The sequence below is a fragment of the Nocardiopsis sp. CNZ308 genome (assembly GCF_004217075.1).
The window spans coordinates 1,671,532-1,727,350 of record NZ_SHKJ01000001.1; the positions used below are offsets into that span (position 1 = coordinate 1,671,532).

The 55,819-nt window shown below is 72.7% G+C and carries 52 protein-coding genes and 1 riboswitch; of the genes, 22 read left to right on the forward strand and 30 right to left on the reverse strand.

Annotated elements, in window-relative coordinates:
- Positions 1-8: 8 nt before the first annotated feature.
- On the forward strand, positions 9-1,655 hold the full coding sequence (locus tag EV372_RS07135; protein ID WP_013155190.1) for a DNA repair helicase XPB: 1,647 nt from the start codon (positions 9-11) through the stop codon (positions 1,653-1,655).
- 60 nt (positions 1,656-1,715) lie between these two features.
- On the opposite strand, the gene EV372_RS07140 is transcribed toward EV372_RS07135, so the two are convergent.
- Complete coding sequence (locus EV372_RS07140) at positions 1,716-1,952, reverse strand: hypothetical protein (protein WP_013155191.1); 237 nt, start codon at positions 1,950-1,952, stop codon at positions 1,716-1,718.
- Positions 1,953-2,157: 205 nt separating this feature from the next.
- Between EV372_RS07140 and EV372_RS07145 the strand changes: the two genes are divergently transcribed.
- Positions 2,158-3,153, forward strand: coding sequence for a R2-like ligand-binding oxidase (locus EV372_RS07145; RefSeq protein ID WP_130395350.1), 996 nt, complete (start codon positions 2,158-2,160; stop codon positions 3,151-3,153).
- A gap of 16 nt (positions 3,154-3,169) precedes the next feature.
- Here EV372_RS07145 and EV372_RS07150 read toward each other — a convergent pair whose 3' ends face one another.
- Both EV372_RS07150 and EV372_RS07155 read right to left on the reverse strand, forming a co-directional pair.
- The gene (locus EV372_RS07150) at positions 3,170-4,222 is read right to left on the reverse strand and encodes a zeta toxin family protein (RefSeq protein ID WP_130395351.1); all 1,053 of its coding nucleotides are present in this window, start codon (positions 4,220-4,222) and stop codon (positions 3,170-3,172) included.
- A 130-nt stretch (positions 4,223-4,352) separates the two neighbouring features.
- Positions 4,353-5,666, reverse strand: a complete 1,314-nt coding sequence (locus tag EV372_RS07155; protein WP_130395352.1) for a glycoside hydrolase family 6 protein — start codon at positions 5,664-5,666, stop codon at positions 4,353-4,355.
- Between the two features lie 167 nt (positions 5,667-5,833).
- Between EV372_RS07155 and EV372_RS07160 the strand changes: the two genes are divergently transcribed.
- The 3 genes from EV372_RS07160 (at position 5,834) to EV372_RS07170 (ending at position 10,032) form a co-directional block, all read left to right on the forward strand.
- Positions 5,834-6,256, forward strand: a complete 423-nt coding sequence (locus EV372_RS07160; protein ID WP_130395353.1) for an NUDIX hydrolase — start codon at positions 5,834-5,836, stop codon at positions 6,254-6,256.
- A gap of 96 nt (positions 6,257-6,352) precedes the next feature.
- Complete coding sequence (locus EV372_RS07165) at positions 6,353-8,095, forward strand: ABC transporter ATP-binding protein (RefSeq protein WP_130395354.1); 1,743 nt, start codon at positions 6,353-6,355, stop codon at positions 8,093-8,095.
- Positions 8,092-10,032: an ABC transporter ATP-binding protein gene (locus EV372_RS07170; protein WP_130395355.1), complete on the forward strand. Its 1,941-nt coding sequence runs from the start codon at positions 8,092-8,094 to the stop codon at positions 10,030-10,032. Before EV372_RS07165 ends, EV372_RS07170 begins: the two co-directional genes overlap by 4 nt.
- 100 nt (positions 10,033-10,132) lie before the next feature.
- On the opposite strand, the gene EV372_RS07175 is transcribed toward EV372_RS07170, so the two are convergent.
- The 8 genes from EV372_RS07175 to thrC all read right to left on the reverse strand — a co-directional run bounded on the left by EV372_RS07175 (position 10,133) and on the right by thrC (position 18,025).
- Entirely contained in the window at positions 10,133-10,744 is a 612-nt protein-coding gene (locus tag EV372_RS07175) for a Uma2 family endonuclease (protein WP_486484104.1), read from the reverse strand.
- A 261-nt stretch (positions 10,745-11,005) separates the two neighbouring features.
- Positions 11,006-12,637, reverse strand: a complete 1,632-nt coding sequence (gene groL, locus EV372_RS07180; RefSeq protein ID WP_061079459.1) for a chaperonin GroEL — start codon at positions 12,635-12,637, stop codon at positions 11,006-11,008.
- 356 nt (positions 12,638-12,993) lie between these two features.
- Entirely contained in the window at positions 12,994-13,821 is an 828-nt protein-coding gene (locus tag EV372_RS07185) for an ABC transporter permease (RefSeq protein ID WP_130395356.1), read from the reverse strand.
- The gene (locus EV372_RS07190; protein ID WP_130395357.1) at positions 13,818-14,789 is read right to left on the reverse strand and encodes an ATP-binding cassette domain-containing protein; all 972 of its coding nucleotides are present in this window, start codon (positions 14,787-14,789) and stop codon (positions 13,818-13,820) included. Before EV372_RS07190 ends, EV372_RS07185 begins: the two co-directional genes overlap by 4 nt.
- 172 nt (positions 14,790-14,961) lie before the next feature.
- Positions 14,962-15,555, reverse strand: coding sequence for a PadR family transcriptional regulator (locus EV372_RS07195; RefSeq protein ID WP_130395358.1), 594 nt, complete (start codon positions 15,553-15,555; stop codon positions 14,962-14,964).
- Positions 15,556-15,651: 96 nt separating this feature from the next.
- Entirely contained in the window at positions 15,652-16,134 is a 483-nt protein-coding gene (locus EV372_RS07200) for a GNAT family N-acetyltransferase (protein WP_130395359.1), read from the reverse strand.
- A gap of 129 nt (positions 16,135-16,263) precedes the next feature.
- On the reverse strand, positions 16,264-16,542 hold the full coding sequence (locus EV372_RS07205; protein WP_130395360.1) for a ubiquitin-like small modifier protein 1: 279 nt from the start codon (positions 16,540-16,542) through the stop codon (positions 16,264-16,266).
- A gap of 223 nt (positions 16,543-16,765) precedes the next feature.
- Positions 16,766-18,025 (reverse strand): threonine synthase, encoded by a 1,260-nt coding sequence (gene thrC / locus EV372_RS07210; RefSeq protein ID WP_013155204.1) that lies wholly within the window; start codon positions 18,023-18,025, stop codon positions 16,766-16,768.
- A gap of 13 nt (positions 18,026-18,038) precedes the next feature.
- A riboswitch (SAM riboswitch) is annotated at positions 18,039-18,180 on the reverse strand.
- A gap of 283 nt (positions 18,181-18,463) precedes the next feature.
- Here thrC and EV372_RS07215 point away from each other — a divergent pair.
- Positions 18,464-19,900: an alpha,alpha-trehalose-phosphate synthase (UDP-forming) gene (locus tag EV372_RS07215; protein WP_130395361.1), complete on the forward strand. Its 1,437-nt coding sequence runs from the start codon at positions 18,464-18,466 to the stop codon at positions 19,898-19,900.
- 195 nt (positions 19,901-20,095) lie between these two features.
- On the opposite strand, the gene EV372_RS07220 is transcribed toward EV372_RS07215, so the two are convergent.
- From EV372_RS07220 to EV372_RS07230, 3 genes are all read right to left on the reverse strand, one after another.
- A complete protein-coding gene (locus EV372_RS07220; RefSeq protein ID WP_130395362.1) occupies positions 20,096-20,692 on the reverse strand; it encodes a GrpB family protein in 597 nt (198 codons plus the stop codon).
- A gap of 210 nt (positions 20,693-20,902) precedes the next feature.
- Positions 20,903-21,679, reverse strand: coding sequence for a class I SAM-dependent methyltransferase (locus EV372_RS07225; protein WP_130395363.1), 777 nt, complete (start codon positions 21,677-21,679; stop codon positions 20,903-20,905).
- Between the two features lie 358 nt (positions 21,680-22,037).
- Entirely contained in the window at positions 22,038-23,207 is a 1,170-nt protein-coding gene (locus EV372_RS07230) for a S8 family serine peptidase (protein WP_130395364.1), read from the reverse strand.
- Between the two features lie 230 nt (positions 23,208-23,437).
- Between EV372_RS07230 and EV372_RS07235 the strand changes: the two genes are divergently transcribed.
- Entirely contained in the window at positions 23,438-23,722 is a 285-nt protein-coding gene (locus tag EV372_RS07235) for a DUF3263 domain-containing protein (protein WP_013155209.1), read from the forward strand.
- 272 nt (positions 23,723-23,994) lie between these two features.
- Positions 23,995-24,825: a trehalose-phosphatase gene (gene otsB / locus EV372_RS07240; protein WP_130395365.1), complete on the forward strand. Its 831-nt coding sequence runs from the start codon at positions 23,995-23,997 to the stop codon at positions 24,823-24,825.
- Between the two features lie 182 nt (positions 24,826-25,007).
- Here the strand turns inward: otsB and EV372_RS07245 are convergent, their stop codons facing one another.
- Entirely contained in the window at positions 25,008-26,039 is a 1,032-nt protein-coding gene (locus EV372_RS07245) for a serine hydrolase domain-containing protein (RefSeq protein WP_130395366.1), read from the reverse strand.
- 169 nt (positions 26,040-26,208) lie between these two features.
- Here EV372_RS07245 and argJ point away from each other — a divergent pair, with 169 nt between their 5' ends.
- Positions 26,209-27,369 (forward strand): bifunctional glutamate N-acetyltransferase/amino-acid acetyltransferase ArgJ, encoded by a 1,161-nt coding sequence (gene argJ, locus EV372_RS07250; protein ID WP_130395367.1) that lies wholly within the window; start codon positions 26,209-26,211, stop codon positions 27,367-27,369.
- 149 nt (positions 27,370-27,518) lie between these two features.
- Here the strand turns inward: argJ and EV372_RS07255 are convergent, their stop codons facing one another.
- Positions 27,519-28,307, reverse strand: a complete 789-nt coding sequence (locus EV372_RS07255) for an SDR family oxidoreductase (protein ID WP_130395368.1) — start codon at positions 28,305-28,307, stop codon at positions 27,519-27,521.
- 334 nt (positions 28,308-28,641) lie between these two features.
- Here EV372_RS07255 and EV372_RS07260 point away from each other — a divergent pair, with 334 nt between their 5' ends.
- The gene (locus EV372_RS07260) at positions 28,642-28,911 is read left to right on the forward strand and encodes an AbrB/MazE/SpoVT family DNA-binding domain-containing protein (RefSeq protein ID WP_130398804.1); all 270 of its coding nucleotides are present in this window, start codon (positions 28,642-28,644) and stop codon (positions 28,909-28,911) included.
- A 68-nt stretch (positions 28,912-28,979) separates the two neighbouring features.
- Complete coding sequence (locus tag EV372_RS07265) at positions 28,980-29,216, forward strand: hypothetical protein (RefSeq protein WP_486484105.1); 237 nt, start codon at positions 28,980-28,982, stop codon at positions 29,214-29,216.
- A 367-nt stretch (positions 29,217-29,583) separates the two neighbouring features.
- Here EV372_RS07265 and EV372_RS07270 read toward each other — a convergent pair whose 3' ends face one another.
- Positions 29,584-31,173 carry an MFS transporter gene (locus EV372_RS07270; RefSeq protein ID WP_130395369.1) on the reverse strand — a complete coding sequence of 530 codons (1,590 nt, stop codon included), beginning with the start codon at positions 31,171-31,173 and terminating at the stop codon, positions 29,584-29,586.
- A 170-nt stretch (positions 31,174-31,343) separates the two neighbouring features.
- On the opposite strand from EV372_RS07270, the gene EV372_RS07275 reads away from it, so the two are divergent.
- The 4 genes from EV372_RS07275 to EV372_RS07290 all read left to right on the forward strand — a co-directional run bounded on the left by EV372_RS07275 (position 31,344) and on the right by EV372_RS07290 (position 34,904).
- Positions 31,344-31,991, forward strand: coding sequence for a TetR family transcriptional regulator (locus tag EV372_RS07275; protein ID WP_130395370.1), 648 nt, complete (start codon positions 31,344-31,346; stop codon positions 31,989-31,991).
- Positions 31,992-32,240: 249 nt separating this feature from the next.
- Positions 32,241-32,801 (forward strand): GNAT family N-acetyltransferase, encoded by a 561-nt coding sequence (locus EV372_RS07280; protein WP_130395371.1) that lies wholly within the window; start codon positions 32,241-32,243, stop codon positions 32,799-32,801.
- 82 nt (positions 32,802-32,883) lie between these two features.
- Complete coding sequence (locus EV372_RS07285; RefSeq protein ID WP_130395372.1) at positions 32,884-33,189, forward strand: EF-hand domain-containing protein; 306 nt, start codon at positions 32,884-32,886, stop codon at positions 33,187-33,189.
- A 254-nt stretch (positions 33,190-33,443) separates the two neighbouring features.
- The gene (locus EV372_RS07290) at positions 33,444-34,904 is read left to right on the forward strand and encodes an alpha/beta fold hydrolase (RefSeq protein WP_130395373.1); all 1,461 of its coding nucleotides are present in this window, start codon (positions 33,444-33,446) and stop codon (positions 34,902-34,904) included.
- An 80-nt stretch (positions 34,905-34,984) separates the two neighbouring features.
- Here the strand turns inward: EV372_RS07290 and ptsP are convergent, their stop codons facing one another.
- From ptsP to EV372_RS07320, 6 genes are all read right to left on the reverse strand, one after another.
- Entirely contained in the window at positions 34,985-36,688 is a 1,704-nt protein-coding gene (gene ptsP / locus EV372_RS07295) for a phosphoenolpyruvate--protein phosphotransferase (protein WP_130395374.1), read from the reverse strand.
- 235 nt (positions 36,689-36,923) lie between these two features.
- The gene (locus EV372_RS07300) at positions 36,924-37,964 is read right to left on the reverse strand and encodes a zinc-dependent dehydrogenase (RefSeq protein WP_130395375.1); all 1,041 of its coding nucleotides are present in this window, start codon (positions 37,962-37,964) and stop codon (positions 36,924-36,926) included.
- 65 nt (positions 37,965-38,029) lie between these two features.
- Positions 38,030-38,473, reverse strand: coding sequence for a PTS mannitol transporter subunit IIA (locus EV372_RS07305; protein WP_013155221.1), 444 nt, complete (start codon positions 38,471-38,473; stop codon positions 38,030-38,032).
- A complete protein-coding gene (locus EV372_RS07310; protein WP_013155222.1) occupies positions 38,463-38,771 on the reverse strand; it encodes a PTS sugar transporter subunit IIBC family protein in 309 nt (102 codons plus the stop codon). Before EV372_RS07310 ends, EV372_RS07305 begins: the two co-directional genes overlap by 11 nt.
- Positions 38,771-39,877 carry a mannitol-specific PTS transporter subunit IIC gene (mtlA, locus tag EV372_RS07315; RefSeq protein WP_130395376.1) on the reverse strand — a complete coding sequence of 369 codons (1,107 nt, stop codon included), beginning with the start codon at positions 39,875-39,877 and terminating at the stop codon, positions 38,771-38,773. Before mtlA ends, EV372_RS07310 begins: the two co-directional genes overlap by 1 nt.
- Before the next feature lie 152 nt (positions 39,878-40,029).
- Complete coding sequence (locus tag EV372_RS07320) at positions 40,030-40,791, reverse strand: DeoR/GlpR family DNA-binding transcription regulator (protein WP_017563623.1); 762 nt, start codon at positions 40,789-40,791, stop codon at positions 40,030-40,032.
- A gap of 331 nt (positions 40,792-41,122) precedes the next feature.
- On the opposite strand from EV372_RS07320, the gene pfkB reads away from it, so the two are divergent.
- The 3 genes from pfkB (at position 41,123) to EV372_RS07335 (ending at position 42,688) form a co-directional block, all read left to right on the forward strand.
- Positions 41,123-42,064, forward strand: a complete 942-nt coding sequence (pfkB, locus tag EV372_RS07325) for a 1-phosphofructokinase (RefSeq protein WP_094804907.1) — start codon at positions 41,123-41,125, stop codon at positions 42,062-42,064.
- 54 nt (positions 42,065-42,118) lie between these two features.
- Entirely contained in the window at positions 42,119-42,388 is a 270-nt protein-coding gene (locus EV372_RS07330; RefSeq protein ID WP_130395377.1) for an HPr family phosphocarrier protein, read from the forward strand.
- Between the two features lie 120 nt (positions 42,389-42,508).
- Positions 42,509-42,688, forward strand: a complete 180-nt coding sequence (locus tag EV372_RS07335) for a hypothetical protein (protein ID WP_130395378.1) — start codon at positions 42,509-42,511, stop codon at positions 42,686-42,688.
- Between the two features lie 155 nt (positions 42,689-42,843).
- Here the strand turns inward: EV372_RS07335 and EV372_RS07340 are convergent, their stop codons facing one another.
- Positions 42,844-43,608 carry an SDR family NAD(P)-dependent oxidoreductase gene (locus EV372_RS07340; protein ID WP_130395379.1) on the reverse strand — a complete coding sequence of 255 codons (765 nt, stop codon included), beginning with the start codon at positions 43,606-43,608 and terminating at the stop codon, positions 42,844-42,846.
- Between the two features lie 305 nt (positions 43,609-43,913).
- Between EV372_RS07340 and EV372_RS07345 the strand changes: the two genes are divergently transcribed.
- Positions 43,914-44,831, forward strand: a complete 918-nt coding sequence (locus tag EV372_RS07345; protein WP_130395380.1) for a LysR family transcriptional regulator — start codon at positions 43,914-43,916, stop codon at positions 44,829-44,831.
- Positions 44,832-44,894: 63 nt separating this feature from the next.
- On the opposite strand, the gene EV372_RS07350 is transcribed toward EV372_RS07345, so the two are convergent.
- The 4 genes from EV372_RS07350 to EV372_RS07365 all read right to left on the reverse strand — a co-directional run bounded on the left by EV372_RS07350 (position 44,895) and on the right by EV372_RS07365 (position 47,671).
- Positions 44,895-45,887, reverse strand: coding sequence for a YihY/virulence factor BrkB family protein (locus tag EV372_RS07350; RefSeq protein WP_130395381.1), 993 nt, complete (start codon positions 45,885-45,887; stop codon positions 44,895-44,897).
- 146 nt (positions 45,888-46,033) lie between these two features.
- Positions 46,034-46,606, reverse strand: a complete 573-nt coding sequence (locus EV372_RS07355) for a DUF3618 domain-containing protein (protein WP_094804911.1) — start codon at positions 46,604-46,606, stop codon at positions 46,034-46,036.
- Positions 46,582-46,998, reverse strand: a complete 417-nt coding sequence (locus EV372_RS07360) for a phage holin family protein (protein ID WP_130395382.1) — start codon at positions 46,996-46,998, stop codon at positions 46,582-46,584. The genes EV372_RS07355 and EV372_RS07360 overlap by 25 nt, the downstream gene beginning before the upstream one ends.
- A 10-nt stretch (positions 46,999-47,008) precedes the next feature.
- On the reverse strand, positions 47,009-47,671 hold the full coding sequence (locus EV372_RS07365) for a hypothetical protein (RefSeq protein WP_130395383.1): 663 nt from the start codon (positions 47,669-47,671) through the stop codon (positions 47,009-47,011).
- A 495-nt stretch (positions 47,672-48,166) separates the two neighbouring features.
- On the opposite strand from EV372_RS07365, the gene EV372_RS07370 reads away from it, so the two are divergent.
- Positions 48,167-49,426: an MFS transporter gene (locus EV372_RS07370; RefSeq protein WP_130395384.1), complete on the forward strand. Its 1,260-nt coding sequence runs from the start codon at positions 48,167-48,169 to the stop codon at positions 49,424-49,426.
- A 385-nt stretch (positions 49,427-49,811) separates the two neighbouring features.
- Here EV372_RS07370 and EV372_RS07375 read toward each other — a convergent pair whose 3' ends face one another.
- The gene (locus EV372_RS07375; protein WP_197044372.1) at positions 49,812-51,044 is read right to left on the reverse strand and encodes an RNA-guided endonuclease InsQ/TnpB family protein; all 1,233 of its coding nucleotides are present in this window, start codon (positions 51,042-51,044) and stop codon (positions 49,812-49,814) included.
- Positions 51,045-51,163: 119 nt separating this feature from the next.
- Here EV372_RS07375 and EV372_RS07380 point away from each other — a divergent pair, with 119 nt between their 5' ends.
- The gene (locus EV372_RS07380) at positions 51,164-52,198 is read left to right on the forward strand and encodes a nitronate monooxygenase (protein ID WP_130395385.1); all 1,035 of its coding nucleotides are present in this window, start codon (positions 51,164-51,166) and stop codon (positions 52,196-52,198) included.
- A gap of 127 nt (positions 52,199-52,325) precedes the next feature.
- On the opposite strand, the gene EV372_RS07385 is transcribed toward EV372_RS07380, so the two are convergent.
- Entirely contained in the window at positions 52,326-52,610 is a 285-nt protein-coding gene (locus EV372_RS07385) for a DUF1540 domain-containing protein (protein WP_130395386.1), read from the reverse strand.
- Between the two features lie 527 nt (positions 52,611-53,137).
- Here EV372_RS07385 and EV372_RS07395 point away from each other — a divergent pair.
- Positions 53,138-55,693: a penicillin acylase family protein gene (locus EV372_RS07395; protein WP_197044373.1), complete on the forward strand. Its 2,556-nt coding sequence runs from the start codon at positions 53,138-53,140 to the stop codon at positions 55,691-55,693.
- Positions 55,694-55,819: the final 126 nt, after the last annotated feature.

The following is a 55,819-nucleotide window of genomic DNA, read 5'->3' on the forward strand; positions in this document are numbered from 1 at the left end:
GGTCCGTGTTGTCCTGCCTGATCGTCCAGTCCGACAAGACGCTCCTGCTGGAGGTCGACCACGAGCTGGCCGGCGAGTGCCGCCGGGCCATCGCCCCCTTCGCCGAACTCGAACGCGCGCCCGAACACGTGCACACCTACCGGATCACACCGCTGGCCCTGTGGAACTCCCGTGCCGCCGGACACGACGCCGAGCAGGTCGTGGACGCGCTGATCCGGTTCTCCAAGTTCCCGGTGCCGCACTCGCTGCTGGTGGACATCGCCGAGACGATGGACCGCTACGGGCGGCTGCGGCTCGTGGGAGACCCGCGGCACGGCCTGGTCCTGGAGTCCTCCGACCGCGCCGTGCTGGAGGAGGTCGTCCGCGCCAAGAAGCTCAAGGGCATGCTGGGCGAGCGGCTGGGCGAGGACTCGGTCGCCGTGCACCCGAGCGAGCGCGGCAACCTCAAGCAGGCGCTGCTCAAGATCGGGTGGCCCGCCGAGGACCTGGCCGGGTACGTGGACGGCGAGGCGCACCCCATCGACCTCGACCAGGACGGCTGGGAGCTGCGCGGCTACCAGAGGGAGGCCGCGGAGAGCTTCCACGCGGGCGGGTCCGGCGTGGTGGTCCTGCCGTGCGGCGCGGGCAAGACCGTGGTCGGCGCGGCGGCGATGGCCATGACCGGGGCGACCACGCTCATCCTGGTGACGAACACGGTGTCGGTGCACCAGTGGAAGACCGAGCTGCTGCGGCGCACCTCGCTGACCGAGGACGAGATCGGCGAGTACTCGGGCACCCGCAAGGAGATCCGCCCCGTCACCATCGCCACCTACCAGGTCATGGCGGCCAGGCGCAAGGGCGTGTACACGCACCTGGAGCTGTTCGACGCCCGCGACTGGGGCCTGGTCGTCTACGACGAGGTGCACCTGCTGCCCGCGCCGATCTTCCGGATGACCGCCGACCTCCAGGCCCGGCGCCGACTGGGCCTGACCGCGACCCTGGTGCGCGAGGACGGCCGCGAGGGCGACGTGTTCTCGCTGATCGGCCCCAAGCGCTACGACGCGCCGTGGAAGGACATGGAGAACCAGGGGTGGATCGCCCCCGCGGACTGCGTCGAGGTGCGGGTGGACCTGTCGGAGGCCGAGCGGCTGGCGTACGCGACCGCCGAGCCGGAGGACCGCTACCGGTTCTGCGCCTCCTCCGAGACCAAGACCTCCGTGGTCCGGGAGATCGTGGAGCGCCACCCCGATGAGCAGGTGCTGGTCATCGGCTCCTACATCGACCAGCTGGACGAGCTCGGCGCGTCGCTGGGCGCGCCGGTGATCAAGGGCGAGACCCGCAACAAGGAGCGCGAGCGCCTCTTCGACGCCTTCCGCTCCGGGGACCTGCGGACGCTGGTGGTGTCGAAGGTCGCGAACTTCTCCATCGACCTGCCCGAGGCCGGTGTCGCGGTGCAGGTGTCGGGGTCCTTCGGCTCGCGGCAGGAGGAGGCGCAGCGGCTCGGCCGGGTGCTGCGCCCCAAGGCCGACGGCCGCGCCGCCCGCTTCTACGCGGTGGTGGCGCGCGACACCCTCGACCAGGACTACGCCGCGCACCGGCAGCGCTTCCTGGCCGAACAGGGGTACGCCTACCGGATCACCGACGCCGGCGACCTGCTGTCGGGCGAGGAGATCTGACCGGGTCGGGCGGCCCCGCACGCGGCCCGGCGGGGCGCGTCCGCCCGGGGTTCGCGCCGCTCAGAAGGACGGCAGACCGCCCATGACGTAGGTGCCCGCGGCGATCCCCCAGGCCACCAGGGAGTAGCTCAGGGTGCGGGTGCGCAGGAGCCGGTCGCCCCGCACGGACGGCGCGGTGAAGGCCGCCACGAGGAGCGCCATGCCGAGCAGGGCGGGGATGGCGGAGGCCAACGCGAAGAGCTGGGTCTGGGCGGCGCACGCGGTGTAGCCGGATGTGCCGGGATCACCACAGAACACGTCGTTCCCCGATCGTTCGGTGCGGTCGGTACTCCCCGACCGTACCGTTTCGGCGGGGGCGCGCCGTCAACGGCCGCGGTCGCACATCCGACCGAGTCGGATTCGGTTCTTGGCGCCGCGCATCCCGTTCGCTCTTTACACGAACCCCTTTCGTGTCCAATCATGAGGGCACAGCAGCTCCCCCAGCGGCCAGGAGGTCCTCCCCGTGCCCGTCTCCCCCGCCCCGCCCCCGCCCCCTCCCGCGCGGCGCCGCACCGGCTTCCACTCGCTCCGGGGCGGCGGCCTGAACTGGGACTCCCTCCCGCTCAAGCTGTTCGCCAAGGGCAACGCCCGGTTCTGGAACCCGGCGGACATCGACCTGAGCCGGGACGCCGAGGACTGGGAGAAGCTGGGCGAGGGGGCCCGGGCGCGGATCCTGCGGCTGTGCGCGTTCTTCGTGGCGGGCGAGGAAGCGGTGACGGAGGACATCCAGCCCTTCCTCCGGGCCATGGCCGCGGAGGGGCGGCTGGGCGACGAGATGTACCTGACCCAGTTCGCGTTCGAGGAGGCCAGGCACGTCCAGGCGTTCCGGCTGTGGCTGGACGCGCTCGGGGTCCACGAGGACCTGCACGGGTACGTGGACGCCAACCCGGGCTACCGGACGCTGTTCCACGAGGAGCTGCCCAGCTCGTTGGAGGCGCTGCTGGAGGACCCGAGCCCCCGCAACCAGGTGCGCGCCTCGGTCACCTACAACCACGTCATCGAGGGCTCGCTGGCGCTGACCGGGTACTACGCCTGGAACCACCTGTGCACGGTGCGCGACGTCTTCCCGGGGATGCGCCGGATCGTGCGCGGGATCGGCGACGACGAGCGGCGCCACATGGCGTGGGGCACCTTCACCTGCCGCCGCCACGTCGCGGCCGACGACGCCAACTGGGACGTGGTGCGCGAGCGGCTGGACGAGCTGCTGCCGCACGTGGTGTCCACGGTGGAACGCGGTGAGGAGCCCTCGGGGGCCCAGGCGACCCGACGCTACGAACTGCCGCCGGGGGAGCTGGTCCGCTACGCGAGCGACCGCGCGCTGCGCCGCCTCGGCGCGATCGGGTCCGCGCGCGGGGTGCCCGTGTCGCGCATCGACCTGGACGCCACGCCCGAGGACCTGGAGGAGCGGTTCGGCGAGGAGGACCGGGAGGCCGTGCGGAGGCTGGCGGCCCGGGACTGAGAACCCGCGGGGCCGCTCAGACCGCGCTGCGCGGGGCGCTCCCGGACGCGTGCCACAGCTCCCTGCGCCCGCGTTCGGCCTCCAGGGCGACGCGCCCGAACGGCTCGGTCCGCCAGTCGTCCTCCTCCCGGTGGTTGGCGTAGAGCACGTCGCCGTCGCGGGAGAGGACGTAGAGCGAGTCCGCCAGCCGGTGGGTCTCCAGGAACTCCACCGTGTTGGGGAGGCCCAGATAGGAACGGTCATGGTGGAGTTCGGGCATCCACCTGCCGAAACCCTGGTCGGCGCGGGCCCGGGCGTACCGGTCGGCGATCGCGAAGCGGCTGTTGGAACTGTGGGTGGCCACGAGGGCGACCTCCACCCGGTACCCCGCGTCGCGGAACCCCTCCACCCAGGACGCGGCCCAGTCGGCGCGGCCGAGGGGGTGGCTGCACACGGCGTCCACGCGGCCCGCGCGCATGTGCTCCATGGCCAGCCCGTGCAGGCCGCCGACCTGCCGGGCCAGGGCGGTGGAGGCGGCGCGGTCGTCGGCGGCCATCGCCCACTCGTAGTCCGGCGCCAGGCGCAGCAGGTCGTCGCCGTCGTAGCTGACGGTGCCCTCGGGCAGGAACGGCAGGACCAGGCGCTGGAGGGTGGACTTGCCCGAGCCGGGCTGGCCGCCCAGGAGCAGGAGTCGGGGACGCTCGCGGGCCGGTCCGGTGAGCCGGTCGCGGAGCGCGAGGTCGAACAGCGCGTCCAGGTCGGACCCGGCCAGGACGGGGCCCGGTTCCCCGGGGGTCGCGCCGTCGCGGACCCGGATCGGCTCGGCCCGCAGCTCGGCGACGATTCCCGGGAGCTCCCGGTTGAGCCGGGCGACCTCCCCGTCGTCGAGGAAGGGCAGCCGTGCCTCCCGCGCGAGGAGTTCGGCGGCGCGCTCCCGGAGCCCGGTCCTGCTCAGGCAGGCGCCGACGGCCGCGCTGTACAGGTTGTAGGCCCGTTCGCGCGCCTGCCGGGAACCGGCCTCCTGCGCGGGGAAACCGCCGCAGGCGCTGTCCTCCACCAGGGTCCGCTCGCCCACCTGTGGAACCGTCATCCGTGTCCGCCCTTCACCCACCGGGGATGCTAGTGCTTCCCCGGCCCCGGGGTACGGGGTTCGGCGCGGTTGGCCGGAGGCGGCCAGGAGGACGGGGTGGGACGCGCTGGGCCCCACCCCGTCAGTGCGGTCAGGCCGCGGAGCACGTCACCTCGGGCGTGCCGTTGCTACCGCCGTGGGTCCCGGTGAACCCGAACTCGGTGCTGCCGCCGGCGCTGAGCGTGCCGTTCCAGCCGAGGTCGGAGGCGGTGACCCGCGACCCGCTGCTGGAGAACTCGGCGTTCCAGCCCTGGCTGAACCGCTGCCCGTCGGCGTAGGTCCACGTCACGGTCCAGCCGCTGAGGGAGTCCTCGGCGGTGACCGTCACCGCCGCCTGGAAGCCGTTGCCCCACTCGCTGACGACCCTGTAGTCGGCCGTGCAGCCCTCGCCCGCGGGCGGGTCGGTGGGCTCCTCGGGGTCGGTCGGCCCACCGGGGTCGGTGGGGTGCTCGGGGGCGTTCACCGCCATGTCGTAGGCGGCCTGGGGCACGAACTGCCCCGCGGGCGCGATGCAGCCGTCGGCCTCACCGGGCAGCTTGGTCCAGATGAAGGCGTCGATCAGCGGGTTCCCGGTGTCGGTGGTGCTGGGGCGGCCGATCATCCGTCCCGGCGGGTCGCACCACTCGTTCTGGGGCGCGGGGCCGTTGCCGTTGCGGCTGGTGTCGATCACGGCGCCGAGGCCGGACACGCCCGTCGCGGAGATGACGGCCTCGGCGAAGGCGACCTCGTCGTGGGTCCAGTTGTAGTTGGAGGTGTTGGTGGCGACGCCGTGCGCGCTGTTCGCGACGTCCGCGCCGTTGAGCAGGTCGGCGGCCTCCTGCGGGTCCAGCCAGGCCGAGTTGCCGATGTCGAAGTAGACCCTGGCCTCGGAGGAGCCCTCCATGAGCGCCTTGCCCGCGTAGGCCATGGAGTCCAGGAGTTCGGAGGGGTCGCTGCAGCCGCTCACCAGCGGCAGGGCGTCGGGCTCCAGGACGATGGTGGCGGACCGGCCCTCCAGCCCCGCGGCGACCTCGTCCACCCAGGCACGGTAGGCGTCGTGGCTGGGCGCCCCGCCGCCGCTGTGGTTGCCGCAGTCGCGGCCGGGGATGTTGTAGACCACCAGGATGGGGGTCTGGCCCTGGGCGTCGGCGGCGCTGACCACCGCGTCCACGTCGTCGCGGACCTCGGCGGGGTTGTACTGGGTGAACCAGGTGGCCTGGGCGACCGAGGCGATGCGGTCGCGGATGACGTCGGCCCGGGGGTCGTTCGGGTTCTCCTCGACCCAGACGGCCGCCGACGTGTTGGGGTTGACGTAGAACTCGGAGTCGGCGGCCGAGGCGGGCGCCGTGGCGAGCAGCGCCGTTCCCAGGGCCAGGGCCGAGACGGAGCTCACTGCTGCTCCGACGGCTATGCGTGTGCGGGACATGAGCCTTCCTTCGGTGTGGTGTTCCCCGGTTTCCCCTGCTTCCCCGTTACTGCGCGCATGGGAGCGCTCCCAAAAAGTCACATTACCCGGCGGAGCCCCTCGCCCCCAGGGGGGTAACGACTGTGTTTCCCAAAGGTGACATCCACGCCCTGACATAGGGTGGTCACATGTCACCCACCCCGCCCTCCTCCCCCGCCGTCATCGACGCCCTGGCCTGGGTCCACGTCCGCGAGGGGCGCCTGCTGTGCGTCCGCACCGACGGGGTGGACCTGTTCTACCTGCCCGGCGGCAAGCGCGAGCCCGGGGAGAGCGACGAGGCCGCGGTGGCCCGCGAGGCGCTGGAGGAGGTCAGCGTGGTGCTGCGGCCGGACACGGTCCGCCGGATCGCGGTGATCGACGAGGCCGCCCACGCCCAGGGCCCGGGCACCCGCGTGCGCCTGTCGTGCCACACCGCCGAGTACGACGGCGAGATCTCGGCGGACAACGAGATCGCCGAACTCGCCTGGATCGGCTTCGCCGACCGCCGGCGCTGCGCCCCGGCGGTGCGCCGCCTCATCGAACTCCTCCACGCCGAGGGCACCGTCGACTGACCCGCGCGCCCGCCCCCGGCGACCGGGGCGGAACGCTCCCGGCCCCGGAAAAATGGGTGGCCCGCGCCCCTCCCCGCTGGTTACAGTCCGGATACTGTGCGGACACTTCCCCAGCCCACCGGCGTTCCCGAACGCCGTTCGGCCGACCGGTTCCTGTGGTGGCTCGCCCGGAAGGAGCGCCGCTCACTGCTGTGGGCCGGGACCACCACGGGCGCCTTCATGCTCACCGGCGTGCTCATCTCCGCCGCGCTCGGCGCCGCCCTCGACTCCGGGGTCACCCGCGGCGACCCGGGCTCCCTGCTCGGCTGGTTCGGCGTCCTCAGCGCCCTCGTCGCGGTCTCCGTCGCACTCGTCCCCCTCGCCCACCGGGCCGACTGCTTCAACTGGTACGCGTCCGCCTACCGCACGATCCAGGTGGTCACCGACCACTCCGTGCGCATGGGCCCCACGCTCACCCGACGCCTGCCCTCCGGCGAGGTGGTGGCCGTGGGCACCGAGGACATCGACCGCGTCGGTGACTTCTACGAGACGGTGGGCCAGCTCCTGGCCGTCTTCGTGACGGTGGCCGCGGTCAGCGCCCTCATGCTCACCTCGCACGTCACCTTCGGCGTCATCGTCCTGGTGTCGGTCCCGCTCATCATGGCGGGGATGGTCCCCCTGCTGAACCTGTTCTCCCGCCGCCAGGAGCACCAGCGCGACCGGCAGGCCGAACTCACCACCCTGGCCACCGACCTGGTCGCGGGCCTGCGCGTGCTCCGGGGCGTGGGAGGCGAGCGCACCGTGGACCACCGCTACCGCACCGCCTCCCAGGGGGTCCGCTCCGCCGCCATGCGCGTGGGATGGGTGGACGCCGCCCTCAACGCCGTCCGCGAACTCCTCCCGGGCCTCCTCCTCGTCGGCATCGTCTGGTACGGCGCGCGCCTGGCCCTGACCGGGGAGATCACCATCGGCCAGCTCGTCGCGTTCTACGGCTACGCCGGAACGCTCTCCATGGCCGTGCGCCACCTGATGCGCTCCCTGTCCATGTACGTCTCGGCCCGGGTGGCCGCCGGTCGCGTGGTGCGCGTGCTGCGCCTGGAGCACGACCACCCCGACCCCGAGCGCCCCGAGCCGGAACCGGCCGGCCCCTGCGACCTGCACGACCCGGGCAGCGGAGTGACCCTCGCCGCGCACCGCACCACCGGCGTGGTCTGCGCCGACCCCGCCGACGCCACCGTCATCACCGAACGCCTGGGGCGCTACCGGGACGAGGAGGGCGCGCACGCCGCGCTGGTCGAGACGGCCACGGGCCGGACCGTGCGCCTGCGCGACCTGCCCCGGTCCCGGGTGCGCCGCCGAGTCCTGGTGGCCGCCAACGACGCGCACCTGTTCTCCGGAACCCTGCGCGGTGAACTGTCCCCGGACCAGGGGATCTCCGACGAACGCCTGGCCGAGGTCGTGCGCGCCGCGCACGCCGACGACGTGGTGCGTCAGTCCGCCGCCGGGCTGGACGCGCTGCTCACCGAGCGCGGCCGCGAGTACTCCGGCGGCCAGCAGCAGCGCCTGCGCCTGGCACGTGCCCTGGCCCTGGAGCCGGAGATCCTGATCCTGGTGGAGCCCGCCTCCGCCGTGGACGCCCACTCCGAGGCCGCGATCGCCGCCGGACTTCCCGCCGAGCGGGCGGGGCGCACGACCGCCCTGGTCACCACCAGCCCCCTGCTGCTCGACCACACCGACCACGTGCAGTTCGTCGAGGAGGGCCGCCTCACGGCCGAGGGGAGCCACCGCGCTCTCCTCGCCGGGTGCCCGAGCTACGCCGCCACCGTCCTGCGCGCCGTTCCCACGGAGGGGAAGCCATGACCCGGGCCGCCGACAACGCCGAGGCCCTCGACCCGCCGCGGGCGTCCGGAGTGTCCCCGACGCCCCGAGCGCCCGAGGCGGCCAGCGCACCCGGAGCGCCCGCCGCTCCCGCCACGTCCGCCGCTCCGACGGAGCACCACGCGGCGGGACTGCCGATCGCGCCGGTCGCGGCCGTGTGGAGGCGGCTGCGCCGCGCCGGGCGCGAGCACGGACGGCTGCTCGCCGTCGTCGTCCTGCTGTACGGGACGGCCGCGCTCATGGCGTTGGCCTCGCCCTGGATCCTGGGCCTGATCATCGACACCGTGCGCGCCGAGGGGGCGCCGTCCGCGGCCTCGGGGCAGGCGGCCTCGCGCGTCGACGTGCTCGCCGGGCTCATCGTCGCGGCGCTGGTGCTGCACGCCGGGTTCACCCTGGCCTCCGTGGCGGCCTCGATCCGGTTCGGCGAGAGCGTGCTGGCCGAGCTGCGCGAGGAGTTCGTGCGCGCGGTGCTCCGGCTCCCGATGGGAGTGGTGGAACGGGCGGGCACGGGCGACCTGGTGGCGCGCACCGGCCGCGACATCGGCCACCTGAGCCACACCGTGCGCGTCTCGGTGCCGGTGATGGCGGTGAGCACGGTGACCCTGGTGGTCGTCACCACCGCCCTCGTCGTCCTGCACCCTCTCCTGCTGCTGGCGTGGCTGCCGTCGGCGCCCGTGCTGTGGCTGTCCACGCGCTGGTACGCGCGCAGGGCCCCGGACGGGTACGTGCGCGAACTGGGCACCTACTCGGAACTGACCCAGAGCGTGACCGACACCGTGGAGGGCGCGCACACCATCGAGTCGCTGGGACGGCAGGCCCGGCGGATCGCGCTCAACGAGCAGAGGGTGGGCCGGGCCTACGCGGCGGAGCGGTACACGCTGTGGCTGCGCTGCGTCTGGTACCCGCCGCTGGAGTTCGGGTACATGTTCCCGATCGCGCTGACCTTCCTGGTGGCGGGCCTGCTGTACGCCGACGGAGCGCTGAGCCTGGGCGGGATCGCCACCGCGGTCTTCCTCAGCAGGCAGATGGCGCGGCCCCTGGACCAGCTGCTGGACCAGGTGGACAGCCTGATGATGGGCTTCACCAGCATGCGCAGGCTGCTGGGCGTGGAGCTGGCCGGGGAACCGGACGGGAGGGCGAACTCCGCGGCGGACGCGGCCGGGACCGCCCGGCCCGGCGAGGTGCGGGTGGAGGGCGTGCGCTTCGCCTACACCGACACGGAGGTCCTGCACGGCGTGGACCTGGTGCTGGCGCCCGGCGAACGCCTGGCCGTGGTGGGCCCGAGCGGCGCGGGCAAGTCGACCCTGGGCAAGCTGATCGCGGGCGTGCACCCGCCCACCTCGGGCGCTGTCCGTGTGAGCGGGGCGCCGGTGTCGGGCCTGCCTCCCGAGGAACGGCGCGCGCGGGCGATCCTGCTGAGCCAGGAGAGCCACATGTTCCGGGGGACGATCGCCGAGAACCTGGCGCTGGCGCTGGACCGGCCCGAGGGCGCGGCCGAGGTGGACGAGGAGCGCCTGTGGGAGGCTCTGGCCGCCGTGGACGCCGAGCCCTGGGTGCGCGCGCTGCCGGACGGGCTGGGTACGCGGGTGGGGTCGGGCAACGTCCCGCTGGACCCGGCGCACGTGCAGCAACTGGCCCTGGCCCGCGTGGTGCTGGCCGACCCGGACGTGCTGGTGCTGGACGAGGCCACGTCCCTGATGGACCCGCGTTCGGCCCGCCACCTGGAACGGTCGCTGGCGGGGGTGCTGTCGGGCCGCACGGTGGTGGCCATCGCGCACCGGCTGCACACCGCGCACGACGCCGACCGGATCGCGGTGGTGGAGGACGGCCGGATCAGCGAGCTGGGCAGCCACGACGAGCTGCTGGCCCGCGGCGGCTCCTACGCCGACCTGTGGCGGGCCTGGCACGGCGCGGACTGATGAACCTCGGGCCGCTGCCGCCCGCGTCCTCAGGAAGGCCACTAGCCTGGGCAGAAACCTGATGGGCTGTCACTCCCAGACCAGCGCTGTGTCCGCCTCTTCAGGAAGGCCACTGGTCGGGGCCGGGGAACTCGGACGTGTCGAGTTCGATGTCGAAGGGCTTCGGCAGCCCGATCTTGGCCCCGAAGTTCACGGTGGTGGCGTGGTTGTAGCGGCCGTCGCCCGGCTGCTCGTAGAGGGTGACCGACGGCCCCGTCTCGTCCCAGGCGTCGATCAGCAGGTAGAGCGGAACCGGACCGTGCGCGTAGCCCCACAGCTTCTTCTCGCGGTCGGTGTCCCTGCTGCTCTTGGACACGATCTCGACCACCAGCTCCGCCTCGTCCGCTGGACAGGGAATACGCGCCTGCTTTGCGGCCGACACCGGCATGACGACCAGGTCCGGCATGTAGAGCCTCTCGACCACCGGCAACTGGAGCCCCAGCGTCTGGAAGATGTGCCAGCCGTCGGGGAGAGCCAGAAGCAGTGCCCTGTGGACCCAGGACGCGATGATGTTGTGGGGCATAGGCGGGGGGGCCACGAGTACGACTCCGTTGTCATCGATGATCTCGGCCCGCCAACCGTCGGGCACGTCCAACTCTTGCCAGGTGTTCAGCAAGTAGTCCCATCGAGACAAGCCCACCACCGGGTCGGCTTCCGTCATAGCCAGACTCATTTCGCTTTGCACCTCCGAGCAGGAACTGTAACGCTCCGTGTCCCCGTCCGCCCGACCCTTCGCAGAATAGCCCCGGCCTTCCGCGAACGACAGTGCCGCTTCGGCGATCCCGGCGTTCCCAGTGTTTCCGGGCCCGGCCCCGGGCCCGGAAAAGGCGAAACCGGGCGGCCCCCGAAGGGGCCGCCCGGTCGTCGCGGGCGAGGTCGCGTATCCGGACCTCAGACACCTGCGGGCCCGGGGGCCCGAGGTCTCACGGACCTGCTAGAAGTCCATGCCGCCCATGCCACCGGTCGGATCGCCGGCGGGAGCGGCGGCCTTCTCCGGCTTCTCGGCGATGACGGCCTCGGTGGTCAGGAACAGACCGGCGATGGAAGCCGCGTTCTGCAGAGCCGAGCGGGTGACCTTGGTCGGGTCGATGACGCCGTCCTTGAACAGGTCGGTGTACTCGCCGGTGGCGGCGTTCAGGCCGAACCCGGGCTCCAGGTTCCTGACCTTCTCCGCCACGACGCCGCCCTCGAGGCCGGCGTTGATCGCGATCTGCTTGAGCGGCTCGGCGATGGCGCGGCGCACGATGTCGGCGCCGATGGCCTCGTCGCCCTCCAGCTCCAGCTTCTCGAAGGCCGGGACGCTGGCCTGGAGCAGAGCGACACCACCGCCGGGCAGGATGCCCTCCTCGACCGCGGCCTTGGCGTTGCGGACGGCGTCCTCGATGCGGTGCTTGCGCTCCTTGAGCTCCACCTCGGTGGCGGCACCGGCCTTGATGACGGCCACGCCGCCGGCCAGGCGGGCGAGACGCTCCTGGAGCTTCTCGCGGTCGTAGTCGGAGTCGGTGCGCTCGATCTCGTTGCGGATCTCGTTCACGCGACCGGCGATCGCGGTGGCGTCACCGGCGCCGTCCACGATGGTGGTCTCGTCCTTGGTGACGACGACCTTGCGGGCGCGGCCGAGCATGTCGAGCTCGGTGCTCTCCAGCTTGAGGCCGACCTCCTCGGTGATGACCTGGCCGCCGGTCAGCACGGCGATGTCGCCGAGCTGGGCCTTGCGGCGGTCACCGAAGCCCGGGGCCTTGACGGCGACGGACTTGAAGGTGCCGCGGATCTTGTTGACGACCAGCGTCTGGAGGGCGCCGCCCTCCAGGTCCTCGGCGATGACGACCAGCGGGCGGCCGGCCTGGAGGACCTTCTCGACAACCGGCAGGAACTCGTTGTTGTTCGAGATCTTGGAGTTGACGATGAGGATGTAGGGGTCCTCGAGGACCGTCTCCATGCGCTCCAGGTCGGTGGCGAAGTAGGGCGAGATGTAGCCCTTGTCGAAGCGCATGCCCTCGGCGAGCTCGAGCTCCAGCCCGAAGGTCTGGCCCTCCTCGACCGTGATGACGCCTTCCTTGCCGACCTTGTCCATGGCCTCGGCGATGGTCTCGCCGATCTGGGGGTCGCCGGCGGAGATCGAGGCGGTGGAGGCGATCTGCTCCTTGGTCTCGATGTCCTTGGAGAGGTTGCCGAGCTCCTCGTTGATGCGCGCGACGGCGGACTCGATGCCGCGCTTGAGGCTGATCGGGTTGGCGCCGGCGGCGACGTTGCGCAGGCCCTCGCGAACGAGCGCCTGGGCGAGCACGGTGGCGGTGGTGGTGCCGTCACCCGCGACGTCGTCGGTCTTCTTGGCGACCTCCTTGACCAGCTCGGCCCCGATCTTCTCCCACGGGTCCTCGAGCTCGATCTCCTTGGCGATGGAGACACCGTCGTTGGTGATCGTGGGGGCGCCCCACTTCTTCTCCAGGACGACGTTGCGGCCCTTGGGGCCGAGCGTGACCTTGACGGCGTCAGCGAGCTGGTTCATGCCGCGCTCGAGGCCGCGACGGGCCTCCTCGTCGAACGCGATCAGTTTGGCTGCCATTGAGTTCTTGTCCTCCCGTGACCGGGCTGATACGCGATGGGACGAGGCATGCGCCCGCGACGGACGACCGCGGAACCTCCCGGCAACCCTGCTGCCGGGAGCCGCGATCTCGCAGCCTCGATCCGGTTAGCACTCAGTGAAGGCGAGTGCTAACCAGTTCCCTTTTTAGCACTCGACCCCGGCGAGTGCAAACGATGTGGTCACGATTTCCCATTCCGGCATTTCCGCATCTACCTGCGCAAACACCGTATGACATGCGGGTTTTCCGCGCTGAGCGGACGGAGCCGCGCACCGGTTCCCGCCTCTCCCGGCGCGCGGCTCCCCTCCCGCTCCGACCCTGCTCCACGGCGCCCGGGTCAGGAGCTGAGGCGGCGCATCGCCCGCGACCCCCCGGCCAGCGCGGCGACCGCCAGCACCACCGCCACGGCCCAGCCGAGGGCGACCGAGGCGTCCCACTGCCCCGCGAACAGGGCGCGCTCGGCGTCCACCACGTAGGCCACCGGGTTGGCCCGCGAGAGCGCGTACAGCCACGGCGGCGCCAGCTCCATCGGCAGCAGCACGCCGGACAGCAGCATCAGCGGCATGATCAGCGTCTGCACGATGGGCGCGAACACGTAGGTCTGCTTGACCGCCAGGGCCGCCAGGTAGGACAGCGTGGCCAGCCCGGCGCCCAGGACGGCGAGCAGGAGCAGCCCCACGACGGCGCCCGCCAACGACGCCTCGAACCCGAGCGGCACCACCAGCACGAGGATGAGCACCATCTGCGCCAGCATCATCACCACGTCGCGCAGGACCCGCCCCAGCAGCAGCGACACCCGGCTCACCGGGGTGGCCAGCAGCCGCTCGTGCGCTCCGGAGGACATCTCCGGCAGCAGTCCGAACCCGGCGAACCCGGCCGTGAACAGGCCGAGCATCACCAGCAGGCCGGGGACGAACCACTGCCACGGGTCCTGCCCCTCGGCGCCGGCCAGCCCCGTCAGCAGGGGCGCGAACAGCACCAGGTACAGCACCGGTTGCAGCATGCCGAAGAACAGCATCAGCGGCCGGTGCAGGAACGGCCGCATCTGGCGGGCGAAGACGGTCACGGTGTCGCGCACCAGGCCCGGACCCCGCGCCGCGGGCGCCCCGGCCGTCTCAGCCCCGGCCGTCTCCGCCGGGATCCCGGTCACCTCGTGGAAGCTCATGCCCCCTCCTCCCTCAGGCTGCGTCCGGTCAGGGTCAGGAACACGTCGTCCAGGGTGGGCCGCTGCACCCGCACGGAGAGCAGCGGGACCCCGGCCGCGTCCAGCCCGCGCAGCAGCTCGGGCAGCACGGTGTCCCCGCGTTCCACGCGCAGGCGCACCTCGGCGTCGCGCCCCGCGTCCGCGAGCACCTCCGCGGTCCCGGCGGAGGGCGCGCGTTCGGCGATCCCGGCGGCGGTGCGCGCCTGCTGGGCGTCCGGCACGGTGAGGGTGACCAGGTCACCGGAGACCTTGCCCTTGAGCTCGTCGGCGGTGCCGTCGGCGATGACCCTGCCGTGGTCGATGACCAGGACCCTCTCGGCCATGTCGTCGGCCTCGTCGAGGTAGTGGGTGGTGAGCACGACCGTGGTGCCCGTCCGTTCGCGCAGCCGGGTGATGTGCTCCCACAGGTTGGCGCGGCTGTGCGGGTCGAGTCCGGTCGAGGGCTCGTCCAGGAACAGCAGCCCCGGCTCGTGGATGAGCCCCATGGCGATGTCGAGGCGCCTGCGCTGTCCGCCGGAGAGCTTGGTGACCTCGCGGTCGGCGGCGCCGCCCAGCTCCAGCTGGTCGAGGAGCCCGTCGGCGCGGCGGCGCGCGGTGCGCCGGTCGAGTCCGTACAGCAGTCCCTGCGTGTACAGCTCCTCCCGGGCCCGCTGGTCCTCTCCGGCGCCGTGTCCCTGGCCGACGAAGCCGATCCTGCGGCGCACCTCGGCGGGCGCGGCGCGGACGTCGTGCCCCGCGACCACGGCGGTGCCCGATGTGGGTTCGAGCAGGGTGGTGAGCATGCGCAGCGTGGTCGACTTCCCCGCGCCGTTCGGTCCGAGCAGGGCGACCAGCTCGCCCTCCGCGACGTCGATGTCGACGCCGCGGACGGCCTGGACGACCTCCTTGCCGACCCGGAAGTCCCGGGTCAGCCCGCGTGTGTGGATCATCCCTCTCCTTATTAAAACTTGAGTACGAGAGAGAGTGTGCACCACCGGGCGGGATATTCAAAGTTTAATAAGAGCTCGGTCCGCCCTCCGGGGATCCGGCCTGGTCGGCGGGGCCCGCGCGGACGGGGGAAGCGGGGGCGGCGGAGCCGGCGGGAGCGGGAGGGCCGCCGGGTCAGCGGTCGCGGGCGACCGCTCCCGGCACCGGGGGCAGCCCGAAGGCATCGGGGCCGTCGTCGGCCATGGTGTACTCCCCGGCCCGCAGGGAGGCGACGAGTCCACGCGTCCAGCGGGCCTCGGCCCCGAGCGTGCCCCGCCACAGGCCGAAGAGTTCGCGCACGTGCACGGGCTTGCCCCAGTCCTCGGAGGGGCGCAGCTCGTCCTCGGTCCTCTCCAGCAGCTCCAGGCGCTGTTCCAGCAGCGCGACGACCTCCGCGCGCGGCAGGGCGGTCATGAGGGTGACCGACGCGAAGAGCATCGCGGGGTCCTCCCTGCGCGTCAGCCCCCGGCGGATGAGGCGGTGCAGCTCGGCCTCGCCGTCCTCGGTGATCGCGTAGGAGACGCGGTCGACCACCTCGTCCCCCTCGGCCACGAACTCGCGCAGTCTGCCCTCCTGGGAGAGCTTGCGCAGGGCGTGGTAGATGGAACCCCACTTGATGTTGGCCCAGTGCTCGGTGCCCCAGTCCAGGAGCTGACGGCCCACCCGGTACCCGTGGGCCTGCCCCTCCATGCGCACCACACCCAGGACCAACAGCCGTGTCGCCGACATCTCCACCCTCGTTCGACCGGAATCCCCTCCAGCCTACGAGCAGCGACGAGGCGGTTCGGCGGGCCCGGGCCCGGCCGCGGCCGCTCCCCCGCGCCACTACAGCTTGCGGAAGTACCGCACGATCGGCAGCGCGGTGTAACCGGCGCGCTCGTAGGTGGCGCGGGCCGGGGCGTGACCGTCGTCGCCGCCCGTCTCGACCATGGCCACCGCCGCGCCCTGCTCCCGGATCCAGTCGGTGGCGGCCCCGGTCAGCGCCGCCCCCACGCCCCGCCCCTGGTGGTCGGGGTCGACGGCGAGCAGGTGGATCTCCCCCATGTCGTCGTCGGGGAGCATCCTGGCGGTGGCGAAGCCCGCGACCTCGCCGTCGGCCTCGGCGACCCACACGCGCTGGTCCCCGGCGTCGACGCTCCCGGCCACCTCGTCGTACTGGCTGCGCCGCCAGTCCGGGACCAGGGCCGGGTAGACCTCCTCCCCCAGGACCCGGCGCAGCGACGCGTGCACCGGTTCCCACGCGCGCAGTGCCAGAGCGATGACCGCTTCCCTGTCGGACTCCCGGAACAGCCGGATCTCGATGCCCATGCGCCCAGGCTAGGGAGCGGCGGTCGCGGGCGCACCGGGTTTTCCGGAGCGCACGCGCGGGGTCCCGACGAACGGCGAAAAGGCGGCCCCGGCGCCCTGTCGCGCCGCGGCCGCCCCTCACGACGGGGCTCAGCAGCCCCCGGCGACCGCCGGGATGATGGAGACCTGGGCGCCGTCGGCGACCTCGGTCTGCAGGCCCTTCTCGAAGCGCACGTCCTCGTCGCCGATGTAGACGTTGACGAAGCGGCGCACCTTGCCGTTGTCGTCCAGGATGCGGGCGCGGATGCCGGGGTAGTTGGCCTCCAGGTCGTCGAGGACCTCGGCCAGGGTGGCGCCCTCGGCGGAGACCTCGGAGGCGTCGTTGGTGTAGGTGCGCAGGATGGTGGGCACGCGGACGCTGGCGCTCATGGCGGACTTCCTTACTCGTGGGAGATGACGGGTGGTCGGGGCGGCCTGAGCCTGTTCTTACGGGGACTCGGCACCGGAGGGGTCGTTCGGACGCCCGAACGACGAAGGTGCTGCGCTTAGCGTCCGGTGGGGGCGCTGGCCCGCCTCGTCGCGCAGCGCCCCTGCGGGCGATGGCGGGCGACGGGCGGGCCGAAGCGGAGCGGAAGGCCCCGGAGGACGCTGTCTAGGCCAGACCGGCGTCGGTGAAGGCGCTCAGCGACGGCTTGATCGTGGCGCTCACCCCGGCGTCGACGGCGTTCAGGGTCTTGAGCCCGTCACCGGTGTTGAGCACGACCGTCTCGGCCTTCGGGTCGAGCCTGCCCTCGCGGACGAGCTTGCGCAGCACGCCGGTGGTGACGCCGCCGGCGGTCTCGGCGAAGATGCCCTCGGTGCGGGCGAGGAGCTTGATGGAGTCGACGATCTCGTCGTCGCCCACGTGCTCCACCGATCCGCCCGTGCGCTTGGCGATGTCCAGCACGTAGGGCCCGTCGGCCGGGTTGCCGATGGCCAGAGACTTGGCGATGGTGTCGGGCTTGACCGGCTGGATGACGTCGATGCCCTTGTCCCAGGCCTGCGCGACCGGGGAGCAGCCCGTGGCCTGGGCGCCGAAGATCCGGTACGGGCGGTCCTCGACCAGACCGAGCTTGACCAGTTCCTGGAAGCCCTTGTCGATCTTGGTGAGCTGGGAGCCGGACGCGATCGGGACGACGATCTGCTCGGGCAGGCGCCAGCCGAGCTGCTCGGCGATCTCGTAGGCCAGCGTCTTGGAGCCCTCGCCGTAGTAGGGGCGCAGGTTGACGTTGACGAAGCCCCAGCCCTCGCCCACCGGGTCGCCGATGAGCTCGGAGCAGAAGCGGTTGACGTCGTCGTAGTTGCCGTCGATGGCCACGACCTTGCCCCCGTAGACGGAGGCCATGACGACCTTGGCCTCCTCCAGCCCGGCGGGGATGAACACGCAGGACTCGAACCCGGCGCGCGCGGCGGCGGCGCCGACGGCTCCGGCCAGGTTGCCGGTGGAGGAGCAGGACAGGGTGGTGAACCCGAAGGTGCGGGCGGCCTCGACGGCGATGGCGACCACGCGGTCCTTGAAGGAGTGCGTGGGGTTGCCGGAGTCGTCCTTGACGTGGAGGGAGTCCAGGCCCAGCTCGGCCGCGAGGCGGTCGGCCCGGACCAGCGGGGTCAGGCCGGGGGCCATGTTGGGCAGCTCGGCGACGTTGGCCGGGACGGGCAGGAGGGAGCGGTAGCGCCAGATGCTCTTGGGGCCGCTCTCGATGTCGGCGCGGGTGACGGTCCCGAAGTCGTAGGCGACCTCAAGGGGGCCGAAGCAGAACTCGCAGGCGAACCGGGGGGTGAGTTCGTAGCGCTCGCCGCACTCGCGACAGGAGAGCGCGGTGCCGGGGCCGAAGGAGCGGGCGGCGGTGGGTTCGGTGGCGGCAATCGCCATGGCGAGGCGTCTCCCCTCATCTTTCCTGGCGGACACCTTGTCCCCAGGCCGGAGTTGGCACCTGTCCCAGCCGTCCCGCGGGTTCGCGGGTGTCACATGCTGGAATGGTTGCCGGGGCTTCGCAGGGCCGGTCCCTCCACCCCTCTGGATGAGCAATATGAAGTTTTGCGCTGGTCCTGTCGGATCCGCACCGCAACTGTAACGGAGGTGTCGGCCGGTTTTCCACGCCTGGTGACCCGGGTAACACGAAACGGCTCACATGGTGAGACGGTGCTGGTCCGGGACGGGAGGGAGCGCCCCCGGCGCGCCGGACGTGTGACGCGCACCCCCGCTGACCCGCGCGGGGTTTGGGGCGGCTGTCGACAGGCGAGACATAGGATGCGACCCCCTTTCACCACCGCCCCACCCCGATCGCTTTTTCTCCGAGAGGACGACCACGTGGACAAGGCACAGATCCTCATCGCCTCCAACAGAGGGCCCGTGTCCTTCTCGACCGCCGACGACGGCTCGCTGGAGCATCGGCGCGGCGGGGGCGGACTGGTGTCGGGGATGATCTCGGTCGCCACCGAGATCGACAGCATCTGGGTGTGCGCCGCCCTGTCCGACGCCGACCGGCGGGCCGCGGCGGAGGCGCCGCAGGCCCGGCTGGACCAGGCTTACGACCTGGACGGCATGCGGGTCCACATGCTGGACATCCCGCGGCAGACCTTCGACGGCGCCTACACCGGGGTGGCCAACTCGACCCTGTGGTTCGTGCAGCACATGCTGTACGACACCCCCAACAAGCCGTCCTTCGGTTCGCGCTTCCGGCGGACGTGGGAGGACTACACCGCCTACAACAACGCGTTCGCCGAGGCCCTGGTGGCCGGTGCCGCCGAGGGCGCCCGCGTCGCCGTGCAGGACTACCACCTGGCGCTGGTGCCGCGGATCCTGCGCGCGCGCCGCCCCGACCTGCGCATCGCGCACTTCTCGCACACCCCGTGGGCTCCCCCGGAGTACTTCCGGATGCTGCCCGGGCAGGTCGCGCGCGAGCTGCTGGAGGGCATGCTGGGCGCGGACCGGCTGGGCTTCCTCAGCCCGCGCTGGGCGGACGCGTTCCTGCGCTGCTGCGAGGAGATCCTGCGCGCGAAGGTCGACTTCGAGCGGCGCACCGTCGAGCACGGCGGCCGGGTGGTCGGGGTGGGCGTGCACGCCCTGGGCGCGGACGGGGAGGGGCTGCGCCAGAGCGCCGCCGACCCGGCCGTGGCCTCGCGCCGGAGCACCCTGGAGGACGCGGTCGGCGACACGAGGCTGATCGTGCGGGTGGACCGCACGGAGCTGTCCAAGAACATCGTGCGGGGCCTGGAGGCCTACCGCGAGCTGCTGACCGCCCACCCCGAGTGGCGGGGGCGGGTGACCCACCTGGCGTTCGCCTACCCGAGCCGGGGCGACGTGCCGGAGTACCGCGAGTACACCGACGCGGTGCTGCGGACCGCCAAGGAGATCAACGAGGAGTTCGCGACCCCCGAGTGGACGCCCCTGATCCTGGAGGTCAACGACGACTACCCGCGTTCGCTGGCCTCGTTCCAGCTGGCCGACGTGCTGCTGGTCAACCCGATCCGGGACGGCATGAACCTGGTGGCCAAGGAGGGCCCGGTCCTGTCGGAGCGGGACTCGGTACTGGTGCTGTCGCACGAGGCGGGGGCGGCCGACGAGCTGGGCGGGCACGCGCTGCTGGTCAACCCCTACGACACCGTGGAGACGGCGGAGGCGCTGCACGAGGCGCTGTCGATGCCCGGTGAGGAGCGGCGCAGGCGCAGGGAGCGGCTGGCCGAGGCCGCGGTGGCGCTGCCGCCGCGCCGGTGGTTCCAGGACCAGCTGCGCTCACTGGGCTGAGCCCGGAGGCCTCGGGGCGCGTCCGCGCGGTTTCCGCCCGCGGTCGCGCCCGCCGGGGCCGCGTCCGCGCGGTCCCGGGGCCTGTGCGCCCGGATCGGCGGATCCGGAACCGCCGGTGCCCGGAGGCCTCGGGGCGCGTCCGCCGTCGGGAGACGGTACACGCCCCTGGCCGCGGCCCGGTCGGCCGGGAACCGCTCAGCCGGTGGCGCCCCTCCCGGCGTCCGCCTCGGCGAGGAGCTGGCGGATGATGTCGGTCTTGGCGTCGGCGTAGTCCTGGATGCGGTCCCAGGTCCGCCCGACCAGCTCGCGCTTGACCGCCGTGTAGCGCTCGCGCGCGTCGGCGTCGGCGATGAGGTGGTCGCGGAAGCGGCGCATGCGCTCGGCCTCCTCGCACCCCCGGCTGAACACGTGCAGGTTGAGGTTGACCTCGGAGCCCTTGAGCACCCGGTGCTCGTACCAGTCGGGCTCCCTGATCACCAGGGGGTACCCGGCGGCTTCGAGGTCGGGCAGGTAGGCGGCCTCGTCCGAGGAGTCGGCGACGAGGAGCAGCAGGTCCACGCAGGGTTTGGCGGCGAGGCCGGGCACGGCGGTGGAGCCGACGTGCTCGAAGAGCAGCACGCGGTCGCCGAGGGCGGCGCGGACCCTCCCGTCCTCGCGCCGGAACAGGTAGGGCCACTTGGGGTCGTACTCGGAGAGGCGGACGCGCCCGTTGACGAGGTTGCGGAACTCGGGCGCGGTCCCGGCCCGCGGCTCGCCCCGAGAGGGCAGAGGAGACGCTTCGAGGGGTGACATTCTCCAAAGCCTTGTCCCCTCGGGTGTCCGCGTCAAGCCCGCCCGGCGTCGCTTACATATGCACGTGCGGACGTGGCGTGACAGACCGTCGGGGGTCCGTGACGTGCGGCGACCACGCACCGTGTCCGGTGTCCGGTTCCGGCCGGGGGTCCGCACGGCGCGCGCCCGCCGGGCCCCGGGTCGGCGGGCGGAGCCGTGCGGCCCCGGTCCCTAGTCGGGGACCGACACCACCAGCACCAGCGAGCCCTCCAGCTCGGGCACTCCCCTCAGGTGTCCGAACCGGCGGTCCCAGGTCCCGTCGGCCAGGTCCCGGGACAGGTGGGCGGTGAACCGCTCGTGCACCGCCTCGTCCACGAAGCTCCACGACGAGCAGGACAGGCGCGCGCCCACCTCCAGCAGGCCCTCCGGCCGCCCGTAGTAGGCCTCGTTGAACCCGTCGGAGCAGTCCAGGGGCACGGGGACGGGCACGACGCTGGTGGCGCCGCCCAGCCCCGCGGCCAGGTCGGCGATCGGCGGGTAGCGGCGGGCCTCGGTGTCCAGGACCTCGGGCGCGTACTCGTGGAGCCAGAAGTCGCACACCAGGTCCGGGTCGCAGGTGAGCACGGCCACGGGGCCCGCGGTGACCCGCCGGGCCTCGGCCAGCCCGGCCTCCAGGTCGCGCCACTGGTGGACGCTGAACGTGGTCATGGCGGCGTCGAAGGCCCCGTCGGGGAAGGGGAGGCTCTCGGCGACCGCGTCGAGAGCCGCGGGCAGGGTGTCCGGGCGTTTGGCCCGCATGCTGGCGGAGGGTTCCACCGGGGTGACCTCGCGGTCGAGGGGCTCGTAGGAGCCCGCGCCCGCACCGATGTTGAGGACCGTGCGCGCGTCACCGAGCGCGCGGTGCACGGCGGCCGCGATCCGCGGGTCGGGGCGGCGGTGGTCGGTGTAGGTGCGGGCGATGACACCGTAGTCGGCGTCGCCAGCGCTGCCGTCGGCCATGCGCGTCATATGCTCTCCGCCCTGTCGTGGGCGCGCCCGGGGCGGGGCGCCCGGCGGTGAGGACGCTATCCGCCGGGCGAAGCCGGACGCCAGTGCTTATCGGCCCCGTCCTCCGCGCAGGGGGTGTGAGCGGTACCACACCGGTGGTGCCGTGCGCCCGCCGGTTACGGCGCGTCCGGAACCGGAACCGGGGTGTGGCAGGGCGTCCGGAACCGGGGCGTCACGGCGAGGGCGGGGAACCAGGGCAGACCGCCGCGGGGAGTCGCGGAACGCGAGCGCGGGAATCGGGCCGGGGCGTCCGGAGCTGGAACCGTCCGTGCCCTCCCCGAGGGGCGGGCACGGACGGGTACGCGAGCCCGGCAGCCGCTCAGTTGCCGCGCGTCTTGCGGCGGCGTCCGCCCTTGCGGCGGCGGTTGGCCGGCGCGGCCTCGGCGGCGCGCTCTGCGGCGATCTCCTCGTCCTGCTCGCGGCGCTCGGCCTTCACGCCGTAGGGGTCGGCGGTGGAGCGGCGCACCCACACGACCAGGATGAGCACGCCCAGGACCACCACGGCGCCGACGGTGACGAACCACGCCCACGCGGGCACCAGTCCCGACTGGTCGCCCCGCCCGGCCAGGTCCTCGTCGATGAGCGGGATGTCCTGGGCGACTCCGGACGCCTGCTGCTCCGCGCTGGGCAGGTGCAGCGCGGGCAGGCCGTCGGGGCCGGGCTGCGAACCGTCCACCAGGGCGTCGCGGACCTGGTCGGGCCGCAGCTGCGGGTGCTCAGCGCGCATCAGGGCGGCGGCCCCGGCGACCATCGCGGCGGCGTAGGGAGCCCCGGTCACCTCGGCCTGGCCCGGTTCCGGCCCCGTCGTGACCAGGTCGGCCCCGGGGGCGGTCAGCGCGATCATCCCGGCCCCGGGCGCACCCTGGACGAGGGCTCCGTCCTGGTCGGTCCCCGCGACGGTGAGCACGTTGGGGTCCTCGTCCTCCCCCGCCGGGCCGACGACCAGCGCGCCGTCGGAGGAGGCCTCCTGGGTGGCCTCGGCGAGGTCGGGTCCGGCGGGCTCGGGCAGCAGGATGACCTGTGCGCCCTCCTGGGCGGCGAACCGCACGGCCTCGGCGAGCTGGTCCCCCGTGGGCAGCACGAGCACGGTGGCCTCGGGCGCCACGCCCAGGACGCCGCCGTCGGCGTCCCTGCCGTGTCCGTGGGCCGCGACCAGTCCGGCCGCGGCGTTGCCCTGCTCGACGTCGCCGTCGTTCTCGCCGAACCGGGTGTCCAGCTGGATGTTGTCGACCAGGTCCGGGTGCCCCTCGTCGACGGAGACGCCCGGAAGCGCGACCGTGGCGCCCTGGCCCCGGTTCTCCTCCCACAGCTGCGGCGCTCCCACGGCCTGGAGCCCCCACTGCTCGGGTCGGTAGTCGGGGACCAGGTCCGCCGCGGCCGGGGCCGCGGTCAGACCGAGGACGGCGGCGGTGGCGGCCGCGAAGACCGCGCTGGCCCCGCCACGGGCGCGGCGTGTGTGTATCCTGTTGCGGCTGTTGCCCCCGAGCACGTCAGGCTCCCTCGAACGATGCGGTCGACGTTCCACGCGGCCCTGGCCGGACCCCGGCAATTCTGTCACGTGCACAGGATTCAGGCGTGGACAAGTGGCCTGAGGGGTAGAGAACGTAACTGTATCCCTGGTGCCAGTCCTGTGGTTTCGGCTCCTCATCCGGCATGTCGAGTCGCTAGCATGAGTCGGGCCGATCCGGACAAACCAATTTCCCGTCCAGGGGGTGTCCCATGCCGAATATCGGTCCGACCGAAGACGGTCAGTCGGCCCTCGCCGAGCGCGAGCAGCGCATCCTCGCCTTCGAACGCCAGTGGTGGAAGTTCGAGGGCTCCAAGGAACAGGCGATCCGCGACGAGTTCGGGTTCTCCGCGACCCGCTACTACCAGCTGCTGAACGGGCTGGTGGAACGGCCGGAGGCCCTCGCCTTCGACCCGATGACCGTCAAGCGGCTGCGTCGGCTGCGCGCCGACCGCCGCCGCCAACGCAACGCACGCCAGCTGGGCATCCAGCTCTGACGTTTCCCGTATCCCTCTTCTTTGGGTCGTTCCTACCCACCCCGCGCCCCGGTGACCACACCCGCGGTCCCGTCGGCGCCCTCCACCCGGGTCACCCCCGCGGCGGAGAGCGGCAGCGCCGTCCCACGAGGCCGACCGCGCGCCCGACACAGCGCGGACATCCGCTGGAACAACCGTCACACACGCGGTGGGGTCCCGCCGGCGCGGGGGCGCGTCGGTAGTCTGGCGGTCCCGCCCGGCCCGCATCAGCGGCCCCACCGGAAAGGCCCTCCATGTCCCTGCCCCAACCCAGCACGGACGCCGGACGCACCGCGCTCGACGCCTTCCTCGCCGCCCCCGAGCGGGCGCTGGCCGCCTTCGACTTCGACGGCACGCTCGCGCCCATCGTCGCCGACCCGCGCACGTCCGCCCCCTACCCGGGGATCGTGGACGTGCTCGCCGACCTGGCCGGGCTCCTGGGCTCGGTCGCCGTGGTCACCGGCCGCCCCGCCGAGACGGCGGTGCGGCTGGGCGGCCTGGACCGGGTGCCCGGCATCACCGTCCTGGGCCACTACGGCGCCGAGCGCTGGGAGGGCGGGCGTGTGGCCGCGGCGCCCGCCCCGCCCGGCGTGGCGGTGGTGCGCGAGGAGCTGCCCGGCCTGCTCGACGACCTGGGCGCCCCGGAGGGCACCTGGATCGAGGACAAGGGGCGCTCGCTGGCGGTGCACACCCGGCGCACCGCCGACCCGGACGGCGCGCTCGCCCTGCTCACGCCCTCCCTGAGCGAACTGGCGCGGCGGTCGGACCTCCAGGTGGAGCCGGGCCGGATGGTGGTCGAGCTCCGTCCACAGGGTGTGGACAAGGGGGCGGCGCTCACCGCGCTCGTCGCAGAGACGGGCCCGCGCGCGCTGCTCTACGCCGGTGACGACCTCGGCGACCTGCCCGCGTTCGACGCCGTGGTGGGCCTGCGGTCCCAGGGCGTCGAGGGCCTGAACGTGTGCTCGTCCTCGGACGAGGTCACCGCCGTGGCCGAGGCCGCCGACCTGGTCGTCCCCGGCCCCGCGGGGCTGGCCGACCTCCTGGGCTCACTCGCCGAGGCGATCCGCGACGCCTCGGGGGCGTGACGTCCCCGGGACGTGACGCCTTCGGGCAGGACGCCGCCGGGACGTGACGCGCGCACGCGTCGACCGAAAACGCGGGCGGTGCGGCGTGTGGGGTTTCCCTGCCGACGCAGCCGCCCCTGTCCCGGCCCCGGTCCGCCGCGTGGGTGCGCTCCCAACGCCCGCGTGCGCCGTCGCCGCCCGTCTCAGGACGAGGACTCGTGCGCCTGCGGCGTGAGCGCCGACCGCGCGGCCGACCGCAGGTCCACCAGCCCGGTCCGGTCGCGCCCGTAGTGCACGGCGTTGGTGAGCACGCCCACGTACCGGCCGCTCTGCGGGTGCATGAACAGGCTCGTCCCGGTGAAACCGTTGTGGTAGACCACCCCCTCCGGGGTGACCAGCCAGCCCAGGCCGCGCCACAGCCTCGCCCCCGCGTCCACGTGCGGCTGCCAGCTCGCGCGCACGTAGGAGGAGGGCACCGGCCCCTGGCCCCCGTCGTGCATCCGCAGGATCTCCCGGGTGAACGCGCCGAGGTCGATGGCGGTGCTGAACACCCCGGCGTGACCCGCCACGCCGCCCATCAGCGCGGCCGCCTCGTCGTGCACCACCCCCCAGGTGGGGGCGGCTCCGGGGATGCGGCGCTCGGTGGGCGCCACACCGGGCGAACGCGTCAGGGGGCCGAATGCGGTGGAGCGCATGCCCATCTGCTCCCACAGGTCGCGGGACAGCCGGTCCAGGCCTGTGCCGTAGAGGCGTTCCAGGAGCATGCCGAGCAGGATGAACCCGCGGTCGACGTAGGCGTAACCGGGTTCCTCCAAGGGGTCGGCGAGGATGGCCTCCGCGAGGTCCTGGTCGGTGCCCACGTATCTCTCCAGCCAGGTCACCGGGTTGAGGCGGCCGGTGTGGGTGAGGATCTGCCGTGTGGTGACCTCCGCGCCGGGCAGGTGGTCCACGTCCAGGTACTCCGACATGGGGGCGTCCAGGTCCATGATCCCCTCGGCGACCGCCTGGCCGACTAGCGGCCAGGTCGCCATGACCTTCGTCAGGCTCGCGACGTCGTAGGCCACGTCCGGGGCGGTGTCGTGCTCGCCGTCGATGCGGCCGACGGCGACGAACTCCCACATGCCGCCGGTACCGATCACAGCGGCCCCGCCGGGCAGCCACCCGGCGTCCACCATCACCTTCAGAACGCCCCGAATCCGCGCCCCTGTCTCCGTGAGCCAGTCACCATCACGCACAACACGCCTCCCCCCGGGTGGTCTCGTCTTCCGGCGATACCCCGTTATCAGGTTGTTGTCACACGGGTCCCGGAGGTGCACAGGACGAAACCCCCGCAGGTCGCAGCCGTAATGAGGGTCGCTGCGCACGGCGGAGTAGTCTGGCGCCGGAGAAGCCCCGAGGAGGACGATGAGCAGCCAGACCCCCGTGCCCGCAGGTTTCCGCGGCGTGGCCGGAAACATCGGGATCAAGGACCCCAACGACGACTTCTTCGCGGTGGTGTCGGAGGTCCCCGCCCGCGTGTCCGCCGTGTTCACCCGGTCGCGGTTCGCCGGACCCAGCGTGCTGCTCAGCCGCCGCTCGGCGGCCGACGGCAGCGCCCGGGGGGTCGCGGTGATCGCCCGCAACGCCAACGTGGCCACGGGCAGGGTCGGCGACAGCCACGCCCACGAACTCCAGGAGCGCGTGGCGCGGGCGGCGGGGGTGCCGCCCGAGGAGGTGCTGGTCGCCTCCACCGGCGTGATCGGCCGCCCGTACCCGATCGAGAAGGTGCGCGCCTACCTGGACGCGCTGCCCGAGGAGTTCCCCCCGGCGGACCTGGACCGCTCGGCCGCGGCGATGATGACCACCGACACCCGGCCCAAGACCGCCTCGGCGACGGTGGGCGGGGCGACGCTGACGGGCATCGCCAAGGGCGTCGGCATGATCGAGCCGAACATGGCGACCATGCTGGCCTGGTTCTTCACCGACGCCGAGCTGGAGCAGCCGGTGCTGGACGAGGTGTTCCGCCGGGTGGTGGACCGCACGTTCAACGCGCTGAGCATCGACACCGACACCTCCACCAGCGACTCGGCGGCGGTGTTCGCCAACGGGCTGGCCGGGCCGGTGGACGCGGCGGAGTTCGAGGCGGCGCTGTACGAGGTGGCCCTGAGGCTGGTGCGGATGATCGCCTCCGACGGCGAGGGCGCCAGCAAGCTGATCGAGGTGCGCGTGACCGGCGCGCGCGACGACGCCCAGGCCAAGCGGGTGGCCAAGGCCGTGGTGAACTCCCCGCTGGTGAAGACCGCCGTGCACGGCGCGGACCCCAACTGGGGCCGGGTGACGATGGCGGTCGGCAAGTGCGAGGAGGAGACCGACATCCTCCCCGACAACGTGCGGATCTCCTTCGGCGACGTGGAGACCTACCCGGCGGAGGCCACGGACGAGGTGCTGGAGCGCGCCGCCCAGCACATGAAGGGCGACGAGGTGGTGATCGGCGTCGGCCTGGGCATCGCCGACGGCGCCTTCACGGTCTACGGGTGCGACCTGACCGAGGGGTACATCCGGATCAACGCCGACTACACGACCTGAGCCGCCGGTCCGGGCCCGGAGGGGTTTCGGACAGCCAGGACGGTCGGTCGCGGTCGGCGTCACCGTGCGCAGCGGAGGCGGCCCCACCCTTGTCCAGAGGTGGTGCCGCCTCTTCCTCCGCGGTTTCCCGGGTACTCCCGCGCCACGGGTCAGTGCACGCTGAGCCCGCCGTCGGCGGCCAGCATCTGCCCGGTGACGAAGGCGGAGGCGTCCGAGGCGAGGAAGACCGCCAGACCGGCGAAGTCGCGGGGGAGGCCGTTGCGGCCGACCATGGTGCGGGCTGCGAGTTCCTCCTCCCGGCCGGGCACCGCGACCGTGTGCATCGTCATCGGCGTGACCACGAAACCGGGAATGATGGTGTTGGCGGTGACGCCGTGGGGCGACCACGCCTCGGCCTGGGAGCGTGAGAGCCCGCCGACGGCGGCCTTGCTGACGCCGTACACCCCCGAGTCGCCGAACGCGCTCCACGACTGCTGGGAGCCGATGTTGAGGATCCGGCCCCAGCCCCGCCCGGCCATCCGCGGCCCGCACGCCTGGCCCAGCAGGTACGGCGCGGTGAGGTTGACCGCCAGTGTCTCCTCCCAGACCTCCTCCGGCGTCTCCCCCAGCGGGGGCCGGTGGTTGACCGCGGCCGAGGTCACCAGGATGTCCGCCCCCGTCACCGGTTCACTCGCGCAGAGCTCCCCGAGCGCGTCGCGGTCGGCCAGGTCGACCGGGGTGGTGCTGACCTCGATGCCCCGGGCGGCGAACTCCTCCGCCGTCTGGGCCAGGCGTCCGGCGTCGCGGGCCACCAGGTGCACGCTCGCCCCGGCGCGTCCGAGGGCCTCGGCGACACCGCGGCCGATGCCCGAGTTCCCTCCCGTCACGAGGGCGCGGCGGCCGGTGAGCCCGAACAGTTCGTCCAGATAGGCCCGGTGCTGGCCGGTGCGGTCGTTCAAGAGAAGCCCCCTGTCGGGTCGTACGGATGGCAGGGCGGCACAGGTTGCCGCTCCGCGAAGTCTGCCGCCCGGGAACGCGCACGTCGGAGGCGGCCCCGCCCTTGTCCGCAGGGAGTGGGGCCGCCTCTTCGCTCCTCCACTTGGGCGACCGCGCCGCGAATCTCCGGTAGGAAAGTTGAACTGTCCGACTGTTGGAGTCATGCTGGAGCTGTGACTCCGGGAGGGAGACCCGGAGTGCAAGAGTCCTGCTCGGGAGAAGGGAAGCTCCGGGGCAGGCCCACCAGGGAGGACTCCATCCATGAGTGAGACGAAGGCGAGACGTCGGCGTGCGGTGATGCGTCGCAAGAACCAGGTCACCCTGCCCCGCGAGATCGCTGAGGCCCTGCACATCCGTGAGGGCGACGAGGTCGAGTTCGCCATCGCGGAGAACGGTCAGGTCACGCTCAGGGGCATGACCTCGGTGCCCGCCGACCAGGCGTGGTTCTGGGACCGCGACTGGCAGCGGGGCGAGCACGAGGCCAGTGAGCAGATCGCCGCGGGCCTGACCGAGGAGTTCGAGGACGCGGAGGCGATGTTCGACGCTCTGGAAGACGGGGAGCGCTGAGGACACTGGCCACGTTCGCCACCACCCCCCGGTTCCGGGCCGACTTCAAGAAACTGACCCGTCAACAGGTGGAGCGCTTCCGGAAGGTGGTCACCACCGAGTTCGCGCCCGACGTGCAAAAAGGAGAGTTCCGCCCCGGTCTGCGGGTCAAGGGCGTGCAGGGCGCCCCGGGGGTCTACGAGATGACCTGGGCTCCCGACGGGCGTGCCACGTGGGAGTACGGCGATGAGCGCTTCCCGGGCAAGCCGCACGTGATCTGGCGCCGGGTGGGCACACACGCCGTCTTCGACCCCGGGCCGCCCTGACCCCGGGGGCCGGACGACGCAGGAACTCCCGTCACGCCCTACTCCCCCGGCGGGGTGCGGCCGGAACCGCACAGTGGAGGCGACACGTCGGAGGCGGCCCCGCCCTTGTCCGCAAGGGGTGGGGCCGCCTCCTCCTTCGCGGTTTCCTGGATGCAGGGGCCCGCGGCCTCCAGCGGCACGGGCGTGCCCGGGGTCCGAGGCCGCCCCGGCGTGCCCCAAGGCCGGGGAGCCACCGGCGTGCCCGCGAGCCCGTGCGGCACCGGTGGGCCCATGACCAGGTTCGACGCCTCCGCGGACCCGGCCCAGCGTCTCCGCAGGTCCGGTCCGGCCCGGCGCTCCCGTGTACCGGACCGGACCCCGCTCCCGGCTAGATGTGGACGGCCGGGCCGTCGGTCATCCTGCCCGAGCGCATGAACAGCGACAGCACCGCCGCCACCAGCATCACCGCCGCCGCGATGGTGAAGGCGAGTTGCAGTCCTTCCATGAACGCCAGGTTGCTGGCCCCGGTCACGGCCGCCACGACCTCCGGGGTCGCGCCCTCGGGCAGCACAGCGCCGCCCTGGGCCACGACGCTCTGCATGCCCGCCAACTCCTCGGCGGCGGGTTCGGCCAGCCCCGCGGCGGCGAAGTGGCCGGGCAGGGTGGCGACGATGGTCGCGGACATGACCGCGCCCAGGACCGCCGTGCCGAGCGAGCCGCCCAGCTGCATGGCGGCCTGCTGCACCGCCGAGGCCACACCGGCGTAGCGCACGGGCGCGTTGCCGATGATGGCCGCCGTGGCGCCGGTCATGATCAGGCTCAGGCCCATGCCGAGCAGGACGAACGCGGCCGAGATGTAGAGCACTCCCGTGTCGGTCCGCAGCAGCGACAGCATGAACATGCCCGCCGACGCCAGCAGCAGGCCCACCGTCGTGGGCGGCCGGGCGCCGACCCGGTCCAGGACCCGGCCCGCGATCGGCGAGGTGACCGCCATCAGCGCGGTCATGGAGATGAGCTGGAGGCCGGTCTGGGCGGGGCTCATGCCCCGCACGCCCTGGAGGTAGAAGGTGATGAAGAACAGCGACCCCATCAGGCTCAGCGCCATCGCGACCGTCAGGACGGCGCCGATGGAGACCGAGGGGTTGGCGAACAGGGCGAGCGGGAGCAGGGGCTGTTCCGGACGCCGCTCCCACACCAGGAAGGCCACGGCGAAGACCGCCGCGACGGCGAGCGAGCCCAGTGTGACGGGGTGGCCCCAGCCCACGCTGGGCGCCTCCACCAGTGCCCACACCAGGGCGAAGATGGCGATGCTCAGCAGCACGATGCCGGGGACGTCCATCCGGCTTCCGGCGTCGGTCGGCTTGTTGGCGGCCAGCAGCCACAGGCCGAGTCCGAGGGCGACCGCGCCCACCGGGACGTTGATGTAGAAGACGGACTCCCAGCCGAAGGAGCCGACCAGTACGCCGCCCAGGATGGGGCCGCCCGCCGTGGCGGCGCCGATGAGGCTGCCGAAGACGCCGAAGGCCCGGCCGAGCTTGCTGGGCGGGAAGCTGGCGCGCAGCAGGCCCATCGCCGAGGGCAGGAGCAGCGCTCCGAAAATCCCTTGCAGCACCCGGAAGGCGACGAGCATGATGACACCGGCCGACAGCGCGATCGCCACCGAGCTGAGCACGAAGCCGACCGCGCCCACGAGGTAGGTGTTGCGGTAGCCGAAGCGGTCGCCGATCTTGCCCGCCGTGATCAGGAAGACCGCCAGGCCGAGCAGGTAGCCGTGGGTCACCCACTGGAGCTCGGCCAGCGAGGCGCCCAGGCTCGTGCCGATCGCGGGGTTGGCGACGGCCACGATGGTGCCGTCCAGCGCCACCATCATCACGCCGAAGGCGATGGCGACCAGGGTCGCCCAGGGGCTCTCCGTCCAGCGCTGCTTCCGCTCCGTCCCCGTCTCCGGAGCCGCCTTCGGGACGGTCTGTGCGGTCATGGTTCCCCCTGCGTGCCGGTGCCGATGTCGTCGTCCGCATGATTATGTCTGTCACTGACTCTTTGCAGCAAGTGCGTTTTGTCAGCCACTGACGTAATCTGTTTCACACGGTATCCTCGGTCGACAGAGCCGGAATCAGCGGGCAGAGCCAACACGCGGGAGGCACGTCCATGAGCACGACGAGCGCCGAACCGGAGGAGCAGCTCGGGCTGCGCGAGCGCAAGAAGGCCCGGCTGCGCGAGTCCCTCATGGAGTCGGCGCTGCGCCTGTTCCACGAGAACGGTTACCAGCGGACGACGACAGAGGAGATCGCCTCCTGCGTCGGGGTCTCCCAGCGCACGTTCTTCCGCTACTTCGGCTCCAAGGAGGACGTGGTCCTGGAGGCGGTCGAGGACATCGACGAGCAGCTGTTCGCCGCCCTGCTGGCCCGCCCCGCCGAGGAGCCGCCGTTCACCGCGCTGCGCAACGCGATGCTCGACCACTGGGCCTACCTCGAACGCGAGACGCTCCACCTCCAGGGCAGCGCCATGGGACTGGTGTCCGAGAGCCCCGAGCTGATCGAGGTCAACATGCGCTACTGCCACCGCAGGCAGGAGCGGCTGGCCCTGGCGCTGGGCGAGCGCACCGGCGTGGATCCGGTCACCGACCCGCGCCCGGGGGTCCTGGCCTCGGTGTTCCTGTCCGTGCTCAACAGCGGCCACCAGGCGTGGTGCGCGTCCGGCTCCAGCGACGTGGAGCAGCTGGTCCAGGCGTTCCTCGAACGGTTCGACCTGGTGCCCGAGGTGGTCGGCGGCCGCTGGGAGGGTCCGCGCGGCTGAGCGGCCACGCAGCCTCGTGAGACCCCCTGGGGTGCACATGTGGAGCTGAGTCCCAGCCGTACGGGACGCGCCGGGTCCCGGAGTTCGTCGGACTCACCCGCCGGAGAACCGGTCGTGCCGCGAGCCGCCGCCGTGCCGGAAGGCAGTACGGCCGACAGATCGCCGACCGCGACCCGGGGCGGAGTCCGACAACACCACCATGGGATGATCCCGTCCACCATGTGTGCGGATCGGTTATGGAGGTCGGCGATGTTCGCGTTACCCCTGGATGCGGACGGCGCGGAACTGCGCCCGCTCGAACCCCGGCACGCCGGGGAGTTCCTGGCCAACATCGACCGGGGGCGCGAGTTCATCGGACGCTACATCGCGCTCCCGGACGTCATCGTGGACCTGGAGTCGAGCCGGTCCTACCTGCGCTCGTACGCGGAGAAGGCCGCCACCGACACAGGAGGCATCTACGGCATCTGGTCGGGTGAGCGGCTGCTCGGCGGCGTCCTCTTCCGCACGATGGACCTCGCGCACGGAACCGCCGAGGCGGGCTGCTGGCTGGAACCGTCAGCCGTGGGACGCGGGCTGGTGACCAGGGCCGCGCGGCGGATCATCGACTGGGCCGTCGAGGAGCGGGGCGTCCACCGGGTGGAGTGGCACGCCTCGTCGGCCAACGAGGCCAGCGTCGCCGTGGCCCGAAGGCTCGGCATGACGCGGGACGGCGTGCTGCGGGAGAGCTACGTCTACCGGGGCGAGCGCCACGACATGGAGGTCTGGTCGGTGCTCGCCCCGGAGTGGCGCGCGCGGCGCCAGTCCTCCTGACGCCCCAGAGAACCAGGTGCGCACCACCGCGAAGACCGCACCCGAGGACTCCGGCGGCGCAGCGGTCCCTTCCGGTGGGACGATGGGCACACGTACCGCCGACGGTTCCGCCTCGGCCGACCCCGCGAACGAGGAAGAGCGCACCACCATGCCCGAGAAGTTTCTGCCCAGCGCCACGACCGAGCAGGAAGCGCGCGACCTGTTCACCCGGCTCGACACGGACCAGGACGGCTCCATCAACATCCACGAGTGGCTGGCGTACGCCGAGCGGGACCTGGGACTCGACCGCATGAGCGCTCTGCACGCCTTCGCCCTCGACGTTGACACCGACCACGACCTGCTCATCAGCCAGGACGAGTTCGTCCGGATCGGCACGCGGGGGGCCTGAGGGTCCCAACGCCCCGTGCCGTCCCCGCGGAGCGGTCGCGCGCCGGTGCCGGACCGGGCGACCTCCGACGAAAGTCGGTGCGTGGGAGCAGCCGGAACCGGTCGGCCCCGACCCGCCCCCCACTGTGGGAGGTCCGGCGAATCCTCCGTTCGAGGGAGGCGCGCGCGGAACGGCCGACAGTAGCGTGCGGAGGGCTCCCACCGTTCGTCCACGGACGGTGGCCCCGTACAGAGCCGTCTGATGGGAGAACCCCTGTGCCCCTCGCCCGAAGCGCCGCGCTGGCCGCGGCCTCCGGACTGCTGCTCACCGCCGTGGCCGCCCCCGCATCGGCCGCCCCAGGCCCGGAACCGGAGTGGCGGCCGTGCTCCGACGTCGCCTGGGGGTGGGACGAGAGCGACGACCGCACCCTGTGCGCCACCGTTCCGGTGCCCATGGACTACGAGAACCCCGACGGGCGCACGATCGACATAGCGGTGACCCGTGTACCCGCCGCCGGGGAGAACGCCTATCCCATCCTGTTCAACCCCGGCGGCCCGGGCCATCCGGGCGTGACCACGCCCGGGAGCATCCTCGACAGCGAGGCCGCGGACCTGGGACTGAACCACGACCTCGTGGGCTTCGATCCGCGCGGGGTGGGCTACAGCGACCCCGTGGACTGCGGTCTGGAGGAGACCGCCCCCGACCCCGGCCTGAGCGACGAGGAGAGCGCACGGCACGTCGCCGAGGAGCAGAGCCGGATCAACCGCGCATGCCACGCCCGGGACTCCGAGTTCGTGGACTCGCTGACCGCGGAGAACGTGGCCCGGGACATGGACCTGATCCGCGAGGCGCTGGGAGCGGAGACGATCGGCTTCTACGGGGTGTCCTGGGGGACCCTGCTCGGCGCCGCCTACAGGTCGATGTACGACGACCGGGTCGAGGCCATGCTCCTGGACTCGGTGATGTCGCCCGAGGCCAGTGTCACCGTGTTGGACGAGGGGCAGGCCATGGGTGCCCAGGCCGCGTTCCACCGCTTCACCGACTGGATGGCCGAGCACGACGACCACTACGGGCTCGGCGCGGACGCCGACCGCATCCGGGAGGAGGTGTACGGACTGCGGGAGGAACTGACCGAGGAGCCCCGCACCGGCCCCGACGGGACGGTCGTCGACGGCTACGCCGTGACCGCCCTGCTGGCCACCCCCGAACGCGAATGGCCCGCCAACGCCCGCTCCCTCGTCACGCTCCTCGACGGGGGCGTGCCAGGGGCGGGGGCCGCCCGCGGAGCGGTCTCCGGCGCCGGTTGGGACTCCGAACCCGTCTTCGACTCCTTCGCGCAGGTGTCGCTGCTCTGCAACGACTCCGACAGCCCGCGCGACTTCGACCAGGTGTGGCAGAACCGGTTGGAGCGGGCCGAACGGTACCCCGTCATGGGCACCCTGGGCTTCTACGAGCACTCCTGTACCGGGTGGCCCGAGGAGGGTTCGGCTCCCGACCTGAGCCGCGGGGACAGCCCCCTGCAACTGGTGGGCCACGTCAACGAGATGATCACCCCGCACGACTGGGCGCTGGACATGAGGCGGGTCGTCGGCGGAGAGGTCATGAGTGTGGAGGACGACGGGCACGGAACTCTCTCCGGCCTGGACTGCGCCGCGGCGGCCGTCGACTTCTTCGACACCGGGCGGACCACCACACGAACGTGTCCGGGACCGCCCGCGCCGACCCCCGAGGGCTGAGGACGGGTTCGCCTACGGCGGTGCGCCCTCCCCTGTCCCGGATGCGGGAAGGGAGGGCGCACGGCGTGCCCGGGTGGGCGTCAGCGGTCGACCGCCTCCGGGTGGGCGGCGGCCCTGACCGCCTCGCGCGCCTGTTCGGCGCTGGAGGCCGCGACCGCCAGGTCGGCCAGTCTGCGGCAGTCGCTGTGGGTGTGCAGGGCCAGCGCGTGGCGCACGGCGGGCAGCGCGGGCGCGGACATCGACAGGCTGGTCGCGCCCAGCCCCACCAGCACCAGGGCCAGCAGCGGGTCGGCGGCGGCCTCGCCGCACACGCCGACCGGGCGTCCCGAACGCTCCCCCGCGCCGCCCACGGTGCCCACCAGCTGGAGCAGCGCCGGCTGCCAGGGGTCGAGCAGGTCGGGCAGAGCGCCGAGGGTCCGGTCGGTGGCCATGGTGTACTGCGCCAGGTCGTTGGTGCCGATCGACACGAAGTCCACCCGGGACAGCAGCCGGTCGGCGAGCAGCGCCGCGCCGGGCACCTCGATCATCACGCCGACCTGGTCGAGCCCGGCCTCGCGGGCCAGGGAGACGAACTCCTCCGCCTCGTCGGGCGTGGACACCATCGGCGCCATGACCCGGACCTTGGCGGAGGTCTCCCGGGTGGCGGCGGCGATGGCCTGGAGCTGGTCGGTGATCAGGTCGGGGTGCACCCGCGAGGTGCGGAAACCCCGTACGCCGAGCGCGGGGTTGTCCTCGTGGCCGGTGGACGCGAAGGCCAGGGGCTTGTCCGACCCGGCGTCCAGGGTCCGCACCGTGACCGTGCGCCCGGCGAACGCCTGGAACAGGGCCGTGTAGGAGGCGGTCTGCTCCTCGACGGTGGGCGGGTCGGAGCGCTCCAGGAAGAGGAACTCGGTGCGCAGCAGTCCCACGCCCTCGCTGTCGTGGGCACCGGCCTTCTGAGGATCGCCCTCACCGACGTTGAGCAGCAGCGAGACCGGGACGTCGTCGGCGGTCCGGCCCGGACCGGTGGCCTCGGCCAGCAGCGCGCGCCGCCGCTCGGTGCGCTCGCGCATCCGCTCGGCGAGCTCCTCGTCGGGCTCGACCTCGACCGTTCCGGCGTCGCCGTCCACCGCCACCGGCGTCGCGTCGAGCAGCTCGGCGGCCCCCGCGCAGCCGACCACGGCCGGGATGCCGAGCGACCGGGCCAGGATGACCGTGTGGCTGGTGGGTCCGCCGTAACGCGTGACGATGGCGAGCACGCGCTCGACGTCGAGCTGCACGGTGTCGGCGGGCGCGAGGTCGTCGGCGACCAGCACGTGCGGAACGCCGGGGTCGGGCAGCCCGGGCATCGGCAGGCCCAGGAGCACGGCGGTCGCGCGGTCCCGGATGTCGGCGAGGTCGGCGGCGCGTTCGGCGAGGTAGCCGCCCGCCGCCTGGAGCAGCTCCTGGTAGGCGCCGCAGGCCGCGTGGACGGCCCAGGCCGCGGGGTCCCCGGCCTCGGTGCGCTCCGCGGCGCGGCGCGCGAGTTCGGGGTCGCGGGCCATGAGCGCCTGGGCGCTCAGCACGGCCGCCGCGTCGCCCTGGAGGTCGGCGGCCTGGCCTTCGAGCAGCTCGGCCACCCGTTCCAGTGCCTGCCGCGCCCGGGCGGCCTCCTCCCCCGGGTCCACGACGGTGGGCCGCTGGTCGGGCAGGGAAGGCGGCGGGGCCATCCGCGCCACCGGGCCGACTGCGGCCCCCGGGCTGGCGGGGATACCCGTCAGCCGGGTGTCGCCGGCTGCGGCGGGGAGGGGTTCGGTCTTCGCCATGGTCGCTCCGTACGTCGGAAAGGGCCAGAGGGAGGGGCCACGACCGGCGAACGGCCGTGGGAGGACTCCCGTATCCAGGAAACCCCGGGCGGGCGGGCGGCGGTAGCCCCTGTGGACAACCCGGGAGGACGGGGGCGCGACCGCGCCCGCACGTCGTGGGAACGCCGCCGCCCCCGGGCGGGCGGGTACCGCCGCCGCACCGGGGCGGCGACGGTACCGCCTTCGCGCACGCGCGCTACGGCTGGATGGTCACCTTGATCGCGGTGCCCGAGGCCACCGTCTCGATGGCCTTGTGCACGTCGGACAGGGACATCCGCTCGGTGATCAGGTCCGCCACCGGCACGGCGCCGGAGGAGATCAGCTCCAGGGCGCGGCGGTTGTGCTCGGGGCTGGAGCCGTTGGCGCCGAAGATCGAGATCTCCCGGTAGTGCACGGCGTTGGAGTCCAGCTGGATGATCGGCGCGTCCTTGGGCAGGCCGCCGAAGAAGCTGATCCGGCCGCTGCGCGAGACCATGCGCAGCGCGTCCTCCTGGGCGCGCCCGGAGGCGGCGGCGGTGATGACGACGTCGGCGCCCCGGCCGTCGGTCAGGCGGAGCACCTCCTCCACGGCGTCGGTCTCGGCGCCGCAGATCGACGCGTCGGGCTGGACGATGTCGGCGGACATGTCCAGGCGGCCCCGGTTGAGGTCCACCAGGTAGACCTTCGCCGCGCCGCGCGCACGGGCCAGCCGGACGTGCAGGCAGCCGATCGGCCCGGCGCCCATGACCACGACCGTGTCGCCCTCGCCGACACCGGCGATCTCCTGGCCGTTGAGCACGCACGCCAGCGGCTCGGCGACGGAGGCCTCGGCCAGGTCGATGTTGTCGGGGACGCGGTTGACCCCGTCCACGGCCAGGACCGACTCGGGGATGATCATGTACTCGGCGAAGCCGCCGTCGTAGTGGTAACCCATGGACTCCTGGCGCGAGCACACGGTGAAGCGGCCGTCGGAGCACTCCACGCAGGTGCCGCAGGGGATGGCTGCGATGACCTGGACGCGGTCGCCCTCGGCCCAGCCGGTGACGCCCTCGCCCACCTCGACGATCCGCCCGGCGATCTCGTGGCCGATCACGCGGGGCGGACGGATGTGGTGGTGTCCGTGCCGGGAGATCTTCACGTCGGTGCCGCACGTGGAGCAGTTGGCGACGGCGATCTTGAGCTGTCCGGGTCCGGCGGTCGGCTCGGGGGCCTGCTCCAGTCGGATGTCACCGGGGGCGTAGAAGCGGGCGACGAGCATGTTCGGGCCTTTCTGCTGGGCCCGCCGGCCCTGGGTCAGGGGACCGGCGGGTGGTTCGGTTGGGCTCAGCCGTCCTGTAGGGGGCCGAGCAGTTCGAGGACGTCGGACGTGGTGCTGGCGGAGCGCAGGCGCGCCGCCTTCTCCGGGTCGGTGAGGATCCCCGCCAGCGAGGACAGCACGCCCAGGTGCTCGTCCCCGGAGGCGGCGATGCCGATGGCCACGTGGACGGTGGGACCGCCCCAGTCGACCCCGCCGGGGAACTGGACCACGGCCAGCGCGGTGCGCTTGACCAGGGCCCGCGAGGCGTCCGTGCCGTGCGGGATGGCCACGCCCTCACCGACGAAGGTGGGGATGGAGGCCTCCCGCTCGTGCATGGCGGGCACGTAGCCGGGTTCGACGGCGCCCAGTTCGACGAGCAGGGCACCGCACTGGTCGATGGCGTCGGCCCGGTCGGCGGCCTCGCGGCCCAGCCGGACGGCGTCCTCGGTCAGCGCCAGATCATTCGGCAAGGGTGCTCCCGTTCTTCACAGCCTGCTCCAGGCGGGTGAACGCCGGGTCGCCCAGGAACATCTGGAAGCTGATGACGACGGTGCCGGGCACCCGGGTCCGGGCCCGGTCGACGAGCCCGGTGTGGCACAGGACCACGTCGGCGCCCTCGGGGATCCGGTCGACCGGGGAGTGCTCGACGGACACGCCGTACGGGGACAGGGTCTTGCTCAGCTGCGAGGTGAGCAGGACGCTGCTGCCCATGCCCGCGTCGCAGGCGACGACGACCTTCTTGATGTCGGAGCCCTCGATAGTGCTCATCAGCTGTTCTCCTGGTTCTGAGCGGCTTCCTGCTTGGCCTTCTCCTCGCGCTCGGCCTTGCGCTCGGACCGGCCGAAGCCGAGCAGGAGCGAGGCGATGACGAAGGAGACGATGGTGGCGGCGACGACCCCGGCCAGGACCGACAGGTGGCCTCCCTGCGGGGTGACCGCCATGATCGCGATGATGCTGCCGGGGGAGGCGGCGGAGACGAGCCCGGCGTCCATGATCATGAAGGTCGCGACGCCGGACATGCCGCCGCCGATCGCGGCGAGGATCAGCTTGGGCTGGGCGAGGATGTACGGGAAGTAGATCTCGTGGATCCCGCCGAAGAAGTGGATGACGGCCGCGCCGGGCGCGGTGGCGCGGCTGACCTTGGAGCCGAAGAACATCAGGGCCAGCAGGATGCCCAGGCCCGGTCCGGGGTTCGACTCGATGAGGAACTCGATGGCCCTGCCGTCGGCGACCGCGCGGGCGGTGCCCAGCGGGGTGAAGACGCCGTGGTTGATGGCGTTGTTGAGGAACAGCACCTTGGCGGGCTCGACGATGACCGAGACCAGCGGCAGCAGGCTCAGGTCGATGAGGAACTGCACGCCCTTGCCCAGGCCGGTGGCGATGCCCTCCACGATCGGTCCGATCGCGTAGACGCCCAGGGCGGCCAGGATCGCGGCGAGGATGCCGGCGCTGAAGTTGTTGACCAGCATCTCGAAGCCGGCCTTGATGCGCGGCTGGACGACCCGGTCGAAGTGCTTCATGAGGTAGGCCGCGAACGGACCCATGAACATCGCGCCCAGGAACATGGGGATGTCCGCGGAGACGATCACGCCCATGGTCGCGGCCGCGCCGACCACGCCGCCGCGCCTGTCGTGCACCAGCGCGCCGCCGGTGTAGGCGATCAGCAGCGGCAGCAGGTACTTGATCATCGGGTCGACGAGCCCGGCCATCTGCTCGTTGGGCCACCACCCGTCGGGGATGAACAGGGCGGTGATCAGGCCCCAGGCGATGAACGCGCCGATGTTGGGCATCACCATGCTCGACAGGAACCCTCCGAAGCGCTGTACTCCGGAGCGCACCGAGGCGAGTCTGTCCGTGCTCTGCTGTGTGGTCATGGGGGACCTCCTGGGAGGTGCGGCGGGCGGATCGCCCGCCGATGAGGTGGGGAGGGGCAGTGGGTGTCGGTGTTGGTGTGGGTGGGCGCGGGGTGTTCCGGGGCGGGGCGGTCCCGGACGGTGGAACCGCCCCGCTCGGTGTCCCGCCCTGGTCAGACCACCTGGACTCGGGGTCCGGCGGCCTCCAGTTCGTCGGCGAGACCGCTGGCGAGACCGGTGTCGGTGATGACCAGATCGAGGTCCTCGACCGCGGCGAAACGGGCGAAGTGGTCGTTGCCGACCTTGGTGTGGTCGGCGAGCAGGACGCAGCGGCGCGCCGAGGCGATCATGGTCCGCTTGACCTCCGCCTCCGCGGGATCGGGTGTGGTGAGCCCGCGTTCGGTGGAGATCCCGTTCGCCGCCATGAAGGCGACGTCGACGTAGGACTCGGCGAGGGAGCGCAGCGCCCAGGCGTCGACGGTGGCCTGGGTGCGGGTGCGCAGGCGCCCGCCGAGCAGCATGAGGTTGATGTGGGTACGGGGGGCGAGCGTGAGGGCGATGGACAGGGAGTTGGTGACGACGGTGAGTTCGCGGTCGGCGGGCAGCTGCTCGGCGAGGCGTCCGGTGGTGGACCCGGCGTCGAGCAGGATGGCGCCCTCCTCCGGGAGTTCGGCGAGAGCCGCCTTGGCGATGCGCTCCTTCTCCTGCGTCATGACGGAGTCGCGCACATTGAGGGCGGGCTCGAAGCCCAGCCGCTCGACGGGGATCGCGCCACCGTGGACCCTGCGCAGGACCCCGTGGCGTTCGAGTGCCGTGAGGTCGCGTCGGATGGTCTCGTACGTGACGTCGAACTCCGCGGCGAGCCCCGTCACGTCGACCCGGCCGTCCCGCCGGGCGCGTTCGAGGATCGCCTTCTGGCGCTCTTCCGCGTACATGTTGGATCACCTGTGTTTCGGTGTGGTTTTCTGTGAGTTTAATGGTGTTGCCTGGGACACACAAGAGGTACCTTGAACCAATATCCCAGCAACACTGCTCGTCGCGAAGCCCCTACGGTCCGCCCGGACCCACCAGGAGTGTTTCCCCTCCCTCCGACTGCGGCCGCGCACCGGGACGCCGGTGACACAAGCCCCGCGCCCCCGTGACCGACAGTGGCCAAAACCGGAAACCAGGACACAACAGCATTGACACACGCAGGCAAACACACATAATCAAAGGTAGTCCCACATCCGGACCGGGCCGGGCGCAGCCACCTCGAAAAGAGCACCCATGATCCTGACCCTCACCCCCAACCCGAGCGTGGACCACACCCTGGAGGTCAGTCATCTGACCCGCGGTGAGGTCCTGCGCGTGGGCTCCACCCGCGCGCAGGCGGGCGGCAAGGGCGTCAACGTCTCCCGCGCGCTGCGCCGCGCCGGCGTGCCCACACGGGCGGTACTGCCCGTGGGCGGCGGCGGAGGCGCCGAGCTGACCACCCTGCTCGGGGACCTGCCCTGCGTCGCCGTCCCCATCGAGGGCGAGACCAGGGGCAACATCGCCGTCACCGAGGACGACGGCACCACCACCAAGCTCAACGCACCCGGTCCCGTGCTCTCCCCCGAGGAGACCGACGCCCTGCTCTCCGCCCTGGAGAGCGAGCTGGACCGGGGGCCCGCGTGGGTGGTGGCCAGCGGCAGCCTTCCCTCCGGCACCCCCGACGACCTGTACGTGCGCGTCGCCGAGCTGGCCGCCTCCTACGGGGTCCCGCTGGCCCTGGACACCTCCGGCAAGCCCTTGGAGGCCGCGGCACGCGCGGGGTCGGTGGCCCTGCTCAAGCCCAACCAGGAGGAGCTGGCCGAGCTGATCGGCCGGGAACTGACCACCGTGGGCGCGGTCACCGAGGCCGCTCGCGAGGTCCTGGGGTGGGGCAACGGCTCCGCCCTGGTGACACTGGGAGGCCACGGTGCGATACTCGTGGACCCCGAGCACACCTGGTGGGCGCGCGGGCCCCGGGTCCGCACGCGCAGCACGGTGGGCGCGGGCGACTGCGCCCTGGCCGGGTTCCTGGGTGCGGACGGCTCCCCCGAGGACCGGCTGCGGCACGCCGTGGCGTGGGGGACCGCCGCGGTCTCCCTGCCCGGAACCACCGTCCCCTCCCCCGACGACGTGGCCGCCGACGCGATCACCGCGGTGGCCGACCCCGACCCGCAGTGGCCGGTCGACACGCTCTGACCCGGGCCTCCCCGCCCAACCGACGATCTCCCGACGACTTCTCCTAGGACTGACATGCCCCAGCGCACCGTGGCCATCGCCTCCCAGCTCGGCCTGCACGCCCGCCCCGCCAGCCTGTTCGTCCAGGCCGTCAACGGCTCCGGCCTGCCCGTCATGATCGCCCGCGAGGGCCAGGACCCCGTGGACGCCCGCAGCGTGCTCGCGGTGATGGCGCTGGGCGTCAAACACGGCGAGACGGTCACCCTGTCCTGCGAGGAGCAGGAGAACGCGGACAAGGTCCTGGACGAGCTGGTGGAGATGCTGTCCCGGGAACTGGACGCCTGATCCACGGGCTCCGCGCGGCCCCCGCCCGGACACGGGCCGTCCCCATGCGGGGGCGGCCCCTCCGGGGCGCGGTCCCGCCCGGCCCTGGCCTTCGGGGTCGGCCGGGGCTACCTTGCTGCCATGGACACCACACGTGACGACACCCTCATCGGCCCCTCGGGGATCTGCAGGCGGGGGCAGCACGAGTGGAAGCACGATCCCCCCGGAGCGAAGCGGCAGATCTGCACCCGGTGCCGGTCCATGTCCACGACGAACTACTGCGACTGCGCCGAGTGCGCGTCCGGCGGCGCGCGGACCTGAGCCCCGCGGGGCCGGACGGCGACCGCGGCCCGCACCCGCCTGCCCCGGCCGGGGACTGACGGAGCGGCCGTCGAACTCGGCGGCCACCCCGCCCGGCCCCCTCAGAGGGGGGTCAGAACCCCCGTGTCACACTGACCGCGGTCCCGGCCAGCCCGCTAGGACTCCTCGCGCCGCACGCGGTGGACCTTGTGCTGGGCGGCCTGCGCGCGCGGGCGCACCACGAGCAGGTCGATGTTCACGTGCGGGGGCCGCGTGACCGCCCACACGATGGTGTCGGCGACGTCCTCGGCGCTCAGCGGGTCGGGCACACCGGCGTAGACGGCGTCGGCGGCCCCGGAGTCACCGCGCATCCGGTTGAGGGCGAACTCCTCGGTCCTGACCATGCCCGGCGCGATCTCCAGCACGCGCACCGGTTCGCCGCACAGCTCCAGGCGCAGCGTGGCGGCGAGGCTGTGCGCGCCGTGCTTGGCGGCCACGTACCCGCCGCCGCCCTCGTAGGCCACGTGCCCCGCCGTGGAGGAGACGACCAGCACGGTGCCGTCCCCGCTGGCGATCAGCTTGGGCAGCAGGGCCTGGGTCACGTTGAGCACGCCGATGACGTTGACCTCGTACATGGCGCGCCAGTCGGCGGGGTCGCCCTCGGCGACGGTCTCGGTGCCGATCGCGCCGCCCGCGTTGTTGACCAGGACCTCGCACGAGGTCAGGGAGTCGGCGAAGGCTTCGACGGCGGCCCTGTCGGTGACGTCGAGGACGTGGGCGCGGGCGCTGCGGCCCTCCTCGGCCAGTTCCTTCGCCAGCGCCTCGATCCGGTCGGCGCGGCGGGCGACCAGGACCACGTCGTAGCCCTCCTCGGCGAGGCCGCGCGCGGTGGCGGCCCCGATCCCGCTGCTGGCTCCGGTGACGACGGCGGTCGCTGACATGGTGGTTCCTCCCGGAAGTCGCTGTCGCGCCGAGCGTATCCGGTGGCCGTGCCCGGCCCGCAGGGAGGAGGGGCCCGTCCAGCCGCACGGGGGTTCCGGCGGCGGTCGCGGCGCCCCGGGCCGAGGGGGCGCCGTCGTCCACGCGCGGACCTGGAGAGTGCCGCCCGTGCGCGGACCGGACCCGGCGGGGCCCGCCCCCGGCCGCGTCTTCGGCCATACGAGAGCCGGTCGACCGGGCGGTACGCGTCCCGTGCTTCTATGAGGGGTGCTCGCCGACCCGTCGCGTGTCGGGGGCGGCACGGGCCATGTCGGCGAAGGTGAGGGGGACCGTCCAGTTGCGGGGTATCGAGATCCGGGAGCTGGAGTGCTTCCTCGTCCTGGCCGAGGAACCGCACCCCGGTCACGCCGCGGTGCGGCTGGGCGTACCCGCGGAGACCGTGGACCGGCTGCTGCGCGCCCTGGAGGACCGGATCGGCGCACCTCTCCTGGACCGCACGGGCCCGCGCCCGTGCCTCACCCCGTTCGGCGAGGAGTTCCTCGACACCCTGCGGCCCGCCTACCAGAACCTGGCGGCGGTGGTGGACGGCGCGCGCGACCGCGCCCACGGCGGGCCGTCCACGGTCCGCCTCGGGTTCCGGGGGAAGGTGCACGGCCCGGTGGCCGAGGCGGTGCGCGCCTTCGAGGAGCGCGAGCCCGGCACGCGGGTGCGGATCGTGGAGACGGCGCACTCGGACCCGTTCGGTCCGCTGCGCGAGGGCGAGGTCGACGCCGCCGTCGTCCTGCTGCCGGTGCGCGAACTCGACCTGGTCGTGGGCGCGGTCTTCTCCCGGCAGCCGCAGCGGCTCGCGCTGCCCGCAGACCACCCCCTCGCCGCGCGGACGGGCGTCGGGATCGAGGACATGGCCCGGGTCTCGCTCATCCCGGTCCGGCGGACCCCCGACCACTGGCTGCGCGTCCACGCCCCCACCGTCACCCCCCTGGGCAGGACCATCCGCCATGAAAGCGGTGTGGACACCCTGCGGGAGGGGTTCTCCCAGGTCGCGGCCGGGAGGGGGGCCATGCTGCTGAGCGGGGACGTCGCGGACCACGCCGACCGGGACGGACTCGTCCTCGTCCCGGTCGACGGCCTGCCGGAGTCGTCCCTCGGCCTGGTGTGGCCGCGCGGGGACCGGCATCCGAGCGTGCCGGTCCTGGCCGCCGCCCTCGCCGACGCCCTGGGCTGAGGAGCGGGCCGAATCCGTTGCGGGTGCGACGCACGGGACGCCCGTGGTCCGCGGCCCTGCCCCTCACCCCTGCTGGTGGTGGGCCCGGTGTTTCTTCTTGGGCACGTCGCGCATGTCCACGTAGGGCTCCTCGTCCACCGGCTGGCCGCCGGAGATGGCGCGTCCGCGTTCGATCTCGGCGTTGAACTCCTCGCCGAGCAGGATCGCGATGTTGGTGATCCACAGCCACACCAGGAAGACGACCACCGTCGCCATGGTCCCGTAGGTCCTGCCGTAGGACGCGAAGTTGGCCACGTAGAAGGCGAAGGCGGCCGAGGCGAGCAGCCAGAGCACGACCGCCAGCACGCTCCCCGGACTGACCCAGCGGAACCCGCGTCTGGCGTTGGGCGAGGCCCAGTACAGGAGCGCGATCATGAACACCACGATCAGCAGCAGCACCGGCCACTTCGCGATGTTCCACACCGTCACCACGGTCGAGCCCAGGCCCAGCAGCTGTCCGACCCAGGCCGCGGCGCTGCCGGTGAGGGCGACGCCGACCACCGTCAGGGACAGCAGGACGACCATCAGCAGGGTGACGCCGACGCGGATCGGCAGCGTCTTCCAGATGGGGCGCCCCTCGGGCACGTCGTAGACGACGTTGGAGGCGCGCATGAAGGCCGCGATGTAGCCGGAGGCCGACCACAGGGCGATCGCCAGGCTGACCAGTCCGAACACGCCCGCGGCCGTCTGGTTGCCCTGGAGGTTCTCGATGGCCGTCGTCACCAGCCGCGCGGCGTCGGCGGGCATGGTGGCGGAGATGTTGTCGGTCAGGGTCTGTGTCGCGGAGGGCCCGGCGAGGCCGAGCAGTGACACCAGCACGAGCAGCGCCGGGAAGAGCGACAGGATCGCGTAGTAGGTGAGCCCGGCGGCGAGGTCGGCCAGCGCGTCCTCCTTGAACTCGCCGACGGTCCGGCGCAGCGACGCCCACCACGACGACGCCGACATGTCGGTCGGTTTCTCGGCCTCCTCCGGGGAGGAACGGCCGTCGTAGGCGTCCGAGGAGTTGCCTCCCACCATCTTCCCGCTCCTTCCCTCACCGGTTCCCGGGGGCCGGGCCCCGCAGGAGACGGGGCGAGGGGCCTTCCGGCCCCTCGCCCGCGCCGTCGCGGACACCCGCCCACGGGTGCCCGGCCCGGAGGCGTTCCCCCGGGCCGGGGTGGGACTCAGGAACCGCGCATCTCGTCCTTGGCGGTCCTCGCCTCCTGGCGGGCCTGCTCGCCCGTGGCCTGCGCGGCCTCCGAGGCGCTGCCCTTGAGGTGCTCCCCGGCGGTCCGCGCGGACTCCACCGCCTGCTCCTTCACGTGGGCGGCCGACTCCGCGACCGCCTGGCGTGCCGGTTCGATCGCGTCGGCGTGCTCGCCCACCCGCCGGGCCGCGCGCTGTTCCGCACGGCTCTCGGAGAGGACGGAGGCGGCCAGGAGACCGGCCCCGAAGGCGATCAGCCCCGCGGCGATGGGGTTGCCCTGGGTCTGGTGCACGGCCCGCTCCGGCAGCGACCTCGCCATGCCGACCGCCTGGCCGGTGGTGTGCCGGATCCCCTCGGCCGCCTCACCGGTCGAGGGGGTGGAACCCATGATCCGGTCCTTCAGGTCCCGTGTCCCGTGCCGGACCCTGCGGGTACGCCGGTGCACGACGTTGCGCGGGTTGGCGTGGTCCACCAGACGGTCGGTGTCATGGGTCAGCTCCGAGCGGGTCCGCTCGATGTCCTGTCTTATCTGGTCGGGTGTTTCGCCCATTGCGCGTCCTCCTTGAGGGTCTCGATGGTGCGTTCCGGTTTCGGAGAGACCTCGCGCATGCGGTTGCGGCCCATGACGGCCAGGACCGCGCCGACGATCGCCCACACCACCGCGACGACCAGCGCGGCCCAGCCCAGGCCGATCAGTTCCGCCAGGCCGAACATGGCCGCGAGGCTGAGCAGCAGCAGGGCCAGGTACCCGGCCACCGCGGCCCCGCTCAGCAGGCCGGCGGCCTTGCCGGTCTTGACCGCCTCCTCGCGCATCTCGGCCTTGGCCAGCGCGAGTTCCTGACGGAACAGCTTCTGCAGGTCTCCGGTCACCGCGCCGAGGAGTTCGGAGAAGGACTGCTCCTTCTCGTCCGTCTCCCGCCGTGCTCCGGGAATGGTCGCCATGTCAGCCCCCTCAGAACGTGCGTCCACGCGGCCCCGGATCGGGCGGTGGCGGACCGATGTCCTCCGGCCGGGGCGTGACGGGCGGACGGGAGGACGCGATCCCCTCGTCCTGGTCGGTCTCGCTCAGACGGGGTGCGGGCGGACGGACCCGCTCACCGGCGGGGAGCGCCTCGGGGCCGCCGTCACCGGCCCCCTCCCGGCCCGCGGAGATGTCGGACGAGGCCTTGAGGACGCGTCCGAGCGCGAATCCGGCGACGGCCGCACCGGCCAGGAAGGCGACGGGCCTGCGCCGCGCGAAGCTCCTGGCCTCCTCCACCAGGCCCTCCATGCCGCGTTCGTCCAGGAAGTCGGCGGCTCCGCGGCCGCTGTGGGCGATCTGGCGCACGGCACCGCTCACCGGGGAGCCCTGCTCCCCGCTGTCCGCCATGGACGACAGCTCCTCGGACCACTGGCGCAGGTTCTGCGACGTGCGCCGGGTCTGTTCGTGGACTTCCTCACGCAAGCGGGTCTGGACGTCGTCGGCGACGTGCCGGGCCTCGGTCCGGGCCTCGTCGGCCAGGGAGCGCACCTGGTCCCCCGCGGTGGAGGCGACCTCGCCCGCCGCCCCGCGGGCGGTGTCGGTCAGGCGGCCGCCCGTGCCCCCGGGGCCGTCTCTTCCCTCGTGTGAGTGCATCGCCAAGCCTCCTTGGAGTCGGCCTGTTGCTCGGTTGGCACCGCGACTACCCCGGCTCCACCCGGTCATGCACACCGAGGCGCCGCACTTCACACAGGCCCTCACCCCCGGTCCCGGGGGGGCGCGGAGGGCACCCGGACAACCGTGTCGTCGTCTTCCGGTCACCGCCCCGGGCGCGGGGCGCGGACCGGCCTCCGCGGAACGCCTCGCGCGGAGGTTGGGTCACCGTGTCCCCGCGGGGCCCGGGGAACCGGTCGGGCGCGGCGTCGCGCGCCGTCGCCGGGTTCGGGGAAGCCGGTCGGCCGCGGCGCTGTCGCATCGTCGCGGGGTGGGGGTGAGCCGGTCGGCCGCCGCGTCACACGGGGTCCGGGAAAAGCCGTGGCCGCCCCGGAATCCGCGTGCTAGCTTGGGCGGAATTTCCCTCCGGAACCGCTAATGCCACCGCCATCAGGGGGCTGGTCGGAGCCGCGACGTCCCTCGACCAGGAAAACGCCCATGCCCGTGGAGAGAACCGCCGAATCGTCATTGTTCCTGCGCTACACCTCCTTCGCCCTTCTCGGCGCTTCGGCCGATTTCCTTTTCGGCGCGGTTTTCGTCACCATCCTCCTGGAACGCGGGGCGGACCCGTGGCTGCTGGGACTGATGCTCGGTTCCACGAACCTGGTGGCCCTGTTGGTGGAGGCGCCCAGCGGCGCGCTCGGCGACCGCTACGGCCACCGCAGACTGCTGACGGTGGGGTTCGCCGTGTGGGGCACGGGCTTCGTGCTGACGGGGTACGCGGACGGGCTCGCGCTGACGCTCGCGTCCATGTACCTGTGGGCGGTCGGCTTCCACCTCCAGTCCGGGACGCTGGTCGCGCTCGTGGTCAACCGGATCGGCGACCGCGACCGCCCCGCGCGGATCGCGCGGACGGTGCGGTTCGTCCAGGTGGCGGGCAACAGCGGCGCGGTGCTGGGGGCCGCCTCGGTGATGGTGGCGGGCACCTGGCTGTCCGCGGACGCCCTGGTGCTGGTGAGTGGCCTGATGCTGGTGGCACTGGCGGCGCTGGCCCCGGTGTGCTTCCCCCACTCCCCCGGCCAGCCGGGGCGCCCGCTCACCGCGATCGTCCGGGAGTCGGCCGTACTGGTGGCGAGCAGGCGTTTCGTGCCGCTGGTGGCCCTGTCGGCGGCGTCGGTGTCGGGGCTGACCGCCCTCGTGCTCTCCTGGCAGCCGATGCTCGCGGCCGAGCACGGCGTGGACGTGCGGCTCAACGGCCTGGTGCTGCTGCTGATGATGGCGGCCATGGCGGCGGGTTCGGCGTGTTCGCGGTTCGTGGGGCGCGGCCGGCCGCACGTGTGGGCACCCGTCTTCGCGGCGTCCTCGGGCCTGCCCCTGGGGCTGGCGGCGCACGGGGCCGTGCCGCTGGTGGCGGGGCTGGTGGCGGCCGAGTTCCTGCTGGGACTGGCCGTGGTGCTGTCGCACGTGTGGCAGCAGACGATGTTCTCCGACGCCAACCGCAACACCATGTCCGCGATGCTGGGGATGGTGGGCAACGCGGCGAGGATGCTGACCATGCTGGCGTTCGGGTGGCTGTGGGAGCTGTTCGGGCTGGACTGGACGGTGACGGCGGTGGTCGGGTTCGGGGTGGCCGCGGCGCTGGCGACCGTTCTGCTGTCCCGGCGGTTCCCGGAGTCGACGCGGTTGGTCGAGGGCTCGGACGAGGGCGGGGGCGAAGGGTCCCCGGACGAACCGGAACTGGACGGGACGGGCGGATAGCGGCCCGAAGGGACGGGCCGCGGGCGGAAAGCACGGATATCGGAGGCACCGTTCGCGAGCCTTTCCCGACGGAACGGAAACGGGAGAACCCAACCCCTCTTTCCTCCGCCCTGGATAATCATCGTGTCCCATGTCACATAAATCTCCGGGCGAACCGCCATATCGCGTTTCGGGGCGGGTTCGGTCGAACTCCGGAAAACGCGCGCCGGTAGCATTTCCCGGACACGGGAGGCGCGGCCCGGGCAGCGGTGCGCTCGCGGGTGCCGCGGGGCGGCCGGAGCCACGGGGGACGGGGACGCCGCCGCGCCTTCGCCGGACCGGCCGAGGACGAGGAGAGGGACCTTGACTTCCTCTCCTGCCTGAAGGCAGGAGATTCCGGAACCACCTACCGGTGGTTCGAGGCCAACGCCTCGTCACGGGTCGCCCCGTGGCCTTCCTGATTCGTCGCCGATCGCCCCGTCCGGGAGGACTCCCGTTGAGGTCTCACACCAGCTCCACAGGCAACAACCGCCAGCCCGGCGGCTTCGAGATTGAGCGCCGCGTTCACATCACGGTCATGGACCACCCCACAACTGGGGCACGTCCACTCCCGTACACGCAGCGGCAACGACGTGTGCACGTACCCGCACCCAGGCGTCGAGCACGACTTGGAGGAGGGGAAGAACCGGTTCACCACGACCAGGTCCCGCCCGTACCAGGCGCACTTGTACTCCAGCATGGTGCGCAGCTCGCGCCAGGCCGCGTCCGAGATCGCCCGGGACAGCCTCCTGTTCTTGACCAGGTTGCGCACGGCCAGGTCCTCGATCACGACCACTTGGTTCTCGCGGACGAGTCGAGTGGAGAGCTTGTGCAGGAAATCCCGACGCCGGTCGGTGATGCGGGCGCACGCCCGCGCCACCTTCCGCCGGGCCCGGTCCCGGTTCGCACTGCCCTTGGCCTTGCGGGCCAGCGCACGCTGCGCCTTGGCCAGCCTGGCCCGGTCGCGTCGCTCGTGGCGGGGGTTGGCCACCTTCTCCCCGGTCGACAAGGTCACCACGGAGGTGATTCCGGCGTCGACACCTACCGCGTCGCGGATGGCCGGGGCCGATGTGATGGTGTCCTCGCACAGCAGGGACACGAACCAGCGCCCGGCCGCATCGCGCGAGACCGTCACCGTCGATGGACGGGCCCCTTTTGGCAGGGGCCGCGACCACACGATGTCCAGGGGTTCGGCCATCTTGGCCAAGGTCAGGTGGCCGTCGCGGTAGCGGAACGCGGACCGGGTGTACTCCGCCGAGGCCCGGGACGTCTTCTTCGACTTGAACCGCGGATACCGCGCACGCTTGTCGAAGAAGTTGCGAAAGGCGGTGTGCAGGTGGCGCAGCGTCTGCTGGAGCGGGACGCAGGAGACCTCGGTGAGGAAGGACAGCTCCTCGGTCCTCTTCCAGGCGGTGAGCATGGCCGAGGTGTGGGAGTAGCCCACCCGCTCCCGGCGCTGGTTCCAGGCGGCGCTGCGTTCGGCCAGGGCGCGGTTGTAGACCAAGCGCACGCACCCGAACGTGCGCGACAGCTCGGCCGCCTGCGCATCACTCGGGTAGAAGCGGTACCGAAACGCCCGCTTCACGCTCTTGCTGGTCATGGCACACACCGTAGCGACCGCCCTGCGATCGCGTGAGGCGAATCCAACAGAAAATCACGAGAAGGGAGAGGGCGTGTCCTCCCCGCCCTGAAGGACGGGTATCCACGCCCAACAAACAGATGAGCCTGGCAGAGCTTCTGCGGGAGCGCCCGATCGTACAGGCGCCCATGGCGGGCGGGGCCGCCACGCCCGCGCTGGTGGCGGCCGTGGCGGGAGCGGGCGGAACGGGTTTCCTCGCCGCCGGGTACCTGACCCCCGAGGTCCTCGCCGACCAGCTCGGGGCGGTGCGCGACGCCGGGGTCGGCGCGTTCGGGGTGAACGTGTTCGTGCCGGGCCCGCCCTCCGACCCCGAGGTGGCGGCGTCCTACCGTTCCGACCTGGAGTCCGAGGCCGAGCGGTACGGGACGCCGGTCGGCGCCCCGATGCGCGACGACGACGCGTGGGCGGCCAAGATCGACCTGCTGGCGCGGGCGGCCGTGCCGGTGGTGAGCTTCACCTTCGGCTGCCCGGAGGCCGCCGTGCTGGAGCGGCTGCGCGCGGCGGGCAGCGCCACGGTGGTCACCGTGACCACGGCCGGGGAGGCGCGCGAGGCCGTGGCCCGCGGGGCCGACGGGGTGTGCGCGCAGGGCACGGAGGCCGGGGGTCACCGCGGCGCGTTCGACCCGGTCGGGAACGGCGGTCTGCCGCTGCGGGAGCTGCTGGCGGACGTGGTCGGCGCGGTGGAGGTACCGGTCATCGCCGCCGGGGGGATCATGACCGGGGCCGACGTGGCCCGGGTCTTGGACTCCGGTGCCGCCGCCGCGCAGCTGGGCACGGCGTTCCTGCGCTGTCCCGAGAGCGGCGCCAATCCGGTCCACAAGGCCGCGCTGGCCGATCCCGCGTACACCGGGACGGCCGTGACGTGGGCTTTCACCGGCCGTCCGGCGCGGGGCCTGGCCAACAGGTTCATCGCCGAGCACCCGCGGAGGCCCTCCGCCTACCCCGAGATCCACCACATGACGAAGCCGCTGCGCGCGGCCGCCGCCCGGGCCGGGGACCCCGGCGGCATGGCGCTGTGGGCGGGAGAGGGGTTCCGGGCGGCCAGCGACGATCCCGCGGCGCTGGTCGTGGAGCGGCTGCGCCGCGAGGCCGCGGAGGCGGGCCGGAGGGTCTGAGGGACGAGGGGTTCGGGGGGCGCGGGGCGGGCCCAAAGGCCCGAGGGCCGCGGGGATGGACCCGAACACGGAACCGGCCCCGGGCGTGGCGCCCGGGGCCGCGGAGTGCGCCGGTGCGCGGTGCCGCTCAGGCGGGCGCGTAGGTGAGGCAGTCGGCCTGCCGGTGCACGTACCCGACGGAGATGGCCGGGGCCTGGCACTCCAGCTGGACGTTGTGCTCGCAGTTCGACATCTTGCAGGCGCCGACCTGGCCCGTGGCGACGGGATCGCCACCTTGGTCACCGGCGTCGAAGAAGGTGTCGCACTGGGCGTGGGAGGAGTTCCCCACGGTGATGGCCAGTGCGTGACAGGAGTGGTCGGTGTTGTAGGCGCAGGCGTCCACCTGGCACGAGTTCACCACGGGCATGTCCATCGCGTTTCCCCCCAGAGCATCGACGGCGCGTTCGAGGCTGCCAGACGGGACGTCCGGCTTCCAGGACACCGCCTCGTGTCACCGCGAGCGGGACGGAGTGTTGACGAAGGCTTGGCACGGAGGCGACCCGGAGCACGGTCCGGCCAGGTTGGACCGGTCGTGGCCGCCGTTGCACTCCTCGAACACCGCGAACCCGGGATCGCGGCCGAGCGCCTGGCCGAGGTCCTGGGTTCCTGAACCCGGGACGGGCGCCGGGGCTCCCGCCGATCCGGCCGCCATCCGCATCCGCTCCGGCGTGGACGGACGTGCGGTGTCCTTGACGGACGCCGCCCGGTGCCGCGCGGCGGGCGCGACCGGTTGCGGACAGCACGGATCCAACCGGGCGACTGTCCGCTTCTGACCAGGTGGTTCGCGCCAGCCACCGTTCGGCTCCCCGTCACCTACCAGTCGGTAACAATTGGACCCGTGCGGCGCCCCGGCTCTGGAGACTGTGACCACGGACACTCTAGGGTTCCGCCATGGGTGTAATGCGTAAGCGTGTCCTTGTTCGCGTACTTCTGGGCTTCCTCGCCGCGGTCGTGGTGCTGGCCCTGGTCGGCGCGCTCCTGGGGATATGGACCGTCCGGAGGTCGTTCCCGGAGACCTCCGGAGAACTCACGCTCCCGGGGCTGGAGTCCTCCGTCACCGTGCTGCGCGACGAGCACGGCGTCCCCCACGTCTACGCGGACAACACCCACGACCTGTTCATGGCGCAGGGCTTCACGCACGCCCAGGACCGCTTCTGGGAGATGGACTTCCGCCGCCACGTCACGGCCGGGCGCACCGCCGAACTGTTCGGCCCCGACCAGGTGACAACCGACGTCTACCTGCGCACCATGGGCTGGCGGCACGTGGCCGAGCAGGAGTACGAGCTGCTCGCCCCGGAGACGCGGGCGCACCTCGACTCCTACGCGGCCGGGGTCAACGCCTGGCTGGCCGAGAACGACGGCACCGAGGCCAGCCTGGAGTACGGGCTGCTCTCCGTGCTCAACGGCGGCCACGAGATCGAGGAGTGGACGCCGGCCGACAGCCTCGCCTGGCTCAAGGCCATGGCCTGGGACCTGGGCGGCAACATGACGGAGGAGACCGAGCGCGCCCAGCTGCTCGACGCCGGGATGACCCGCGAGCAGATCGAGGTGCTGTACCCGGCCTACCCCCACGAGGAGCACCTGCCCATCACCGACACCGACGAGCACGGTCAGGCCGGGGCCGACGGGGAGTCCGGGGCCTCCGACGAGGCGGACCTGCGGGAGGCGGACGAGCGGCGCGCCCCCGAGCTGCCGGGGGAGGTCGTCCCCGCGCTGACCGAGGTGGCCGCCGCCGCGGCGTCACTGCCCTCGATGCTCGGCCCCAGCACCAGCCCCGACCTGGGGTCCAACTCGTGGGTGGTCGGAGGCGAGCACACCGAGAGCGGGCTGCCCCTCCTCGCCAACGACCCCCACCTGGGCGCGTCGATGCCCTCCACCTGGTACCAGATCGGCCTGCACTGCACCGAGCTCACCGAGGCGTGCCCCTACGACGTCAGCGGCTTCAGCTTCTCCGGCCTGCCCGGTGTGATCATCGGGCAGAACGAGTCGATCGCGTGGGGGTTCACCAACCTCAACCCCGACGTCATGGACCTGTACGTGGAACGGATCGAGGGCGACGGCTACGTGGTCGACGGCCGGACCAGGCCGCTGGAGACCCGTGAGGAGACCGTCCGGGTCGCGGGCGGCGAGGACGTCGACATCGTCGTGCGCTCCACCCACCATGGGCCGCTGCTGTCCGACACCGCCGCGGGCGCGAACCTGGAGGCGCTGGCGGAGGAACCGGAGCTGGAGGGCGCGGAGGAGGGCGAGTACGCCGTCGCCCTGCGGTGGACCGCGCTCCAGCCGGGCACGACCGCGGACTCGATCTTCGCTCTGAACCGGGCCCGCGACTGGAACGACTTCCGTGAGGCGGCCAGCCGGTTCGAGGCCCCCGCGCAGAACCTCGTCTACGCGGACGGGGAGGGGAACATCGGCTACCAGGCCCCCGGCCTGGTGCCGGTGCGCGGCGAGGGCGACGGCCGCTACCCGGCGCCCGGCTGGGACTCCGCCTACGACTGGGAGGAGTACCTCCCCTTCGAGGAGCTGCCGAGCGTGTACAACCCCGAGTCGGGCGTCATCGTCACCGCCAACCAGTCGGTCGTGGACGCCGACTACGAGCACATGCTCACCGGTGACTGGGACTACGGGTACCGGTCCCAGCGGATCAACGACCTGCTCACCGAGGCGATCGGCGAGGGGCCGGTAACCGGTGAGGACATGTCGCGCATCCACATGGACTCCTTCCACGGCGGCGCGGTCGAGGTCGTGCCGCACCTGTTGGAGGCGGACGTCGACGGGGTCACGGCCCAGGCCCGGGAACAGCTGCGGGAGTGGGACCTGTTCACCGGAACCGACTCCGCCGGGGCCGCGTTCTACCAGGCCACCTGGCGTCACCTGCTGCCGCTGCTGTTCGACGAGCTGGAGCCGCTGACCATGAGCGGCAGCTCGCGCGGGATGTACGTGGTGGGGCAGCTGCTGGAGGACCCCGATTCGGACTGGTGGCGGGGCGCCGAGGCCAGCGGGCGCGAGGAGGTGCTGGCCGCGGCGATGGACGCCGCCGCCCAGGAGCTGACCGAGCTGCTGGGAGAGGACCCCGCCGACTGGCGCTGGGGGGACCTGCACACCCTGACCGCGACCCACGAGTCGTTCGGAACGTCGGGCATCGGTCCGGTCGAGTGGCTGTTCAACCGGGGCCCGGTGGAGAGCTCGGGCGGGGCCAGCATCGTCAACGCCACGGGCTGGGACCCGACCGCGGGGTACGCGATCACGGCGGTGCCGTCGATGCGGATGGTGGTGGACCTGGCCGACCGCGACGCGTCGACCTGGGTCCACCTGACCGGCAACTCCGGACACGCCTTCCACCCCAACTACGACGACCAGCTGGAGCCGTGGAGCCGGGGTGAGACCCTGCCGTTCGCGGTCACCGAGGAGGCCGTGCGCGCGGCCGCCACGGACGAACTGGTCCTCAACCCCTAGACGGAGCCGTCCGGAATCGGCGCGGGTGGAGACCACGGGGTTCCACCCGCGCCGGTCCTGCTCCTGGCGTCGCGGTGGGAGCCCGACGCGGCGCCAGGAACAGGACCGTTCCCGGACGACCCGGCA

What these genes read in the sequence shown, in the direction of transcription:
- EV372_RS07150 (WP_130395351.1), bottom strand. Translation starts at nt 4,222, where the DNA reads ATGACGGTTCCACAGGTGGGCGAGCGGACCCTGGTGGAGGACAGCGCC.
- EV372_RS07155 (WP_130395352.1), bottom strand. Translation starts at nt 5,666, where the DNA reads ATGTCCCGCACACGCATAGCCGTCGGAGCAGCAGTGAGCTCCGTCTCG.
- EV372_RS07160 (WP_130395353.1), top strand. Translation starts at nt 5,834, where the DNA reads ATGTCACCCACCCCGCCCTCCTCCCCCGCCGTCATCGACGCCCTGGCC.
- EV372_RS07170 (WP_130395355.1), top strand. Translation starts at nt 8,092, where the DNA reads ATGACCCGGGCCGCCGACAACGCCGAGGCCCTCGACCCGCCGCGGGCG.
- EV372_RS07175 (WP_486484104.1), bottom strand. Translation starts at nt 10,744, where the DNA reads ATGAGTCTGGCTATGACGGAAGCCGACCCGGTGGTGGGCTTGTCTCGA.
- groL (WP_061079459.1), bottom strand. Translation starts at nt 12,637, where the DNA reads ATGGCAGCCAAACTGATCGCGTTCGACGAGGAGGCCCGTCGCGGCCTC.
- EV372_RS07185 (WP_130395356.1), bottom strand. Translation starts at nt 13,821, where the DNA reads ATGAGCTTCCACGAGGTGACCGGGATCCCGGCGGAGACGGCCGGGGCT.
- EV372_RS07190 (WP_130395357.1), bottom strand. Translation starts at nt 14,789, where the DNA reads ATGATCCACACACGCGGGCTGACCCGGGACTTCCGGGTCGGCAAGGAG.
- EV372_RS07195 (WP_130395358.1), bottom strand. Translation starts at nt 15,555, where the DNA reads ATGTCGGCGACACGGCTGTTGGTCCTGGGTGTGGTGCGCATGGAGGGG.
- EV372_RS07200 (WP_130395359.1), bottom strand. Translation starts at nt 16,134, where the DNA reads ATGGGCATCGAGATCCGGCTGTTCCGGGAGTCCGACAGGGAAGCGGTC.
- EV372_RS07205 (WP_130395360.1), bottom strand. Translation starts at nt 16,542, where the DNA reads ATGAGCGCCAGCGTCCGCGTGCCCACCATCCTGCGCACCTACACCAAC.
- thrC (WP_013155204.1), bottom strand. Translation starts at nt 18,025, where the DNA reads ATGGCGATTGCCGCCACCGAACCCACCGCCGCCCGCTCCTTCGGCCCC.
- EV372_RS07220 (WP_130395362.1), bottom strand. Translation starts at nt 20,692, where the DNA reads ATGTCACCCCTCGAAGCGTCTCCTCTGCCCTCTCGGGGCGAGCCGCGG.
- EV372_RS07225 (WP_130395363.1), bottom strand. Translation starts at nt 21,679, where the DNA reads ATGACGCGCATGGCCGACGGCAGCGCTGGCGACGCCGACTACGGTGTC.
- EV372_RS07235 (WP_013155209.1), top strand. Translation starts at nt 23,438, where the DNA reads ATGCCGAATATCGGTCCGACCGAAGACGGTCAGTCGGCCCTCGCCGAG.
- otsB (WP_130395365.1), top strand. Translation starts at nt 23,995, where the DNA reads ATGTCCCTGCCCCAACCCAGCACGGACGCCGGACGCACCGCGCTCGAC.
- argJ (WP_130395367.1), top strand. Translation starts at nt 26,209, where the DNA reads ATGAGCAGCCAGACCCCCGTGCCCGCAGGTTTCCGCGGCGTGGCCGGA.
- EV372_RS07260 (WP_130398804.1), top strand. Translation starts at nt 28,642, where the DNA reads ATGCGTCGCAAGAACCAGGTCACCCTGCCCCGCGAGATCGCTGAGGCC.
- EV372_RS07270 (WP_130395369.1), bottom strand. Translation starts at nt 31,173, where the DNA reads ATGACCGCACAGACCGTCCCGAAGGCGGCTCCGGAGACGGGGACGGAG.
- EV372_RS07275 (WP_130395370.1), top strand. Translation starts at nt 31,344, where the DNA reads ATGAGCACGACGAGCGCCGAACCGGAGGAGCAGCTCGGGCTGCGCGAG.
- EV372_RS07280 (WP_130395371.1), top strand. Translation starts at nt 32,241, where the DNA reads ATGTTCGCGTTACCCCTGGATGCGGACGGCGCGGAACTGCGCCCGCTC.
- EV372_RS07285 (WP_130395372.1), top strand. Translation starts at nt 32,884, where the DNA reads ATGGGCACACGTACCGCCGACGGTTCCGCCTCGGCCGACCCCGCGAAC.
- ptsP (WP_130395374.1), bottom strand. Translation starts at nt 36,688, where the DNA reads ATGGCGAAGACCGAACCCCTCCCCGCCGCAGCCGGCGACACCCGGCTG.
- EV372_RS07300 (WP_130395375.1), bottom strand. Translation starts at nt 37,964, where the DNA reads ATGCTCGTCGCCCGCTTCTACGCCCCCGGTGACATCCGACTGGAGCAG.
- EV372_RS07310 (WP_013155222.1), bottom strand. Translation starts at nt 38,771, where the DNA reads ATGAGCACTATCGAGGGCTCCGACATCAAGAAGGTCGTCGTCGCCTGC.
- mtlA (WP_130395376.1), bottom strand. Translation starts at nt 39,877, where the DNA reads ATGACCACACAGCAGAGCACGGACAGACTCGCCTCGGTGCGCTCCGGA.
- EV372_RS07320 (WP_017563623.1), bottom strand. Translation starts at nt 40,791, where the DNA reads ATGTACGCGGAAGAGCGCCAGAAGGCGATCCTCGAACGCGCCCGGCGG.
- pfkB (WP_094804907.1), top strand. Translation starts at nt 41,123, where the DNA reads ATGATCCTGACCCTCACCCCCAACCCGAGCGTGGACCACACCCTGGAG.
- EV372_RS07330 (WP_130395377.1), top strand. Translation starts at nt 42,119, where the DNA reads ATGCCCCAGCGCACCGTGGCCATCGCCTCCCAGCTCGGCCTGCACGCC.
- EV372_RS07335 (WP_130395378.1), top strand. Translation starts at nt 42,509, where the DNA reads ATGGACACCACACGTGACGACACCCTCATCGGCCCCTCGGGGATCTGC.
- EV372_RS07340 (WP_130395379.1), bottom strand. Translation starts at nt 43,608, where the DNA reads ATGTCAGCGACCGCCGTCGTCACCGGAGCCAGCAGCGGGATCGGGGCC.
- EV372_RS07345 (WP_130395380.1), top strand. Translation starts at nt 43,914, where the DNA reads ATGTCGGCGAAGGTGAGGGGGACCGTCCAGTTGCGGGGTATCGAGATC.
- EV372_RS07350 (WP_130395381.1), bottom strand. Translation starts at nt 45,887, where the DNA reads ATGGTGGGAGGCAACTCCTCGGACGCCTACGACGGCCGTTCCTCCCCG.
- EV372_RS07355 (WP_094804911.1), bottom strand. Translation starts at nt 46,606, where the DNA reads ATGGGCGAAACACCCGACCAGATAAGACAGGACATCGAGCGGACCCGC.
- EV372_RS07360 (WP_130395382.1), bottom strand. Translation starts at nt 46,998, where the DNA reads ATGGCGACCATTCCCGGAGCACGGCGGGAGACGGACGAGAAGGAGCAG.
- EV372_RS07365 (WP_130395383.1), bottom strand. Translation starts at nt 47,671, where the DNA reads ATGCACTCACACGAGGGAAGAGACGGCCCCGGGGGCACGGGCGGCCGC.
- EV372_RS07370 (WP_130395384.1), top strand. Translation starts at nt 48,167, where the DNA reads ATGCCCGTGGAGAGAACCGCCGAATCGTCATTGTTCCTGCGCTACACC.
- EV372_RS07375 (WP_197044372.1), bottom strand. Translation starts at nt 51,044, where the DNA reads ATGACCAGCAAGAGCGTGAAGCGGGCGTTTCGGTACCGCTTCTACCCG.
- EV372_RS07380 (WP_130395385.1), top strand. Translation starts at nt 51,164, where the DNA reads ATGAGCCTGGCAGAGCTTCTGCGGGAGCGCCCGATCGTACAGGCGCCC.
- EV372_RS07385 (WP_130395386.1), bottom strand. Translation starts at nt 52,610, where the DNA reads ATGGACATGCCCGTGGTGAACTCGTGCCAGGTGGACGCCTGCGCCTAC.
- EV372_RS07395 (WP_197044373.1), top strand. Translation starts at nt 53,138, where the DNA reads ATGCGTAAGCGTGTCCTTGTTCGCGTACTTCTGGGCTTCCTCGCCGCG.